The sequence below is a fragment of the Luteimonas sp. RC10 genome (genome assembly GCF_014192745.1).
Lineage (GTDB): Bacteria > Pseudomonadota > Gammaproteobacteria > Xanthomonadales > Xanthomonadaceae > Luteimonas.
Genome location: NZ_JACHYJ010000001.1, coordinates 340,441 through 397,414, shown reverse-complemented (window position 1 = coordinate 397,414; position 56,974 = coordinate 340,441). Strand labels below are relative to the sequence as shown.

Genomic DNA, 56,974 nt, shown 5'->3' with positions numbered 1-56,974 from the left:
GCAGGGCCTGCCCGGCGGCGCGGCGCTGGTCGCGACCGATGGCGTCTTCAGCATGGACGGCGACATCGCGCCGCTGCGCGAGTTGGCCTCGGTCGCACAGGCGCAGCAGGCGCTGCTGTACGTCGACGATGCGCACGGCATCGGCGTGTGCGGGCCCGAGGGCCGCGGCAGCGTCGCGCAGGCCGGGCTCGGCGTCGAAGCGGTGCCGCTGCAGTTGCTGACGCTCGGTAAGGCATTCGGCGGCTACGGCGCGGTGGTGGCCGGCGATGCCGACCTCGTCGCGCATCTGGCCGAAACCGCGCGGCCCTATGTCTACACCACCGCACTGCCGCCGGCGCAGGCCGCCGCGACGCTGGCCGCGGTGCGGCTGGCGCGCCACGAACACTGGCGCCGCGAGCGGCTGGGCGCGCTGGTGCAGCGTTTGCGCGAACGCGCCGCGCGCGCGGGCCTGGACCTGATGCCATCCGACACGCCGATCCAGCCGCTGCGCTGCGGCGACAACGCGACCGCGCTCGCGTTGTCCCGGGCGCTCGATGCGGCCGGCTTCTGGGTCGCGGCGATCCGCCCGCCGACCGTGCCCGAGGGCCAGGCGCGGCTGCGCATCACGCTCGCCGCGACCCACGAGGACGCGCAGATCGACGCGCTGGTCGATGCACTCGCCGCCGCGCGCGATGCGCTGGTCCCGACGTCGTCCGCGATCCCGGCATGAGCACGCAGCCCCACGACAACCGCCGCGCATTGCTGGCGGTGGCGATCGCACTGGCTTCGGCGCTGTTCTTCACGCTGACCTACGTGCTCAACCGCGCCAGCGCCAGCGGCGGCGGCCATTGGGCGTGGACGGCGTGCCTGCGCTACTTCATCACCCTGCCGCTGCTGCTGCCATTGATGCCCTGGCAGGGCGGCACCGCGCCGGTGCTGCGTGCGATCGCCGCGCATCCCTGGGCGTGGCTGCGCTGCAGCGCGATCGGCTTCCTGCTGTTCTATTGCATGCTCTCGTTCGCCGCGTCCAGCGGCCCGGCGTGGCTGGTCGCCGGCAGCTTCCAGTTCACCGTGATCGCCGGCATGTTGTGCGCGCCGCTGCTCTACCGCGACGCCCGGCGCCGCGTGCCGCCGGCCGCGCTCGCCGTCGCCGCGGCGATCCTGGTCGGCGTGCTGCTGATGCAGTTCGGCCACGGCGGTGCGGGCCTGGATGTCGCGGGCTGGATCGCGCTGGCCTGCGTGCTGACCGCGGCGATCGCCTATCCACTGGGCAATCGTCTGCTGTTGCTGCACCTGGAGCGCACCGGCGAAGACCTCACCGCGACCCAGCGCGTGTTCGGACTGACGCTGGCCAGCCAGCCGCTGTGGCTGGTCGTGGCGGCGTTCGCCTGGCACCAGGCCGGCGCGCCATCGTTGCCGCAGGTGTGGCTGGCGGCGGGCGTGGCGCTGAGCGCGGGCGTGATCGCGACCATCCTGTTCTTCCAGGCCACCGGCATGGTCCGGCACAACCCGGTCGCGCTCGGCGCGGCCGAGGCGATGCAAGCGGCCGAATTGCTGTTCGCGGCGCTGCTCGGCGCACTGTTCCTGCACGAGGCCTGGCCCCAGGGCCGGGCGCTGCTCGGCGCGCTGGTGGTGACCGGCGGCATCGTCGCGTTCGCGCTGCTGGTCGCGCGCCCGGCGGCGACCAGTCCGCGTCGCACGCGCGCGCTGCGCGGGGACAAGGGCGCATGACCGACGAAGGCACACCGACGATGCACGACACGCCGCCCACCACCGCGCTGCCCGATGACGGCAGCGGTCTGTATATCGAGGTCTGCGGCGACGGGCCGCCGCTGGTGTTGCTGCACGGCTGGGCGATGCACGGTGGCGTGTTCGCGCCGCTGGTCGCGCGCCTGCGCGCCCACCGCACCGTCTACTGCGTGGACCTGCCGGGTCATGGGCGCAGCCGCGACGCCACCGTGCCGCTGGCGCTCGCGCCGGTGGTCGACGCGCTTGCGTCGCGGCTGCCGCCGGCGCCGTGGCTGGGCTGGTCGCTCGGCGGACTGTTCGCGCTGCAGGCCGCGGCGACTCGCCCGGCGTCGGTCACCGCATTGGCCATGCTGTGCGCGAGTCCGCGCTTCGTACGGGGCGAGGACTGGACGCACGGCATGGCGCCGGAGATCTTCCGTGACTTCGCCCGCGGCCTGCGCGACGACTACCGCGGTACGCTCGACCGCTTCATCGCCCTGGAAGCCTTTGGCTCGGAGGATGCGCGCGGCGAGTTGCGCGCGCTGCGCGCCGAGGTCTTCGCGCGCGGGGAGCCCGCCGCGCATGCGCTGGTCGACGGGCTGCAGCTGCTGCGCAGCATCGACCTGCGCGCGGCGTTGCCCGGACTCACCGTGCCCAGCCTGTGGCTGGCCGGTCGGCGCGACCGGCTGGTGGATCCACAGGCGATGCACGCCGCCGCCGCGCAGGCCCCCGATGCGCAGGCGCACACGATCGCGCATGCCGGTCACGCGCCGTTCCTGACCCATGCCGATGCCGTGGCCGAACACCTGCTGGCCTTCCTGCCCAAAGCCGCGACCTGACGCGCCCTCCCGCCACCGAATCGCCGACCCCATGACCGCCATCTTCGATCGCACCCACGTTCGCCGGGCGTTCTCGCGCGCCTCGTCGAGCTACGCCGGCGCCGCCGCTCTGCAGCGGCAGGTCGAGGCGCATCTGCTCGAGTCGCTGGACTATCTCGACGACCGCGTGCCTGGCTGCGTGCTCGATGTCGGCAGCGGTCCGGCGCATGCCGCGCTGGCGATGCGCGTGCGCTGGCCCAAGGCGCGCATCGTCGCAGTGGACCTGGCCTTGCCGATGCTGCAGCAGGCGCCGGTACGCGCCGGCTGGCGTGACCGCCTCGGGCTGCAACGCCCCGTCGACCGGGTCTGCGCCGACCTGCGTGCGCTGCCGATCGCCGACAACAGCGTCGACGTGCTGTTCTGCAACCTGTCGCTGCAATGGGTCGAGGACCTGGCGGCCGCGTTCGCCGGCTTTCGCCGGGTGCTGCGTCCCGACGGCCTGTTGCTGTGTTCGACGTTCGGCCCGCAGACCCTGATCGAACTGCGCGAGGCCTTCGGCCACGCCGACGAGGTGCCGCACGTCAGCCCGTTCGCATCGATCGCCGAGTTCGGCGACGCGCTGATGCAGGCCGGCTTCCGCAACCCGGTGCTCGACCGCGAGGTCGTCGTCCACCATCACCCCGACATGACCGCGCTGATGCGCGAGCTGCGTGCGGTCGGCGCGACCAATGCGCTGTCCGGCCGTCGCCGTGCGCTGACCGGGCGCGCGCGCTTCGCCGCGGCCGCCGCCCACTACGCGCAGTTCCGTGAACCCGAGGGTCTGCCGGCGAGCTGGGAATGGATCACCGCGATGGCCTGGGCACCGCAGCCGGGCGCGCCGATCCGCGACGGCGGCGAGGAACTGGCACGGTTCCCGGCCAGCGCGATCCCGGTCCGCCGGCGGCGCGACTGACGCCGCGCCGCCGGCTTCCCGGACGTCGGTGCCTCGAAGGCCAATCCACGCAGGATGGTCGAAGCCGGGTCTGTGTCAGGGGCGCATCGCACTGACGGCAACCGCCCGCTCGCGTTATGCTGCGCCGCAACAATCACCGGATCTCCGCTGTGCCCGCCGACTCCCGCCCTGGCGCGTTCGAACCCGTGCCCGACGCTGCCGAAGTGGCGGCGGCGGTGGCCGTGGCCGCCCCGGCGCCGCTGCCGCAGCGCCATACCGTCGCCGAGGATGTGCAGGGCCTGATCCTGGCCAGCCTGGTCAGCGCGTTGGGCATGTCGATCCTGGCGACCGGCGGCCTGATGGTCGGCGGCGTGGCCGGTATGGCGCTGTTGGCGCACTACGCCACCGGCGCGCATTTCGGCCTGCTGTTCGTGCTGTTCAACCTGCCGTTCTACTGGATCGCGGTGCGGCGCATGGGCTGGGAGTTCACCCTCAAGACCTTCCTCGCGGTCGGCGTGACCGGCGTCGTCGCCGACCTGATCCCGCGCATGGCGCCGTTCGAATCGATGACGCCGTTGTTCGCGGCGGTGTTCGGCGGTGCGCTGGTCGGCATGGGCATCCTGTCGTTCATCCGCCACCGCGCCAGCCTGGGCGGGGTGGGCATCGTCGTGGTGTGGCTGCAGCGCAGCCGCGGCTGGAGCGCGGGCAAGCTGCAGCTGGGCTTCGACACGGTGCTGATGCTGGTCTCGCTGACCGTACTGCCGCCGTCCAAGGTGCTGTACTCGGCGCTCGGCGTGCTGGTGCTCAACCTGGTGCTGCTGTTCAACCACCGGCCCGGGCGCTACATGGGCGCCTGAGCGCGGCGTTCATCCGATGCCGCACGCCAGCGCCTAGACTCGGCGCCTCCTCCTGGCGACGTGGATACCTTGATGCGCTGGCGCCCGACTGTTGTGCTGCTGTTGACCGCGTTGTCGCTGCCGGCGTCCGCGCAGCAGTACGAGATCGACCTGTCGCAGATCGATACCGCCGCGGTGCTGTCGAGCGGCGGCGATGTGCTGCGCCGCGCCGCACCCGAGGCCATCGATGGGCTGTTCCAGGCGGTGCTGCACGCCTCGCGCGAACCCGGGGAAGCGCGGGCGTTGTGCGACCTGTTCGAGCCCGACGCCACGCGCGACCTGGCCGCGTTCCAGCGCACCGTCGACCGGCTCGGGCCGGCCAGCCGCAACCGCTTCGCCAATGCGTTCACCAACGTCGCACTGACCGGCCTGCAGGGCGCGCCGCAGGCGTTCGACGCTGCCGCCGCGCAACAGGTGCTGCGCGCAGCCGCGGTGACCGCGACGCTGCTGCACGACGGCTTCATGCTCGGGCTCACCTCGACCGGCACCGACGAGGCCAGCCGGGCAGGGCGCTGCCGCGCGTTCCGGCAGATGGTCGACGTGCTCAAGGACCAGCCGCAGCCCCAGCGCGTGCTCGCGACCCGCTGGCTGCTCGCCGAGGGCCTGACCCTGGTGGCCGACGGCCAACCTCCCGCGCGCTGAGCGCGCGTCGTCGGATCACGACTTGAGTCGGGCGACGATCGACTCGTAGAGATCGCGGTGGAAGAAGTACACCTCGCGCAGCAGGAACTCGCGCTGGGTGCGGAAGGTACGGAAGCGCGTCGATGGCGTCGGCGAACCGACCGCATCGATGCCCAGCCGGCGGCTCGCACGCAATGCGCGCGCCATGTGCAGCGGGTCGCTGACCACGATGACCCGGTGCAGATCGTGCTCGCGCATCAACCGCCGCGCTTCGACCAGGTTCTCGACCGTGGTGCGCGAGCGCGACTCGGTGAGGATCGCCGAGGCCGGGATATCGCGGCGCAACGCATAGCGGCGTGCGACCTGCGCCTCGGAGAAGCGCGCCTTGGCGCCGCCGTAGCCGCCGGTGAAGATCAACATCGGCGCATGGCCGGCGCGATAGAGATCCAGGCCGTGGTCGATCCGCGCCTCGAACACCGGCGAGGGCACCGCGTCGTAGGCGGCGGCGCCCAGCACCACGATCGCGTCCGCCGGACCGGCCTCGTCGCGGCTGCCCACATGCACGATCCAGGCCGCGACGCCGGCCAGCCAGGCGACCAGCAACAGCGCGCCCCAGACGCACAGGCGCAGCAGCGGACGGCGTCGACGCCGCTGGCTCACGACCGCACCGCGGCGCTCACGGCCGCCACGGCAGCCGGTCCGGATCGACGTTGCCGCCGCTGAGCACGATGCCGACGCGGCGGCCGGCGAAGCGCGCCGGCGCGCCCAGCACCGCGGACAGCGCGATGGCCGACGACGGCTCGACCAGTTGCTTGGTGTGCACGGCGATCCGCCGCGCGGCGGCGACGGTGTCGGCATCGTCGACCGCCAGCACCTCGACCGGCGTGCCGTGTGCGACGCCATGGCGCGAGAGGATCTCGAAGTTCGGCGCGCCCAGCAGCCCGCGCAGGCCATCGCAGACCGTGTCGGGGACGAGGTCGTCCACGCGCGCGCCCTGGCGCAGCGAGCGCAGGGTGTCGTCGGCGCCGCGCGGCTCGGCCAGTACCAACCGGGTCTGCGGCGCGGCGTGCGCGATTGCCAATGCGGTGCCGGCTGCCAGCCCACCGCCGCCGACCGGCACGACCAGGTCGTCGAGCGGGCCGGCCGCGTGCAGCAGCTCGAGCGCGGCCGTGCCCTGGCCGGCGATCACCTGGGCATTGGCATAGGGGTGCACGAGCGTGGCGCCGGTCTGCGCACGGACCTGTTCGCAGCTGCGCTCGCGGTCGGCCAGCGTCGCCGCGCAGCGATGCAACACCGCGCCGTAGCTGGCGATCGCCGCCAGCTTGGTCGCCACTGCGCCCTCGGGCACCACGACATGGCAGGCGATGCCGTGCAGATGCGCCGCCAGCGCGAGCGCCGCGCCGTGATTGCCGGACGAGTGCGTGACCACCCCGCGCGCGGCAGTGTCCGGGTCCAGCGCCAGCACCGCATTGCAGGCGCCGCGGAACTTGAACGCGCCCGCGCGCTGCAGATGTTCGGCCTTGAAGTGCAGCGCGCAACCGGCGGCTGTATCGATCACCCGGCTGCGCAACACCGGTGTGAGATGGGCGACCGGCGCGAGCCGGGCCGCCGCGGCGAGCAGGTCGTTGGCGTCGGGCAAGGGCGGGGCGGCATGCATCGCAACAGCGTAGCCGAGCCGCCTTGCGGATTCACGATCGAACAAGATCGTGTTGCGAGGTCGGCCGGTGCTCTTAAGGGCTGATTCAATGGACGCAGCCGAAGCTGGAGCCCTTATCGAGCGGGGGACCGCCATGATCCGCAAGGGACTGATCTTCGTCGCCTGTCTGACCCTTGCCGGTTGCGCGAGCTACGGCTACCGCGGCGGCAGTGGCGATTACTACTACGGCTCGCCCGGCACCGTGTACCGCAGCTACGGCGCCCCCTACGGCAGCGTCGGCTACGGGCGTTACTCGGGCTGGTATGGCGGCGCCGGATACGGCGCGCCGTACTACGGCAGTCGGCCTTACGGCTATGGCTATGGTTACGGCGGTGGCTACTACCGGCCGCCGCCGGTGATCGTGCGTCCGATCGTGCCCCCTCGTCCGGGGTACGGACACGGACATGGACGGCCCGGGTATCGGCCGCCGCATGGCCATGGCCCGGGTCGCCCGGGCTGGAGCGATGGCCGGCCTGGCGTCGGCCGTCCCGATCGGCCCGGACGCCCGGACTCCGATCGTCCGGGTCGCCCCGGTGGGCACTGGGGCGGACGCCCCGGCGGCGACGGCCGTCCCGGCCACAACGGCCCGCGTCCGGGCTACCGCCCGCCGTCGCAGGCCCGCCCGCCGGAGCAGCGTCCGCCGAGCCGTCCGCCGCAAAGCCGCCCGCCGAGCAGCGACACCCCGCGCCCGGCCCCGCGCGAGCGCGCCGGCTACCGCCGCCCCGACCAGCGCGTCCCCTGATCTTCCGAAAACCGGGGTCAGCGTCGCTTTTCGAGCCTGCGTCGCGCCGTATCGTCAGCGTTGCTTGAGAAAAGCGACGCTGACCCTGGTTTGGATGGGGCGGCTTTCGTGAACTCCGGCCCATTCTCAGGAAGTCGAGCTGCATTGGGGCTTGCGCCGTTGGCATTCCCGGGCGAAGCTTGGCCCCGCCTGACCGATTGCGTCGGTTTACGACGAAAAGGTCATACGACTGTCGATGCCCGGCGGGGGACTCTCGGATCCCCCCTGTTCCGCCCTCCTCCGGGCATCGGCTCTTCACCCTGCGGCCCAAGACGCGTGCGTGGGTGGCGAGCCAAAAAAAAGGGGCCGGATGTCCCCCGACATCCGGCCCCGTGCTTCCCCGGGACGTACATGGCCGGCCCTGTTCCAATCTCCAGCCGCGCCCCCCTTTCAGACGCTTGCCGTCCCGGGTGCAACCCGAACGTACGCAGAAATCGTGCCAAGCGCCGGCTCGCCCGTGCCGGCCGACCTGCCGGATAATCCGCCGATGCCCAACGACTTCTACAGCTACGACGTCATCGTCGTCGGCGGCGGCCACGCCGGCACCGAAGCGGCGCTCGCCTCCGCGCGCGCCGGCGCCCGCACCCTGCTGCTGACCCACAACGTCGAGACGATCGGCGTGATGAGCTGCAACCCGGCGATCGGTGGCATCGGCAAGGGCCACCTGGTGCGCGAGATCGATGCCCTGGGCGGGATCATGGCCCGCGCCGCCGACGCCGCCGGCATCCAGTGGCGGCGGCTCAACGCCTCCAAGGGCCCGGCGGTCCGCGCCACCCGCTGCCAGGCCGACCGCAATCTCTACCGTGCGTTCGTGCGCCGCGCGGTCGAGGCGCAGCCGAACCTGACGATCTTCCAGTCGGCGGTCGACGATCTAATCATCGAGGGCGACGCCGTGCGCGGCGCGATTACCCAGACCGGCCTGCGCTTCGACGCGCCGGCGGTGGTGCTGACCGCGGGCACGTTCCTCGGCGGTCGCATCCATGTCGGCGAAGCGCAGTCGGCAGGCGGCCGTGCAGGCGATCCGCCAGCGACCACGCTCGCCCAGCGGCTGCGCGAGCGCCCGTTCGTCGTCGACCGGCTCAAGACCGGCACGCCGCCGCGGATCGACGGCCGCACGCTCGATTACGCGGCGATGGCGATCCAGCCCGGCGACGATCCGCGCCCGGTGTTCTCGTTCCTCGGCTCGCAGGCCGACCACCCGCGCCAGGTGCCGTGCTGGATCACCCGCACCACCGAGCGCACACACCAGATCATCCGCGGCGCGCTGCATCGCTCGCCGATGTACTCGGGCCAGATCGAGGGCATCGGCCCGCGCTACTGTCCGTCGATCGAGGACAAGGTGGTGCGCTTCGCCGACAAGGACAGCCACCAGATCTTCGTCGAGCCCGAAGGCCTGGACGTCGCCGAGATCTATCCCAACGGCATCTCGACGTCCTTGCCGTTCGACGTGCAACTGGCGCTGGTGCGCAGCATCGTCGGCTTCGAGCAGGCGCACATCACCCGCGCCGGCTACGCGATCGAGTACGACTTCTTCGATCCGCGCGGCTTGCGCGCGTCGCTGGAGACGCGCGCGGTGGCCGGGCTGTTCTTCGCCGGGCAGATCAACGGCACCACCGGCTACGAAGAAGCCGCCGCACAGGGCCTGATCGCCGGGCTCAATGCTGCCCGCCAGGTGCGCGGCCTCGAGGCCTGGAGCCCGCGCCGCGACCAGGCCTACATCGGCGTGCTGATCGACGACCTGATCACGCACGGCACGAAAGAGCCGTACCGCATGTTCACCAGCCGCGCCGAGTACCGGCTGCAGCTGCGCGAGGACAATGCCGACCTGCGCCTGACCGGCATCGGCCGTGAGCTGGGCTTGGTGGACGACGCGCGCATGCAACGCTTCGACGCCCGACGCGAGGGGATCGAGCGCGAGACCGCCCGTCTGCGCGGGCTGTGGGCCTCGCCGCACAACGCGTTGGGCCGTGCGGTCGTGGAGACGCTGGGCATCGAGCTGCGCCGGGAGAGCAACGCGATCGACCTGCTGCGCCGCCCCGGGCTCGATTATCCGGCGCTGATGCGCGTGGACGGCCTCGGCCCGGGCGTGGCGGATGCCGACATCGCCGAGCAGGTCGAGATCGAGGCAACGTACTCGGGCTATCTCGAACGCCAGCGGGTGGAGATCGAGCGCCAGCAGCGCCAGGAGGGCACGGCGATCCCGGACAGCTTCGACTACGCGGCTGTGCGCGGGCTGTCGGCCGAGATCGTGCAGAAACTCGGCCAGGTGCGGCCATTGACCGTCGGCCAGGCCCAGCGCATTCCCGGCATGACCCCGGCGGCGATCTCGCTGCTGCTGGTGCATCTCGAACGCGCGCGGCGCGGGCGCATGGCCGGCGCCGCGTAACCGCACGCGCCTGGGCCCCCTGGTCGAACGACGCCCTCCGTATCGCGCCGGGCGCATGCCCCGCATGCGGGAGAAGGCGCGACAAGCAGGACCGCGCGCTTCACCTCCCCCGCCTGCGGGGGTAGGTCGACGCCGCAGGCGTCGGGTGGGGGCTGGGCTTGCCGCGAACAGCGCCCCCACCCCAGCCCTCCCCCGCGATGCGGGGGAGGGAGACACGCGGCGCGACCCGCGCGCGTAGCGCGGACGGGCCACTACCTCGCAGCGCAAACGGGCCACCTCCTCCGCAGGGCAGACGGGTCACCTCCTCCGCAACGCGGGGGAGGTCGATGCCGTCAGGCATTGGGTGGGGGGCAGGGCTTGCCGCGAACAGCGCCCCCACCCCAGCCCTCCCCCGCGATGCGGGGGAGGGAGACACGCGCGCGACCCGCGCGCGTAGCGCGGACGGGCTCCCTCCTTCGCAGCGCAAACGGGCCACCTCCTCCGCAGCGCAGACGGGCCACCTCCTCCGCAACGCGGTGTACAGACCGGAGACAAGGTGGACACCTGTTCGGAGACATGGTGGACGGGTCATGCAAGGACTCGCCCCGCGTTCACTTGCCCGGTGACCAGGTCGATCCTGGCGACTCGGCACGTGCTCCAGTACACCTCGTAGCGCCCATCCTCCAGGGTTGGGCGGATCGCCACACGCTCGCCCACGAACGCTTTGCCCACCTTCCAGTTCCGCCCTCGCCAGGCGATGCGGCCATGTTCGTGCACGAGCCGGACCTCGTCGCTGTCGCCGTATTCAGGCGGTGCCGGGTGCTCGACATAGTCCCGCGCGCTGGGGCGATACCGATCGACCGGCACGCCCATCCCCAGCGCCTCGTGCGGCCGCTGCTGGTTGTAGATGGCCCGCCAGCCATCGAAAGCGCGTTGCGCCTGGGCGAGGTCGATCAGGGGCATGTGTTGCAGCACTTCGATCTTCAGGGTGCGGTGGAAGCGTTCGTCCTTGCCCTGTGTCTGCGGATGAAACGGCCTCGAATGGCCGACGCGGATGCCTTGCCGCATCAGCCATAGATCGAGTCGGGTGTAGTGGGTGCCCCAGGGCGCGCCGTTGTCCATGGTCATCCGCAGCGGCACACCGTAGCGCCGGAAGGCCGTGGTCAGGTGCCCGATGACGGTCTCGCGCGTCTCCTCGCCGCAAGCCTGCAGGACCAAGGCATAGCGGGAATGGTCATCGAGCACGGTCAGCGGATGGCATCGGCCCCGAGACATCGGGACATGGCCCTTGAAGTCCATCTGCCACAGATCGTTGGGCGCCGGATGCTCGAAGCGCTGCCAAGGCTGGGCCGCCTGGGAGGCGGCAGGTGCGATCAGACCGTGACGGCGCAGGACGGCATGCACGGTGCTGACGGCTGGCATCGCGTGGCCCAACACCTCCAGCCGACGCGCCAGCTTGCGTGCCCCCCAGGCTGGATGCTGCGCCCGCAACCCCACGATCAACGCCTCGACCTGTGGCGCGCAGCGAAGCGGCGTGGCCTGGGGCCGGCGAGAGCGATCCGATAGCGGCTCACCCAAGCGTGCACGCGCCCGCCATTTGTAGCCCGTCGTGGGGCTGATGCCGAATCGGCGACACAACTGCCGAAGGTTGGTGTCTTCCCGCAGCGCCAACCGGGTGAACTCCTCACGCAACGTCATCGTCGACACCTCCTGCCACGGCATCGCTCGCTCCCATCGGACCGAAATGCCGAGCTTGAATGTGTCCACCATGTCCCCGAACACCTGTCCACCATGTGTCCGGTCTATACACGGGGGGGAGGTCGATGCCGTCAGGCATCGGGTGGGGGCACGGGCCTGGCGCGACCAGCCCCCACCCCAGCCTTCCCCCACGATGCGGGGGAGGGAGACAAGCGGCGCGACCCGCGCGCGTAGTGCGGATGGGCCACTACCTCGCAGCGCAGACGGGCCACCTCCTCCGCAGGGCAGACGGGTCACCTCCTCCGCAGCGCGGGGGAGGTCGATGCCGTCAGGCATCGGGTGGGGGCTGGGCTTGCCGCGAACAGCGCCCCCACCCCAGCCCTCCCCCGCGATGCGGGGGAGGGAGACAAGCGGCGCGACTCGCGCGCGTAGCGCGGACGGGCCACTACCTCGCAGCGCAGACGGGCCACCTCCTCTGCAGGGCAGACGGGTCACCTCCTCCGCAGCGCGGGGGAGGTCGATGCCGTCAGGCATCGGGTGGGGGTACGGGCCTGGCGCGACCAGCCCTCACCCAGCCCTCCCCCGCGATGCAGGGGAGGGAGACTCGCCTTCGCTCCGCTGCCGCGCGCTCGTCGGTCGCGGGGCGCTGTCGCAAACGCCTGTGTCGCTTGCGTTCTCACGATCCGTCGCCACCTTGGATCGATGCATCTGGACATGCCCGAAACGCCCGAGGACTCGCCTGCCCAGCGGGCGCGCGACCGACAGCGGCTGTCGCGCGCGCTGCAGGCCAGCATCGGCTTCGTGCTGCTGCTGGTCATCGCCTTCGGCATCCAGGCGATGGTCGACTGGCGTGCGCTGGCGGTCCGTCCCGGCGAATGGGCGGGGCTGGCGGGCCTGCTCGGCGCGCCGCTGCTGCACGGCTCGCCGGGTCATCTGATCGCCAACGCCAGTGCGCTGCTGGTGCTCGGAACGCTGGCGCTCGCGGTGTATCCCAAGGCTACGCTGCGTGGGTTGCCGTTGATGTGGCTGGGCTCGGGCCTGGGCGCCTGGCTGCTCGGCGATCCGGGCTCGCACCATCTCGGCGCCAGCGGCGTGACCCACGGCCTGATGTTCCTGGTGTTCGTGCTCGGCCTGCTGCGCCGCGACCGGCCCTCGGTCGCGGCGGGCATGATCGCCTTCCTGTTCTACGGCGGCATGTTGCTGACGATCTTGCCGCAGGAGCCGGGCGTGTCGTGGCAGTCGCACCTGGGCGGCGCCGTGGGCGGCGTGCTCGCGGCGTTCTGGTTCCGCCGTGCCGATCCGCAGCTGCCGCGCCGCCGCTACAGCTGGGAAATCGAGGAAGAGGAGGCGCAGCGCGCTGCACGCCTGCAGGCCGAGACGCTGGAGCCGCCGGCGCCGGACGACGTGCCGGTGTTGTGGCAGCGCCCGCCGGCCGATGACGCGCGCGGTGTCGTGCTGCCGTTCCCGTCGCGCGCGCGGGCGCGCGACCTTGACGATGACACGCCGCCCGCGTCGCGTTAGACACGCTCCCGCTTTGCCAGCGCTTACCGATCGTTGTCGTGCGGGTCTCCGTGTTCGAGCCAATGTGCGGTCGTTTTGGGGTCCGCATGCACGAATGCCACACGAAGACCGAAGAGCGTTCCGATGCTGTCGAGCGTCTCGATCGTCGGGTTTCCTTTGCCGCTCTCGATCCGCTTGAGCGTCAGCAGACTCATGCCGCGATGTTTGGCGAACTGCACCTGGGTCAATCCGCTGATCTTGCGCATGCGCTTGACGGCTTGCGCAAGGTCGAGGCGACCGTAGGCAATGTCGGCCGCCAGCGCATCTCTGAGCGTGCGGATCGTCTGGCTGTCAGGGCGTCGGCGTTGCATGGTGGGCAATGGCCTGCAGCTTGGTGATCTGAAATCCGATCGCGGTCTTGCACGCCTCAACGATATCCGCATCAGCATCTCGCATGCGCAGTTCCTGGGCGAGTTTCGGCAGGTGTTCCTCGCCGAAGGCCTTGAGCGCGACGGCGACTTCCACTTTGATGTCGTCGTCTAGCGCCAATTGCTCCAGGATCACGTTCCAATCATCGGTGATCCCGCCCTCGGGCAAGCGCCAGTCGCACGTGCGGGTGATCAGTTCGCGATCGAGATACATCGGGCCGATGTCGTACAGCGGGGTCAGTTGCACAGTGCCGTCTGGACATTGCTGCACGGAGGTGTTGCGAACGTGGTTGTCCGGGTTGCGCAGCGCGCGGTTGAGAACATCCCGGCACAGGAATTCCGCGACGGCCTGGGCCGGATTCGACGCCACGTCTGCCAATCGTTCGGTGAGCGCAAAGAGCGATGCGCTGCGGCCGAAGCCCGGGAACCCGGCCAGCGCCGACAGCGTCTCCTGGTGGAGACGATGGACGACGCCGTCGGTGCCGACCTGGCGATCGAAACGGCGAAGGAACAGCATGCCGTCCTTGAAGACGGGCGTGTCGATCGTACGCAGACCGCAGGCGCCAACGGCCTGCAGATAAATGGATTCGTGGCGGAGAATCCGCTGATCGCTCGGGTCCTGGCCTCGCGGCAGCTTGATGATCCAGTGCGCACGCGCGCGTGCATCGGGCAGCGCCGCATCGGGATACCAACGACCGTCCTCGTCCTGTGTCAGCAGAAACTTCGGGGCCACGCCCTGCACACCGGGTGTGCCGGCCGCGAGCATGTTGTGCAATGCGAGCTGGGCAAGGAACGCATCGGTGCGCTCGCTGATGTCCCGCGTCGTGAAGCCGTCCGCCGCAATGCCGCCAGTCTGACGCTGGTAGAACTCGACTGCGGTATCGAGACGAAGCCGGCCAATGGGGGCGAAGGCACCGTGCTGGGCCAGGAAAAAATCCTGCGTTGCGTCCTGAGCCGAGACCCCAAGCAGGCCGGCCAAGTGCTCGCGTCCGCGTCCTTGTGGGACCAGATCCCACAGGAAGGCCAACGGTGTCTGCGAAGCGCCCGACCACGTATGGATCTCCATGCTGACCGGGAGCGAAAGCGCCACGGGTGGCGCGTGCTCGACCGGGCCGAAGACATAATCAGGCAGGTACTCAAAGCGCACGGATCGTTCGGTCACTGCGATCCGTGCAGCGCAGTGCCACGTGCCGTTGATGTAGAGCTCGATGGCGCTGTCCATTGGTCGAGAATGGTATATCAAAGTAGATATTTCAAGCGAGAAGAGCAGTGAATAGTCTACTTAAGTAGCCCAAAACACCGAGTCTGCGCCTTGCCTTTAGCAGCCATGCCTTAAGCGGCCCGTCCGGCCAGTGCTCGACTGCACACGGTGTCGCACCGGTGGATCTCGCATCAGGTGGCGTGCCCGGGTGCGTTGAAGTGGCGCGGCAGGGCCGCGAGCGGCAGCGCGGCGTCACACCCAGGCCTCGCGTCCAGCCCCCGATCCCCTGGTGCCAGCCCGAATGCGCTGCCGAGCCCCTCGCTGCGGACAGCGTTCTCAGGCGCCCGCGCTACCATGCGCAACGCTTCGAGACGGGACATCACCGATGCAGGACGCATCTTCGGACAATCTGTACGCGCCCCCCACCGCGGACGTCGCCCCAGCGCCGCGTGCTACCGCCACGGCCGCGCAACCGTTCTATGTTGTCTCGGCGACGAAGTTCTGCGTGCTGTTCTTCGTGACCTTCGGGCTCTACGTCCTGTACTGGTTCTATGTCCATTGGCGCCGATGGGGACGCACCAGCAACGAGACCGTGTGGCCGGTGCCGCGCGCGGTGTTTTCGATCTTCTTCGCGCATGCGTTGGCCCGGCGCATCGACCAGCGCCTGCGTGCGCTCGGCATCGTGCGCGCCTGGTCGCCGGCGCTGGCGGCAACTGTCTACGTCGTCTTCCAGATCGGAAGTACCGTGGCCTCGCGGCTGGCCGATCGCGGGATCGGCGTGCCGATCACCGACATCGTCTCGTTGCTGGCGCTGGTCCCGATCGCGCTGTCGATGCTGGCGATGCAGCGTGCCGCGAACGCCGCCTGTGGCGATCCCGACGGCGCGGGCAACCGGCGCTTCACCTGGGCCAACTGGGTGTGGATCGTGATCTTCGGCCTGATCTGGCTGTTGATCGGTGCGGCGATTCTGCTGCCGGCCTTCGGCGTGGATCTGCCGCAATGACCCCGACGACCCGCGCGTCGCGCGCCGGCGGCTGACCGGGATGCACGCACCGGACGATCCGTACGCGCCGCCGCAGGCCGACGTGCGCGCCCCCGTCGCCAGCGGCGATGCGTTCTACGTGGTCTCGCCGCGGAAGCTGGTGGTGCTCTACGTCGCCACGTTCGGGCTCTACCAGATGTACTGGTTCTACCTGCACTGGCTGCGCTGGCAGGCGGTGCATGGCGTTCGGGTGCGCCCGGTCGTGCGGGCGGTGTTCGCATTGTTCACGGTGCACGCGCTGGCACGTCGCATCGACGAGGCCCTGCGCGCGGCGGGCATCGCGCGGCGCTGGTGGCCGATGGCGGTGGCGACCGCGTTCTTCCTGTGCGAAGCGGTGTCGTGGGGCACCGCCTTCGTCGGCCCGTCGGTGGCCGCGCGCTGGCCGGCGACGACGCCGTGGATGGACTGGTTGGGGATCGCGCTGATGCCGCTGGCCTGCGCCAGCCTGGTCCGGCTGCAACTGGCCGCCAATGCCGCCTGCGGCGACCCGCAGGCGCTGCGCAACCGGCGCTTCACGGTCTACAACCTGCTCTGGATCGTGGGCAGTGTGTCGGTGGTCGCGACCGCGACCGTCATCGTCCTGCGCGCGCACGCGGGCTGAGGTTCAGCGCCGCGCCGTCAGCCGCAGGCCACGCGGCACCAGCGCGCGCTCGGCCAGCTCGAACACGCCCTGGACTGCCAGCGCCAGCAACGCGGCGGGCACCGCGCCTTCGAGGATCAGACCCAGGTCGTCGAGCCGGATGCCGGTGAGGATCGGCTGGCCATAGCCGCCGGCCCCGATCAGCGCGCCCAGCGTCGCGGTGCCCACATTGATCACCGCCGCGGTCTTGATGCCGGCCAGGATCGTCGGCAACGCCAGCGGCAGTTCCACCCGCAACAGCCGCGTCGTCGGCGGCAGCCCGACCGCCGCCGCGGTCTCGCGCAGTTCGCGCGCGATGCCGGTCAGCCCGGCGTGGGTGTTGCGCACGATCGGCAGCAGGCTGTAGAGGAACAGCGCGGCGATCGCCGGCCCCGCGCCGATGCCGAACAGCGGGATCATGAACACGAACACCGCCAGCGATGGCAGCGTCTGCAGCACACCGGTCAACGCCAGCACGCCCTGGCCCAGCCGCGGCCGCCGCGCCGCGATCACGCCCAGCGGCAGCGCGACCAGCAGCGCCGCACCGAGCGAGATGCCGACCAGCGCCAGATGCTCGCCGGTACGCCGGGCGATGCGCGCCACGCGGCTGTCGCCCGTGCTTGGCGCGACGCCGAGCCAGTCGGCCGCGACCGTTGCCTCGTCCACGCCATCGAGCTTCACCCGCGCGTTGAGCCGCTGCATCGTCGCCGCATCGATCCGGCCTTCCAGTCCGCGCAGTGCGGCCAGCACCGTCGGTGCACGTGTGCCCAGATCTGTGCGATAGAGGTAGATCGCGGCATACGACGGGAAGTAGTCGCGGTCGTCGTCGAGCACGACCAGGTCGTAGTGCGGAATCTCGGCATCGGTCGCGTACAGGTCGGTGGCGTCGATCGCGCCGCTGGCCAGCGCCCGATACGCAAGATCATGGTCGAGCCCATCGGGGCGCTGCGGCAGCGCGTAGGCCGCGCGCAGGCCCGGCCAGCCGTCGCCGCGCGACATGAACTCGTTGCTCAGGCCCAGCCGCAGTGCCGGGTGCGCGGCGAGGTCGGACAACCTTGTGATCCCCAGCTGGGCGGCCTGCGCGCGGCGCATGCCGATCGCGTAGCTGTTGTCGAAGCCCAGTGGCGCGGTCATCGCCAGCCCGCGTTCGGCCAGCGCCGCCTCCAGCGCCGCACGTTGCGCACGCGGCATGCGCAGCAACTCGTCGGCCAGCGTGCCGGTGTACTCGGCATAGGCATCGATCTCGCCTTCCAGCAGCGCCCGCCACAGGATCCGGCTGCCGCCGAGCTGGCGGCGATGGGTGACCTCGGCGCCGGCCTCACACGCCGCCAGCGTCGCGATCTCGCCCAGCACCACGCCTTCGGTGAAGTTCTTCGAGCCGATCGTGGCCGTCTGCGCGGTGGCCAGTGCCGGCAGCAGCAGGCCGACCAGCAGCGCCAGCATCACACCGAGCCTGCGCCGGCCGCTCATCGCAGTGCCTCGTCGACGCTGCGCTGGGCACGCATGAACGCCTGCACGAAATCGTCCGCCGGCGCATCGAGCAATGCGCGCGGCGGGCCCTGCTGCACGATGCGCCCGGCCCGCAGCAGCACCACCGTGTCGGCGAACCACACCGCCTCGGCGATGTCGTGAGTCACCAGCACCACGGTCTTGCCCAGGCGCGCGAACAGCGCGCGCATCTGCGCCTGCAGGTCGTGGCGCACGATCGGGTCGAGCGCGCCGAGCGGTTCGTCGAGCAACAGCACATCGGGGTCGAGCATCAGCGCACGGATCAGCCCCACGCGCTGGCGCTGCCCGCCCGACAGCTCGGTTGGATAGCGCCGCAATGCATCGGCCGGCAACTGGCACAGCGCAGCGAGTTCGCGCATGCGCGCTTCGATCCGCGCCCGCGACCAGCCCAGCGTGCGCGCCAGCAGCGCGATGTTGCCGGCGGCATCGAGATGCGGGAACAGCCCGCCCTCCTGGATCACATAGCCGATCCGTCGGCGCAGCGCCGGCAAGGTGTCGCGGCGCAGCGGCGTGCCGTCGAAACGCACCTCGCCGGTGTCGGGCCATTCCAGGCCCACCAGCATCCGCAGCAGCGTCGACTTGCCCGCGCCGCTGGGGCCGATCAGTGCGGTCGTCGCGCCGGGCGCGATGTGCAGGTCGACGCCAGCGAGCGCGTCGGCCGCGCCGTAGCGCCGGTGTACCTGGTCGAGGTCGTACATCGCGGCAGGCTAGCAAGCCCGATGTGCAGGCCCCGCGGCCGCGCCGGCGGCCTGTGCTACGGTCCGGCCTCGCCCGCCCGGACCTGTGTCATGCCCCGTCTCGCGCTGCTCGCCTGCCTGCTCGTGCTGTTGCCCGGCTGCGGGCGCGACCCGGTCCCAGCACCCGCCGAGGCGATGCCCGCGGCCGCCGCGGTCGCGAACGACACCCCGGCCGGCCGCCGCATCGAGGCCGACGTGCGCACGCTGGCCGACGCGCGCATGGAGGGCCGCTTCACCGGCAGCGCCGGCTATGCGCGGGCCGCCGAGCATGTCGCCGCCCGCTTCGCCGCGATCGGCCTGGAACCGGCCGGCGACGACGGCGGCTGGCAGCAACGCGTGCCGCTGCTGCGCGCCAGCGTCGAGCGCGACGGGGCCCGACTGGAGGTCGAGCGCGGCGGGCGGCGCATCGCGCTGCGGCCGTTCGAACAGTTCCTGCCGCTGCCCGACTTCGCTGCGCCGCGCAGCGAGGCGACCGCGCCGGCGGTCTTCGTCGGCCAGGCGATTGACGCCCCGGAGCTCGACCACGATGACTTTCGCGGCGTCGACCTGCACGGACGCATCGCCGTCGCCTTCGGCGGTGCGCCCGCCCGCTTCCCGGGCACTCAGGCCGCGCACTACGGCAGCCTGCGCAGCAAGGTCGAGGCGGTCGCCGCACGCGGCGCGATCGCGCTGGTGCTGGTGCACACCGCCGCCGACGAGGCCGGCACGCCCTGGGCGCGCACACGCGAGCGCGGGCTGCAGCCGGCGATGCGCTTGCGTGGCGACGATGGCCGCGCCTTCGACGACGGCCCGCCGCTGCGCGCGATGATGGTCGTGTCCGCGGCCGCCGCCGACCTGGTGTTCGCCGACGGCCCGCGCACCGCGGCCGAACTGGCCGACGCCGCGCGCGCCGGCACCGCGGCGCCGTTCGCGCTGCCCGGCACGCTGACGCTGGCCGCGCGCACGCGCATCGACACGCTCGAAGGCCACAACGTCGTCGGCCGGCTGCCGGGCCGCGACCCGGCGCTGGCCGGCGAGAGCGTCGTGCACACCGCGCATCTGGACCACCTGGGGCCGGGCGCGGACGGCGAGGGCATCCACCACGGCGCGCTCGACAACGCGTTGGGCGTGGCGATCATGCTGGAGGCTGCCCAGGCGTTGAAACACAACGGCCGCGCGCCGCGACGCTCGACGGTGTTTGCCGCGGTGACCGGCGAGGAGCAGGGCCTGCTCGGCGCCACCTGGCTGGCGCGCCGGCCGCCGCCGGCGGTCGGGCGCCCGATCGCCAACCTCAACATCGACATGCCGATCCTGACCGCGCCCACGCGCGACATCGTGGCGATCGGCGTCGAGCATTCGAGCCTGAAGGGCGCGGTCGAACGCGCGGCGGCGGAAGTCGGTGTCGCGCTGTCGCCCGATCCGTTTCCCGAGGAAGCGACGTTCGTGCGCAGCGACCAGTACGCCTTCGTGCGCTCGGGCGTGCCGGCGCTGTACCTCGACGCCGGGGTCGCGTCGGCCAATGCCGGTCAGGACCCGCGCGTGGCGGCGACCTGGTTCCTGCGCAACTGCTACCACCGGCCCTGCGACAACATCGAGCTGCCGATCCAGTACGGCGACGCCGCCCGCCTGGCGCGGGTGAGCGCGGCGATCACCCGACTGGTCGGCGACGACGATGCGCCGCCCCAGTGGAACGAGGGCGATGTGTTCGGGACGCGTTGTGCGACATTGCGTGGGGACGAAGAATGAGGGGCCGTGTCGTCGCCTGCTGCTGCCAGACGGCGTTGCTTCGGAAGGGCATCGGCGTGTAAACCCGAAGCCGGTTCGCTTCGGTCAGGGCCCCCACCCAACCCTCCCCCGCACGCGGGGGAGGTCGGCGCCATCGGCGCCGGGTGGGGGCAGCACACATCGGCGCCGTCCAGGCGCTGGCCGTCGGGCCTCAGCCGCGCGTGCGCGTCCTGCGGGAGGGCTTTAGAGCGCCGCGCCCGCACCGGTCATTGGGAATCGCAACTGCGCGATACGCATCACCTCCCCCGCGTGCGGGGGAGGTCGGCGCCATTGGCGCCGGGTGGGGGCCGCACAGGCTCAGCCGCGCGTGTGCGCGGGGGCGTCGTCGTTGGCGGCGGCCGGCAGCGGGCGCTCGGTGGTCACTTCGGGCAGTTCGATGATGAAGCGCGCGCCGCCGCCTTCGCGGTCCTCGTACCACAGCTGGCCGCCGAGGTTGACGATGATCTGCTTGGCCAGCGACAGCCCCAGGCCGCTGGAGCGTCCGTCGTCCTTGCCCGCGTGCGCCAGCCGCTGGAACGGCCGGAACAGCGCGTGTTGCAGGTCGCGGGCGATGCCCGGCCCGCGGTCTTCGATCAGCAACTGCCAGAAGCCCGGCCCGCCGCCGCGCAGTGAGATGTCGACATTGCTCGACGGGGCGTACTTGATCGCGTTGGTGATCAGGTTCTCGGCCACCTGGCGCAGCACCAGCATGTCGATCGCGACCATCGGCGAGGCCGACGGCAGCCGCGTCTGCAAGGCGACCCCGCGGTCCTCGAACTGCAGCGCATAGCGATCGACCAGCCAGTCGACGACTTCGCGCAGTGCGGTCACGCTGCCGGCCGCCTCGCCCTTGCGCGAGGTGTCCTGGGTCTCGAGGTAGCGCCGGATATAGCCCAGCGCGTCTTCGGCGCTGTCGTGGATCATCCGGTGGTAACGCGGCACGCGCTCGGGCTTGGTCTCGCCCTTGAGCAGCATGTCGCTGGCGAACCAGATGCTCGACAGCGGGTTCTTCAGGTCGTGCGCGACCAGGTTGACCAGCTCCTGGCGCTCGCGCGCAATGCGCTCGAGCCGGTCGCGGGTCTGCTTCAGGCCGACGTGCGCATTGACGCGCGCCAGCAGTTCCTCGGGCATGAACGGCTTGGTGACGTAATCCACCGCGCCGGCATCGAAGGCGCGCAGCAACAGGTCACGGTCCTGGGCGACGGTCAGAAACACCACCGGCAGCCGCAGCAGTTCGGGGATCTGCTTGATCTCGCCCAGCAGCGAGAAGCCATCCATGTTCGGCATCAGCATGTCGAGCAGCAGCAGGTCCGGGCGCAGATCCGCCAGTAGCGCCAGCGCCTCGGCCCCGTCGGCCGCGGTCGTCACCTCGTAGCCGTGCCGGCTCAGCAGCGAACTGACCACGCGCAGGTTCGCCGGCTGATCGTCGACCACGAGAATGCGGCCGCTGACGGGACTGGAGTAAGGCATGGAGCTCCGAAGGAAGCCTGGCGGGCGGATGGCGTGGGCCTCCACGCCAAATTCGACGCAGACGTTAACAGAAATGCACGCCATGTGAGGGACGCCTGTATAGGCGGCGCGCGCGGTTCAGTCTGCGACGGCGCGCCAGCCACCGGGAGGCAGCGCGTCGAGCCGCCAGGGGCCGATCGCGACCCGCACCAGGCGCAACGTCGGCAGCCCGACCGCGGCGGTCATCCGCCGCACCTGCCGGTTGCGTCCCTCTCGAATCGTGAGCGCCAGCCAGGTATCGGGTACCGACTTGCGGAACCGCACCGGCGGGTCGCGCGGCCACAGCGTCGGCGGCGGGTCGAGCAGCGCGACCTGCGCCGGCCGCGTGGGCCCGTCCTTGAGCGTCACGCCCTCGCGCAAGGCCTGCAACTGCTCGGCCGTCGGCGTGCCCTCGACCTGCACCTGATAGGTCTTGGGCAGCTTGTGCCGGGGATCGGTGATCCGGTGCGCCAGCGGCCCGTCGTCGGTCAGTAGCAACAGCCCCTCGCTGTCGTGGTCCAGGCGCCCGGCCGGATACACCCCGGCCGGCAACCCGAACCCGGCCAGCGTCGCCCGCGGCGGCGTGCTGCGGTCGGTGAACTGGCACAGCACGGCGAAGGGTTTGTTGAAGGCGATGAGCATGGCAACAGGATCGGAACTCGGGCGCGGGGATCGGTCAAAGCACGCGGGCAACGCGGGCAACGCGGGCAACGCGGGCAACGCGGGCAACGCGGGTCACGGGACGCGCGGTGGCGCCTCCCGACCGCCGCTTCCCCCATCCCGGCCCGTCAGGGCTTCACGAACCGCAATGTCATCCGGTCGCTTTCGCCGATGGCGGCGTAGCGGGCGGCATCGCCCGGCTCGTGGCGATTGGTCGGCGGCAGGGTCCACACGCCGTTGGGATGATCGCGGGTGTCGCGCGGATTGGCGTTGACCTCGCTGCTGCCGTCGACCCGGAAGCCGGCCGCCTGCGCCAGGGCGATGACCTGGGCCTGGCCGACATAGCCGCTGCGGTCGTCGGCGGGCACGTCGGCGGCCGCGCGATGCTCGACCACGCCGAGCACGCCGCCCGGGCGCAGGACCTCGAAGAACGCCTTGAACATGCCCTCGGCCTGGCCGCTGCTGCGCCAGTTGTGGACGTTGCGGAAGGTCAGCACGACATCGGCCGAACCGGACGGCCCCAGCCGCGGCGCCGCCGGATCGTAGGTCACGATCCGCGCCTGGTCGAAGTGCGCCGGATCGCGCGCGAACCGCGCCTGCAGGCCGTCGTGTTGCGTGTGCTGATAGTCGCGCCCACGGCCGGCCGGGACCGCCGCCGGGTCGACCATCGCAGCGACATAGCGGCCGTTGCCGCGCAGGTACGGCGCCAGGATCTCGCTGTACCAGGCGCCGCTGCCGGGCGTGATCTCGATCACCGTCTGGCCCGGACGCACGCCGAAGAACCGCAGCGTCTGCCGCGGGTGGCGGGCGGCGTCGCGCGCGGCGTTCTCGGGCGTGCGCCAGTCGCCGGCGATCGCCGCATCCAGGCGCGCGACGTTCGCGGCATCGAGGTCGGCCGAGGTATCAGCCCGGGTCTGCGGACCGCCGCAGGCAGTCAGCGCGAGCAGGGCGGCGGCGCACAACGACAAGCTGCGTTGCATGGGCGGAACTCCGGTGGCGGGATGCCGCCAGCGTGCCACAAGCCGCGTCGTTGCGCGCCTGCACCCCACGCACACGCGTGGCCGGAACACTGCTTTGCGGCGCGTGGACGCGCACATCGCCGCGCGCTGCCTATGCTGGCCGCACCCTCTCTTGGATGGATGTCGACCATGGCCGAACGCGAACTCGGACACTCCGGACTGCGCATCTCGCCGCTGGCGTTCGGCGGCAATGTGTTCGGCTGGAGTGCGGACGAGGCGACCTCGTTCGCATTGCTCGACGAATGCGTCGCGTTGGGCATCGACCTGATCGACACCGCCGACGTCTACTCCGCCTGGGCCGACGGCAATACCGGCGGCGAATCGGAAACGCTGATCGGCAAGTGGCTGCAGCGCAGCGGCAAGCGCCACGAGGTGACCATCGCCACCAAGGTCGCCAAGTGGTCGCAGCGCCCGGGCCTGTCGCCGGCCAACATCCAGGCCGCGTGCGAGGACTCGCTGCGCCGGCTCCGCACCGACATGATCGACCTCTACCAGGCGCACGAGGACGACCCCTCGGTGCCGCTGGAAGACACGCTCGGCGCATTCTCGCGGCTGATCGAGCAGGGCAAGGTGCGCGCGATCGGCGCCTCTAACTACACCGCCCCGCGCCTGGCCGAAGCGCTGGAAGTCTCGCGTCGGCACGGCCTGCCGCGCTACGAGACGCTGCAGCCGCCGTACAACCTGGTCGATCGGGCAGGCTATGAGCGTGAGCTCGAGCCCTTGGTGCGCGAACACGGCCTGGGCGTGATCGGCTACTACGCACTGGCCAGCGGCTTCCTCAGCGGCAAGTACCGCAGCGAGAGCGATGCCGCCAAGTCGAGCGCGCGCGGCGCGCAGGTGGTCAAGCAGTACCTCAACCCGCGCGGCAAGCGCATTCTCGGCGCGCTCGACGATGTCGCCTGCCGCCATGCCGCGACCGTCGCCCAGGTGGCGCTGGCCTGGCTGATCGCGCGTCCGGGCATCACCGCGCCGATCGTCAGTGCCACCAGCCTGGCGCAGCTGCGCGAACTGGCTGCCGCGCGCACGCTGCTGCTGTCGAAGGCCGACATCGCCGCACTCGATAGCGCCAGCGCCGGCTGAAGCCCCCCACCTCGACGGGGCGCAACGCCCCGATGCGGTATGACACCTGCTCCCCTCCAAGGTCCGCGCCGATGAAGCCCGCCACCACCACCCGCGTCGTCCTGGCCGCGCGCCCCGAAGGCGCACCGACCGCCGCCAACTTCCGCATCGAGCAGGCCCCGCTGCCGGCCCTGCGCAACGGCCAGGTGCTGCTGCGCAACCGCTGGCTTTCGCTTGACCCCTACATGCGCGGCCGCATGAACGCCGGCCGCTCCTATGTCGCCCCGATCGAGGTGGGTGAGGTCATGGACGGCGGCACGGTCTCGGAAGTGGTCGAGTCGCTGCACCCAGCCTGGTCGCCCGGCGACCTGGTGCTCGCACACGCCGGCTGGCAGACCCATGCCGTGGTCGACGGCGAGGGCCTGCGCCGCAAGATCGACCCCGACGGACCGGCGCCGTCGCTGGCGCTGGGCGTCTACGGCATGCCCGGCTTCACCGCCTACGCCGGCCTGCGCGAGATCGGCAAGCCCGCGCATGGCGAGACGTTGGTCGTGGCCGCGGCCAGCGGCCCGGTCGGCGCGACCGTCGGGCAGATCGCCAAGCTCCAGGGCGCCCGCGTGGTCGGCATCGCCGGCGGCCCCGACAAGGTCGCGCACGTACGCGACGACCTCGGCTTCGACGTCGCCCTCGACCACCGCGCCGACGACTTCGCCGAGCAGCTCCAGGCCGCGTGCCCCGATGGCATCGACGTCTACTTCGAGAACGTCGGCGGCAAGGTGCTCGACGCCGTGCTGCCACTGCTCAACGACTTCGCCCGCGTTCCGGTCTGCGGCCTGGTCGCCCACTACAACGACACCGCGCCGCGGCCCGGCCCCGATCGCCTCTCGCAGCTGATGAGCCTGATCCTGACGCGCCACCTGACCGTGCGCGGCTTCATCCAGCGCGACTTCATCGCGCTGTATCCCGAGTTCCTGCGCGAGATGGGCGCCTGGCTGCGCGACGGCCGCATCCGCTGGCGCGAGGACGTCGTCGAAGGCCTGGAAAATGCGCCCGAGGCTTTCATCGGCATGCTCGAAGGCCGCAACTTCGGCAAGCTGGTGGTGAAGCTCACCGACGACTGAATCCGCGCCGGACCTGCCGGCTCACGCGGTGCCGGGCGTCGTCCCCGATTGCGGAAACGGCGCCTGATCGCCCGCGCGACAGTGGCGCACGAAGGGACCCCCGCCGTGCGTCATTGGCAACTTTCAGCTGAGCGCCAACGCGTCGAGAATGGTGGCAAGGTGCTGCCGCGCCTCACCGTGCAGCGACTTGACCGGCAAGGGCAGGCTCGGAGTGGACACCAGACCGCACAGTTCGGCCGCCGCGGCGATGACGCGCAGGCTGCCGTACTGATTGAACAGCGCCCACAACGGCGCGAGCCGCTCCGATCGCCGCGTGACGTCCTCCGCGGCCCCCGCCTGGGCGGCGCGCGTGATCGCCAAGGCGACCTCCGGGAACAGGCCGCCAATCACCGAGTACCAGACATCACATTGCGCGTTGAGGCCGGTCGCGGCAAAGGCATCGGTACTGACACCAAGGGTGACGTGCGCAGGCACCAGGGCGCGCAGCCGCGCAACGCGCACACGTGCTGCCTCTGGATCGGCCGGCACGCCAGGCAGCTTGATCGACGCAACATTGGGGAGCTGCGCAATGCGGCCATGCAGCGTGTCGCTGAACTCGAAATGCGTCGTGCTCGGGTTGTCGTACACGCACAGCGGCACCGAGAGCGAGCGGGTCACGGCGTCGAACAGGCCGAACACCTCGTCATCGGAAAGCCTTTGGTACGACACCGGCGCCAGCAGCACGCCACGTGCGCCCACCTGCTGCGCGTCGTGCGCCAGCGCCAGGACATCGCGCGTGCGCAGGGCGCCGATGCCGACGATCACCGGCACGTCGCCTGCGTGCTGGACGGCAAGCTGCGCGATACGCAACCGCTCACGTTGGCTCAGATAGGCATAGCTGCCTGTCGATCCCAGGGCGCCGATGGAATCGACGCCTGCGGTCACCAGGCGCTCGATCAGTCGGACGAACGTGGCCTCGTCGATGCCGGCCTCGTTCAAGGGGCTCAGTGGAAATGCACTCAAGCCTGAAAACATGATGGCGTCCTGGGGCGTTGCACGTGTCTGGAAGTGTCCCGCCCCGGCCCGCGCGCGCGGGCCGGGAGCAGTCGCCCGCGGGCGGACAGGCGCGGGGCCTGCCGCCCGCGGAGCCCCGCTCAGCCGCGCAACGTCGCCAGCGCGTCGTTGAAGGTCGCGCTGGGGCGCATCGCCTGAGCGATCTTCGCCAGGTCCGGGTGGTAGTAGCCGCCGATCTCCACCGGCTTGCCCTGCGCGCCGTTGAGCTCGGCCACGATCGCCGCCTCGTTGTCCGACAGCGCCTTCGCGAGCGGCGCGAAGGTCGCCTTCAACTCGGCATCATCGTCCTGCGCGGCCAGGGCCTGCGCCCAGTACAGCGCCAGGTAGAAATGGCTGCCGCGGTTGTCGAGCTCGCCGACCTTGCGCGCCGGCGAGCGGTTCTCGTCGAGGATGCGGCCATTGGCCGTATCCAGCGTCGCCGCCAGCACCTTGGCCTTGGCGTTGTCGCGCGTCTGGCCCAGGTGCTCCAGCGAAGCCGCCAGGGCGAGGAACTCACCCAGCGAATCCCAACGCAGGTAGTTCTCTTCGACGAACTGCTGCACGTGCTTGGGCGCCGAACCGCCGGCCCCCGTCTCGAACAGCCCGCCGCCGGCCATCAGCGGCACGATCGACAGCATCTTCGCGCTGGTGCCCAGTTCCATGATCGGGAACAGATCGGTCAGGTAGTCGCGCAGCACGTTGCCGGTCACCGAGATGGTGTCCTCGCCCTTGCGGATGCGTGCCAGCGAGAACGCGGTCGCCTCGACCGGCGGCAGGATGCGGATGTCGAGACCGCTGGTGTCGTGGTCCTTGAGATAGGTCTCGACCTTGGCGATCACCTGCGCATCGTGCGCGCGCGCGCGGTCGAGCCAGAACACCGCCGGCGTCGCCGATAGACGCGCACGGCTCACCGCCAGCTTCACCCAATCCTGGATCGGCGCGTCCTTGGTCTGGCACATGCGCCAGATATCGCCGCTCTCGACCGCGTGCTCGAACACCACGTTGCCGTCGGCGTCCGTCACCCGCACCGTGCCATCGGCCGGAATCTGGAACGTCTTGTCGTGCGAACCGTATTCCTCGGCCTTCTGCGCCATCAGACCGACGTTGGGCACCGAGCCCATCGTCGCCGGATCGAATGCGCCGTGCGCGCGGCAGTCCTCGATCACCGCCTGGTAGACGCCGGCGTAGCAGCGATCCGGGATCACCGCCTTGGCATCCTGCAGCTTGCCGGCTGCGTTCCACATGCCGCCCGAGTCGCGGATCATCGCCGGCATCGACGCATCGACGATCACGTCGCTGGGCACGTGCAGGTTGGTGATGCCCTTGTCGGAGTTGACCATCGCCAGCGCCGGGCGCTGCGCGTACAGCGCGTCGATGTCGGCGCGGATCGCGTCCTGCTGGTCCTGCGGCAGCGACTGAATGCGCGCATACAGGTCACCGATGCCGTTGTTCGGATCGAAGCCCACCTTGGCCAGCGCATCGGCGTGCTTGGTCAGCACGTCGCGATAGAACTCGCCCACGACCACGCCGAACATGATCGGGTCGGAGACCTTCATCATCGTCGCCTTGAGGTGCAGCGAGAACAGTACGTCCTGCGCCTTCGCATCGGCGATCTGCGCCGAGACGAACGTTGCCAGCGCCTTGCGCGACAGTACCGCCGCATCGACGATCTCACCCGCCTGGACTTTCACCGGATCGCGCAGCGCGGTGACCGCACCGTCGGCGCCGACCAGTTCGATCGTCAGCGCACCGGCCTTGTCGATCGTCGCCGAGCGCTCGCTGCCGTAGAAATCGCCGTCGTCCATGTGCGCGACGTGGGTCTTCGAATCCGACGACCACTTGCCCATGCGGTGCGGGTGCTTGCGCGCATAGGCCTTCACCGACGCCGGCGCGCGGCGATCGGAGTTGCCCTCGCGCAGCACCGGATTGACCGCACTGCCCTTGACCCGGTCGTAGCGCGCCTTGGCGTCGCGCTCGGCGTCGTCCTTGGGCGTATCGGGGTAGGCCGGCAGATCGAAGCCCTGCGCCTGCAGCTCGGCGATCGCCGCCTTGAGCTGCGGCACCGAGGCGCTGATGTTCGGCAGCTTGATGATGTTGGCCTCGGGCGTGGTGGCCAGCGCGCCGAGCTCGGCCAGATGGTCGCCGATCTTCTGCGCCTCGGTCAGCCGCTCGGGGAACTGCGCCAGGATGCGCCCGGCCAGCGAAATGTCGCGGGTCTCGACCGCGATGCCCGCCGTGCGCGTGAACGCCTCGACGATGGGCAGCAGCGACTGCGTGGCCAGGAACGGGGCTTCATCGGTGAGCGTGTAGAGGATCTTGGGGGTATCGACCATGTCGGGCGTGTCTCGTCGGAAGTCGTCGGGGAGAAAACGCACCATGGCCACCCGGCGCAGCCTGCGGCTGCCCCGTGGCGCTGCATCCGCAAGGGGACCAGGCCATGGCACGCGCGTCGCGAACGACGCAGCGCCCCGCATTGTCGCGTGTTTGCCGGGGGCGCGAAAGGCGACGGCGTGGCTGGGGACATACGGGACAGGATGGGGTTCGGCTTACCACTGTCTCGCGATCACGTATCAGTGCTGAAGGCGGGCGGCTTGAGCCTGGCATCACCCGATGCTTCGGGTGACGCCCCGGAATCCCCGCCAACGCTGGGGCTTGGCGCTGACGCCGTGTCGGGGCACAGCGCATCAATCAAGATGCGCCGGGCCTCGTCTTCCATCGAACGGCCGTGCTGCGTTGCCAGGATGCACAAACGCGCGAGCATGTCGTCGTCCAGGTCATGGAGCGTCAAGCTGTCCAAGCGATCGTCTCCAAGCCGAGGTCGATGCCATGGATCGTGCGGTAACAGCGCATGTCAGGACTCCGCACCATCGACCGTGAGCATCAATACGCCCTTGCCGGCAGTAATCCGCAGACGCGTGCCGACGTTGAAGCCCAGCGCTTCAAGCCAGAGCCCGCTCAAGCGCAGGTAGGGCACCTCGTCGTCGCCCTTGTAGCGATCGCGCACTCCGTAGTGGTGATAGCTCACCGTGCAACGTCGTGGCCGACGCGAGCGGCGGGGCAGAGCGGGTTGGTCGTGACCGAAATGGCGCGGGGTGCTCGCATCGGTAGGTGACGAGGGCGTACCGGCTCGGGCTCCGCTGACCGAAATGTCGAGGCTGTCGGTTTGGCAATACATGGGAATCCTCCATGACGAACGTGCGCGCGTAACGGCGCAAAGGGCAGCGACAACGGGAGCGGGCCCGCCGCTGTGCAGCACGACCAGCGGCGAACCCGACCCGTCAGTCGATCAGTGCAGGGCGAGGGGTTCCGACACGCGCGCAGGTGACGCGACGCCGTACGCCGGCCGGTCTTCGCGCACGCCGCGATGCGGCTTGGCGCTGCGCTCGATCAGTTGATCCTGCACCTGCTCCAGGATTTCCCGGACGGCATCGGCGCCCTCCGAAATCGCCAGACCCAGCGTCGGCACCGTGGCATCGGCCAGATCGTCCTCGTGGCCCGACGCCAGCACGTCGCCATGCGCCATCAGCGTCTGCACCAACCGGTCGAGTGCGTCGGCTTGGTCGATGGTGACGCCGAAGACATACGCCTCCGGCACATCGGCTGCATGTGCGGACGATTCCCTCGTGGCGTATGGCGTCGCATACGGATTGGCCTCGGGGTCGTCCGCAGGCTCGTCCGATGGCGCTGCGCGTTCGTCGGTCGCCGTTGAGGCTCGCGTTCTGGACGGCGCGTCCGGGCGGGGCCGCCACGCCATGGCCTCCAGCACCAGTTCGGCCTGCTCGGCCAACATGGCCAGGCACGTCGCCAAGTCGCCATGGCTGACCTCGGGGGGATCGTCCTGTTCCTCATCGTACGTGCGCGGCTGCGCCAGACGCGACAGGAACTCCATGTGGTCGCGCAGTTTCGTGAGCCGCGTGCGGTCGTCTTCCGGCAGAAAGTAGCCAGCCCGCTCGGTGTCGTGCGTGTCATGGTTCGACATGATGTTGCCTCCTTCAGTCCATCGAAGTGACCCGCCACCGAAATGGCGACGGGAAGTCGGGAGGCTAGAAACCGCACACAGACGGCGGGCGTATTTCCCCGAAGGGTGTTGTATTAGCCGCCCTCCCGACGCAGGCAACGCGTCGGTTGTGCTCGAAAGGATCTCGGGCACAAAAAACCCACCGGTTTTTCGGAGGTGGGTACCGCTGTGTGGGGAGTTTCTAGGCTCCGTGGTCGAGTGTGCGAGGGGGTTGTGCGGTTGTCAAGTGATCAGTTCGTTTTCGGCCCGAAGCGGACACCATAGCCCCCTTCCCCCCAAGTAGTCGAAGACGCTCATGGCTTGCTGTAGGCTTGGCTCCATGGGAAAGCTAGGGCTGTCATGGCACTTAAGGATGAGAGTGCGCCGCTCCCAAAGGCGCTTGAAGCACTTCTTGGGGACGCTCCCAGCGACGAGAAGACCGGCGCAAATGCGACGCTAGGATTTACCTTCCAGCAGTGGTGGGGCGCACTGGTCGTTGCCGAGTTGCTGGAGTTTGAGGCCGACTTCGCAGTGGGCATGGAAGTCAAAGAAGACGTAGCCATCCTGGACTCCGCGCTGAGTCCTAGGTCCGTCGAGTTCTGTCAAATCAAGAAGAACGAGCAGGCTGGTGGCTGGGGTCTGAAAGATCTCCATCGGCAGGGTCCCAAGAGAAAGAGCAAGCCGAACGAGCCCTCGATCCTGGCCAAGCTACATAAACGGAGAACCGAATTCGCCGGTCATTCCACGAAGCTGCGCTTCGTGTCCAATCTATCGGTCAAGATTGCTGCCGGTATGTCCGCGTCTAATTGTCAGCTCACCAGCCTGACACCGGCAGAACAAACCGAGATCCGCGAAAAAATCGCCAAACAGCTGGCCGTCGGATCGGCCGACGTCGACCTCAACGACTGGATGCTCCACCGTACCAACCTTCCGCTGGGCGAGCAGTACGTGTTCTTGGCTGGAAAGCTGGCCGACCTAAGCGCTGCCGGTAAGATCCCGTTTGATCTTCCCAATCCGACCGTCGCGGCTCGCTATTTGGCGTCGGTGCTTCAATCGAAGGCGTCGCATACTAGTTACGCTGCAACTATTCACGACCTGAAGAGCCGCGTCCTCTCCAGGGCTGACGCGATTCAAGCGCTCTCCGAAGCCGCTGGGACAACGCACCGCGCTTCCGAAAAGCTCGATGATGCGCTTCAACAGCTCGCTGCGACAGGCTACCCCTTCTTGGCTCTGAAACAGATCAAAGCCGAACGAACCACGGTCTTGGCTCACGCCGTAGATCGGACCAATGATCAGATGAAAGTCTGCGTCGCGGCGCTTGCGACCCAGTTACCTCACCTTACTCAGGATGCCAGCAGCCTACCGCTGAGAGACCTTATGGACAGCTTGGTCAAACAAACCATCAGCGCCTTCCCCTCCGACTTCGCCGGCCTTAGTCCAGCGTACGTCAATGCCCTCGCCCTCTTGGTACTCAACGATGGAATCGACCTCGACATACTCCCTCCTGCGCCTGGTCCGCAACCTGAGGCATGCGCATGAACCGCAACGTCACCTTCAAGACGCTCTATCTGCTGTCGCAACGAGACAAGCGCGCACGCAAGTTGGACCTGGAGCCGAAGACGCTCCTGTTGGGAACGAACGGGATGGGCAAGTCGAGAATCACTAAGAACCTGTTCTGGGCGTTGGGTTGCCTTCCCCCAAAGAAGGACCGTGGGGCCTGGGACACTAATGCAATTGCGGCACTCGCGTTCACTTACGAGGGCCAAGAGTACGTAGCGCTTCGTCACGGCAAGCGCCTTGGGTTGTTCAAGGATGGTGCCTTGCAGTTCTTCACTGAACGGGTTGGCACCTGGGACCTACACATGGCCCAGCTTTTCGGCTACCGCCTCCATCTAACCAGGCACGGCGGCGGCTCAGGACAAGCCAGCATGGAGCACCTGATGGTGCCTTTTTACTTGGATCAGGACGGAAGCTGGAGCACTAAATGGGCGACATTTGATGGGCTGAGTAAGTTTAAGAGCTGGCCCAAGCCAACTCTGGAGTCCTTCATCGGGCTGAAGCCCAACGCGTGGTTTGAGGCTAAGCAATACCAGGAAGAAGCATCGGCAATGGCTACTGAGAAGCGTAGAGAGCTGGAAGCGCAATCCAACGCCTTCGAGCAAGTCCAGAAGGCATTGCCTGCAGATCTTCCGCGCATCGACCCCCAGTCCTTTCACGAGGAGTTGGTCCGGCTGGGGACGCGGGCGGCGGAAGCGTACGAACTTCAGGTTACATCCAGGGCCAAGCTCCTGAACTTGGTGTCCCAACGTGAGCAGCTCCGCTCAGAGCTGAAGCTGGCCGGAGCCGCCCAGCGCGAGCTGGAAGCAGACATTGCATACCTTTCGGACCTGCCTGAAGGGCCTGTGGAGTGTCCCACCTGTGGCGTCCACCACAAGAACTCGTTCCATGCACGCCTGACCCTCTCTGTTGATGCCGACACCATGGGCGCGGTTGTGCAAGAGCTCCACGGTCAGCGCGAAGCTCTCCGGAGCGAGGAAGCCGCGCTCCGGCAACTTTTGGCTGATGTCAGCCAAAGGCTTGATTCGTATGCCCAAGAAAGCAGCAATCGGAAAGCCGACCTCCAACTGAGCGACTTGCTCGCCACCGAGAGCCGCCGCACGCTGGATGTCGCTTTCCGCCAAGCCGCGGAGCCCCTTCAGGAGGCGTTGGACAAACTCGTGTTGCGGGAGAGTGCGTTTAAGGAACAACTAAAGAAGTTGGAAGACAAACACCGCAAAGCGACGGTTGAAACGTTTTACGCCGGCCGCGTATCTTCTTACTCCAGCCAACTCAATATCCCGCTCGCGGAACAGGCCACGAAGGTCAAAGTCGGCGACCGAGATGGGGCTGGCGGTAGCTACGCTGCACGAGCCGTTCTCGCCCTGCATCTTGCCCTAATCGATACCAACGTCGAGCATGGGGACACTCCTTTTTTCCCCTTCGTCATGGATACACCTCAGCAATCCGGACAGGACGCGGCCAACCTCAGGAACATGATCGAAACCGCTGCGGCCGCCGCCGGGCAGCACCACCAACTTCTCTTTGCAATCGAGACATTGCCCGATGGTACAGACGTCACCGGATTCAAGGTCATCGATTTTAAGGAACCCCAAGGCAGCCTCCGCGAAATGGACTTCGCACTTGTGGCCGACTTCCTGCGCACGCCTCTCCGCGAGCTAGACAGTGCGTTTCCGACTCAAAGCTCCAAGCCTTGAAAAGAGGTGAGCGACATAAGCGCATGCTGAAGAGAAGGGCATCACGTGGCGTGGGGTTGACTCCTCGTTCTTTTAAACGAGTCGAGTATCCGCTTTGGGTCGGGCGCGGTCGGCTATTCTGCCCGCGACATCCGCCTCAAAGAACGTCAGCTTCTGGCCGAAAGCGCACGTCAAATCGAGGTGCCGAGACTCGCTTGAGGGAGGGATACCGATTGGGCGATGAGTGATAGTCCTACATTTCTGGCCTTAGAGCTCGGCACCCTCGCCCTACAGCATGTGCGCGCACCTCGGCCCACCCTTCCCAAGGATGTCCTGCCCTTCCGCCGATCTACGCCCCAGCGCAAGTTGCGCCCTCAGCTCGGCATCCCGCTAGACATCTCAGCGCGTTCGGGCTCAAGCGAATCCGACCCGTTCAGAAGGAAGAGACTCTGGGCCAGAGCTGGGAAGGTATTAGGAGTATCGGGGGTAGGGAAGGGCAGCTCCTGACCCAAAGCGGACATCGACTGAACGGGTATCCGTGTCACCTGCGCATCAAGCCGAAAAGAGTCTGGCCGCAGCATGGCCCATACTTTGGCGATCATGTTCGTCTCGGGACGCTGGTAGCGCAGCTTGAACCTCTGCGGGATGGTCTGCTTGCGCTGCCTTACTGAAAATGCGACATTTCTTAGCGTCATCCGACGATCTAAGAGCCAGGTGGCACATATAGGATTATGCAGTGGATAATGGATTATTGCCACATGACAAAAAAGGTTTTTCTCGCACACAACGCCTGTTTGAATGCAGGCTACGACCTGAATGTGCTGCGTGCAGGCATCCAGTCTGCCAGCGGAACGATCGTTGACCGCCCCGAGGATGCCGATGAAATTGTGTTTTCAGGATGTTCCGTACGCGAGCACTGGGTTGACGATGCCATTGACCAGGTTGGCGAGGCCATCTCCCGAGCCCCCCATGCCCGAGTCGTTGTAACAGGCTGCGTTGCCAATACCAGCTCGGAGAAGGTGCGCAATAGCTTGGGCTATGAGCGGCTTGAGATCCTCCCCATAGCTGATGTTCTGAAGGAAAGCACCAATCTGCCCTTCGAAGAGGTTGACCGACGCAACTCGCAGGGTGCTGGGCATGGCTTCGAGTCGACTACATTCGAAGGTCTTTACAACCTGCGTAACCGGGTCGGACCAGCTAAGTCCACGGTGGTGGCCGAGCTTGAGGAAGAAGATAGGCGACACGGCACTGAGCTGGTCCGGGCTTACCAACAGACGACCAAGGGGTTCGTGTTCTACGATGAGCACGACCCATGCGAGATGATTACTGTCACTCGTAGTTGCCTTTACCAATGCAGCTTCTGCAGCATCCCACAAGGGCGTGGTGAGTACACTTCGGTGCCCCTTGCCGACGTGCTAGACAAGGCCAAGGCTGCGGTGGGCCGGGGGATCACCCATCTAGTCCTAATTGGGGACGAGGTAGGAAACTATGGTGTTAGGTCCGGCGGCGCGCGGTTTGCGGACATGGTGAAGGCCGTGCTGGACATCTCACCGGCTGTAAAGCTGTCGATTCGGTACATAGAGCCAAAGCCTTTTCTCAAGAACTTTGAAGACATCTTGGCTTGGGGCCAGAGCGGCCGCCTGCAATTACTGTATATCTCGTTGCAAAGCGGGTCTTCGCGCGTCCTCAAGGCCATGCGCCGAGGCTACGATATTCAGAAAGTTGCGCAGGCACTCCAGCAGTTCCGTAGCAGCGCCCCTTCTGTACTCTATGGGAACTGGCTTGTAGGGTTCCCTGGTGAGTCCGAGGATGACTTTGAAAGAACCGTGGATTTGGTTCGGAGACTAGATTTCCACATCAACGTCGCCATCCCATTCTCCGCGAGGCCGGAAACGCCTGCCAACACCATGGAGCATCAAGTGGACGCTGCTGTGGTGGCGTCCAGGGTGGAGCGCTTGACAGACCTTGCGGCAGAATTGAAGGCTGGCATGATGCGTCCGCTGTTGGGAACTTTGGATCAAACCCGGCGTGATGAGCTTCTGAGCCTGATTCGTCGCGCCGAGCGCGATCAGTACTCTCCGCCCACCCTCGGCAAGGGGCGCCCTATTCCCCTTACCGTACAGATGATATGAACAACCTAAACTGGAGCCGATGCCCATACGTAGTGATTGACGTTGAGGGCAACGGGCAGGAACCGCATGATCTGATCGAGATCGCGACAGTTCAGATCATTGATCGTCAGGTGCAACCGGCCAAGTCTTGGGGCGTTCGTCCGCTGCGGCCGATTGTGGACAGGGTCATTAGCATCCACGGCATCACGAACGAGATGGCTGCTGCCTTCGAGCCGTGGAGCGCAAACGCCAACGAGATCCTGGCTGAAATGGAAGGCCGCGTCGTGGTCGGCCACAACGTAGGCGTGGATGCCCGCGTCATCGCCCGTACCGAGCAGGATTGGCGGCCTTTGGCTCTCATTGACACATTGGCACTGGCCAAGCATGTCCTTCCAGGTAGGAAAGAGTACTCACTACGGGCGCTGGTAAGCGATCTACTCCCAGACAGTGCAGGCTGGAACCAGCATAGGGCCGCTGACGATGCACTGGTTACAGCCTGCCTGTTCATTCGGCTTGCCTCGATGCTTGAGGAAAAGATCGATCTCACTTTCCTGACGCTCGCGCAGATCGCACGGGCCGGCGGAGACACCTACCTCAAATCCCAGCAAGGAAGCCTATTCTGATGCCGAAGTTCATCGCGTTTACTGGTACCCATTCGACGGGAAAGTCGACCTTCGTCGACAAACTAACCGACATTGCGCGAAAGCGCGGCCTTCGCGTCGGTAAGGTGAAGGACAATGCCTCCGAGTGCGCTAGGGCTGGCTTTCGAATTCTCAAGGATCACACCTTTAGCAGCACCCTGTGGATCATGGCTACCGTCATACGTGAGGAGCAGTATGAGGGCTTGGATGCCGATCTGGTGATCGTCGACAGGCCGGTCTCCGATGCCATCGGCTACCTGGAGGCAGCCCTTGCCGTGACAGGCCGGGAACTACCCTCCGAGGATCGAAACTATCTGTATGCCTTGGCCAAGCTTCATTCCCACCGATACGACTTGCTGTTCAAGACGGTCCTCGATGAGAGCGTGCCGCTCGGCGCGGGTCGGGACCCCGACTTGGCTTACCGAAAGGATGTGGACTCATGCATTGGCGCTGCCCTTTCCCATCTTGGGGTGCGGCCATTGAATCCTCTCAACGCCAATGACATGGCGCAGGCGTTGGCGCTGATTGATTTGATAGATGAGGAAATTAAACAGGGCTGTCAGTATGACGTCGGCTGAGAACAAGACGCCCGCAGACTCAATGCGATGCCGGCATCCGACGAGTGCGCACTACCTTGTTGAGTGTGGCAGTAGTCCGAGCGAGGCTCTCAACGACCACTTCTGGCTGGGAGCGGGCCTAACATCGTTCTGTTCGCGGGGTTACCGCCGTGGCTCCTTGTCAACGGTGTAGTCGCGAAGACGATTGCAGGCAGGCGCCAGCTTGGCGGCACGATCGCGGTCAGACGCGTCGAAACGATAGGTGATCGTCGTCACGCCGGCCATGTCGCTGGGAAGCTTCACCTCTCGTCTCGCGGCTCCATGAGTATCGCGCGATGTAGGCCTACGCTCGGCGGCGGGTCTTACCCAGCACCACGGTGGTGCCGGTGGCGGTCATGCTCGAGACTTCGCTCTCCGCGCCCTGCTGCCCCCAGGCGGCCACGTTGTCGGGACTGGAATTGAAGCCTGCTTTCACTTCGGTGTTGGTCGAGGGGCGCATCGCCGCCGGGTCGGGCGTGGTATAGGCGGGCGCGGTCCTGCCCGTGAGTACCTGGAACTTGCGCCCAGGCGGCGTAGAGATTGTGGTTGGCTACGCGCCCGTACGCCACGCTGCGCTGGATCTGATCGATCACGCCGTAGGTCTGCGGCGGCCCGCGCATGCTGCAGGGCAACTGATGGCGCCGTCGAAGGTCAACGTGTCTGGGCTGCCCTATCATCGACACGCACATGGCGCCTTCCGCCGCGCCACGCAACGAGGACCGCCATGAAGACACTCGGCCTGCTCGGCGGCATGAGCTGGGAATCCACGATTCCCTACTACCGCACGATCAACGAGACCATCAAGCAGCGTTTGGGCGGTCTGCATTCGGCCCGGATCGTGTTGTTCAGTGTCGACTTTCACGAGGTCGAGCGGTTGCAGCATGCGGGGCAGTGGGACGCAGCGGGTGCGTTGCTGGCGGAGGCGGCGCGGCGGCTGCAGGCGGCGGGCGCGGAGGGTGTGGTCCTGTGCACCAACACCATGCACAAGGTGGCCGGGCACATCGAATCGGCGGTTGAGATTCCGCTACTTCACATCGCCGATCCGACGGCCGAGGCGATCAAGGCGCAGGGCCTGCATCGTGTCGGCTTGCTCGGCACACGCTTCACGATGGAGCAGGACTTCTATCGCGCGCGGCTGGAAGACAAGCATGGTTTGCAGGTGCTGACGCCGGCGCCTGACGACCGCGAGGTGGTGCACCGCGTGATCTACGACGAGTTGTGCCTGGGCCGCGTCCGCGAGGCATCGCGCGCGGCGTATCTGGCGATCATCGATCGCCTGGTGGCCGAGGGTGCGCAGGCCATCATTCTGGGCTGCACTGAGATTTCGTTGCTGGTCGAACCGCAGGATGTGCCGCAGGTGCCGTTGTTCGATACGACGCAGCTGCATGCGGTGCATGCCGCCACGTGGGCGCTGTCGTCGTGATGCCTGCGCCGGGTCATCAAGGCGGGCACCACGGCGCAAGTATCTTCTCCTTCCGAACAAGCTGAAGGCAGGGCTCAGGCGCCCAACTGCCGGACCATGTCCTTGATGACGACATGGACGATCGTGCGCACCATGCGCATCTCGCCCTGCAGCCGCATCCCTGCGACAGGTGCCCACTGCGCGTTTTCCGTTTCGATCTCGCGCATCACCGACTCGGCGACTGGCACGATGTTGGCGATCATGTCGGCAAGTCGGCGCTCCACCATGCGGGGCGGCAGACCCAACTGCACGCCTGCATCGACGAGTAAGGCCGGTGTGACCTCCGCGAAGCGTTGTATGCCGGGGAGCGGCCAAGCGAGTGTCGACGCCTGTGGCCAGGTCGCGTCTGCCTGTTTGTAGGCAAAGCTGCGTCCTGCCACGGTGCTGAGCAGATCGTAATGTGGCGCCAGGTCGATGCCGTCGGCATCGACCAGAAAGCTGAGATTCTTCAGGTGGGCGTCGTCGTTGCCGGTCAGCAGGTTGAAGACCAGCCAATCGAAGAGGCGCTTGCGTGCGTTCAGTCGCTGGCGGCACTGCGCGATCGCGGTTGCCAGCGTCTGCACACTGCCTGCCGCGTACTTGTCGCCGCGATGGAGGTTGAGCAGTTGGCATGCGTCGATGGCATGCACGCGGCGCGTCCCGGCCTCGTTGGCGACACGGTCGAAGCGTTCGATCAGAAACACAGGCTCCGGCACGTAGCGTCGCTGCACCCGCGGCACGATCAGCCCCATTGCGTGGGCCAGCCGCATCACGAAGTACTCGTTGATCACGGTGTGCGGATAGTCGGGGTCGGTGCTGTCGGGTTTCAGGACATGGGTGGAGACCTCGCTGCCCGTCGGCTGATACAGCGCCCCCTGTTCTTCGATGACCGCCAGCTTGTGCTGTGCGCCGGCCAGTGACATGCGCTTCTCGGCGCCGCCGGCCAGCGAGTGGCGCGGCAGATTGCGAATGCGTTGTGAGAGGTCGGCGTCCGACAGCGGGGCCCGACCACCAGGTGCGAGTGCCACGTGCGGGGGGAGCAGGGTCAACGATCCTGCGGACTCGGCGCCGTAATGCGCCAGCAATGCGAAGTCGTCACTGCCGCGTAGGCCGGCATCCTGTGCCATGCGTGTGCGCTGCTGGTCTTCCGGCAGCAGGTTGTCGAAGTACCACTGCACGGGCCGCGAGGTGCTGCCGTCAAGAATGGTGCCCTGGCTGCGTGGTAGCCAGGGCGACAGGTCGAAGCTTCGTGGTGTTTCGAGCCACGATGGTGCATAGGCGAATCGCCACAGGTTGCGCTGCTCGAACAGCGTGCCCACTGCCTGACCGTCCAGCGTGGCGAGCAGCGTGCGTTCGTGCTGGGAGTGACCATCCGCGCTGACCTCCACCCGCGTCGGCGGTGGGGCCTTGATGAATTCCGGAGTCATCACCGCGCTCCGCGTTTGGTCTGCTGCGTCTGCAGCGACGCCCAGGCGGCATCCGGGACGTCGATCTCGACGCGCAGTCCCAGTTCGGTGAGCACCTGGAACAATTTCTCCCACTGCACGGTGCCGCCGCCGCGCTCGACCTTGGCCAGGAAGTTCTCGCTGACGCCGATGCTCTCGGCGGTGTCGTCCTGGCGCATGCCCTGGTGTTTGCGCGTGGCGCGGACCAGAGGCCCGAGTTCGTCGGAATGCTGGAGCGTGACTTTCATGCGGATCCTGACGATCGTGAGGATTCCACGCAGAGTAGCGCGAGTGAACCGAAAAATCCTTATGAGCGTAAGGATTGCATGCAAACGTCAGCGCTTTGTCCAGAAATCCTCACGACCATGCGGATTTTTGGGGTCCCGATCGGGTTTGCGACGCCGCCGGGTGAGGGCAAATGAGCCAGGTCCTGCTGACAGGCGTCAATACAGCAGCGCCGGGCAAGCCCGGCGCGTCATCCGTCGCAGCGCGGCGCGCTCAGCGCACCGCGAACTCCCGCGTCTCCACCACGGTGCCGTCCAGCAGCACTTCGAGCTTGTAGGTGCCGGTCGGCCAGCCGTCGGGGTGCTGGATGTCGAACGCGATGACATCGGGGCCGGGGACGATGTCGGTATCGGTATTGCGCACCAGTTGGCCTTCGCCGTAGGTCCAGCGCGCGGTGAGCTTGGCGGCGCTTTCGCCGTCGACGCCCACCGAGGCGTAGATGGTGTCGGTCGGCGCGAACTCCGAGGCCGGGGCGGCGACGCGGTTGTCGCCGTCGACGGCATTGCCCAGTTCGACGCTGGTCACGCGCGCGGGCGCCGACGGCTCGGGCCCCGAGGGGATCTGGGCTTCGGGCGCGGCCGGGGTCGGCGGGGGCACCACGGGGGCGGGTGCGTCGCGGTTACAGGCGGCGAGCAGCACGGTGCTCAGCATCGCGGCGGTCATGGCGGCGGGAACGACGGGACGGGTCATGGGCACTCCGGTAGAAGGATGGGCGCGGGCCGTGCTTCAGTCCGCGGGCAATTGCAGCACCTGACCGGGCTGGATGCGGTCGGGGTCGTCGAGCACGTCGCGGTTGGCGGCGTAGATCTCCTGCCAGCGGCTGGCGCGGCCGTAGACCTGCTCGGCAATGGTCGAGAGCGTATCGCCCTTGCGCACGACATGGGTACGCACCGGCGCGGGGGCGCCGACCTGGGCGTCGTCCTCGGTGGCGCTGCGCACGCCGCCGGTGACGCGGGAAAAGTCGGGGGCATCGTGGCCCGGGGGCCTGGACGGGGACATCGCGGCAGCCTCCAAGGGCGGGAGGCCGTCAGCCTCCCATCTGCGGCGTTAAGAATCCATCGCGCGGGGGCGTTACTGGCGGGCGTCGCGCAGCATCGTCGGTGGGGCGAGGTCGGGGGTCGCGCGCCAGGGGTTGATGTCCAGGCCGCCACGGCGGGTGTAGCGCGCTTCGACCGACAGCGCGAGCGGGGCGCAGCGGGCGACAAGGTCCACGAAGATCCGCTCCACGCACTGCTCGTGGAATTCGGCGTGATCGCGGAACGAGACCAGGTAGCGCAGCAGTGCGTCGCGGGCGATGCGCGGGCCGCGGTAGGCGATGTGCAGGCTGGCCCAGTCGGGTTGGCCGGTGACCGGGCAGTTGGACTTGAGCAGCGCAGAGGTCAGCCGTTCTTCGACGATCTCGCCGGGGTCGGCGCGCAGCAGTGCGGCATCGGGCGGGCCGTAGTGGGCGATCTCGACATCCAGGGCGTCGATCGAGGTGCCCTGCGTGACGTCGTCGGCCATCGGCGGCAGGCCGAAGGCGACCGTGACCTCGGCGCCGGCGGCTTGCGAGAGGTCGTCGGCGATGCGCGCACGCACCGCTTCGGGGGTGTCGAAGCGGGTGTGGTTGAGCGAGTTGAGGTAGAGCTTGAGCGACTTGGATTCCACCAGCTGCGGCGAGGTGGCCGGCACGAGCACGGTCGCGGTCGCAACCAAGGGCTTGCCGCGGGCGTCGAGCCAGCTCAGTTCGTAGGCGTGCCAGCGGTCGTGGCCGGCGAACGGTAGCGTGTCGCCCAGGCCGATCTCGCGGCGGCCGAGCGTGCGTGCGATCGGGAACAGCAGGCCCGGGTCGTAGTGGCGCGGATAGGCGACCTCGCGGCCGAGCGGGATGGGCGGCGCGGCCGCGGCGGGGACATCGGACATGCGCCGATTCTACCGCCGTGGGCCGCGCTGCCCGGCGCGGCGTTCAGTGGCGCGTGGGTTCGCTGCGCAACTGCAGCACCTGGCGGCCGTCGCCGTAGGCCGACGGGGCGTGCGCGACGACGATGCGTTCGTCGGCGCTCTCGCCCAGGGTGTCGCCGTCGTCGATGACCGGGCCGTGCTCGAGCAGGTAGGCGCAGATGCCGGTCAGCCGGTCGAACACGTCCTCGGCGCTGTCGTCGGTCTCGGGAATCTCGATGTCCATCAGCCCGAGCATGTCCATCCCCAAGGTGTGGCCGGTCATGGTGCCGTCGGGGCGGGCGCCGATGTTGAATGCGACCCAGGCCAGCGGCATCGGTTCGGGCAGTTGGGCCATCGCCAGTTCGCGGAACAGCGCCGGCAGCACGATGTGGTTGGCGCTGCCGAAGTAGACCGCGCGCACGCTGTCCAGCAGGGCGGTCGCCGAGGCCAGCACGCGGCTGAGCAGCGCGGCGCGGCCGAGGGCGTCGAGCGTCGGCGCCGCACCTTCGGCCGGGAATTCCATGACCGTGACGATGGTGTGCGCGGCGTAGTCCTCCGGCGCCGGCTCGGCGTTCGGCCACAGCCGGCTGTGGGCTGCGATCTGCGCGATGTCGTCGCCGATCGGGGCGGCGATGGGCATCAGCAGGATCGAGACGTCGCCGTAGTCGATGCTCAGCGGGCCGTCGGGCATGTCGAAATCGCGCGGCTCGGCGCGCAGGCGTTCTGCGTCGAGGTCGGGCCAGTCGGCGCGCATCTGCGCGACCAGCGCCTCGGCGGTCAGCGCGGGGTCGGGACGGTCCTGCAGCAGCATCGCCAGGCTCGCGGTCATGCGCCGGCCTCCGCGTCGCCGTGCAGATAATCCAGGCTGACCTGCAGCAGGGCGCGCAGGCCCAGGTCGAGTGCGGACTCGTCGAGGTCGAACTCCGGCGAGTGGTTGCTCGGCGCGCGCATCGGGTCCTGGCCCTTGGGCGTGGCGCCGACGAAGAAGAACAGGCCGGGCACTTCGCGGGCGTAGTACGAGAAGTCCTCGGCGCCCATCGTCAGCGACGGGTCGACGACGTTGTCGGCGCCGGCCACGGCCTGCAGGCTGGGCAGCAGGCGTGCGGTCAGTGCGGGGTCGTTGGTGGTGACCGGGTTGCCGTCCTCGGCCGGGATCCGGGTCTCGACGGTGGCGCCGTGTGCGGCGGCCACGTGGGTGGCGACGTTCTGCAGGTCGGCGAAGATCGCCTTGCGCACGTCCTCGTCGAAGGTGCGGATGGTGCCGACCAGTTCGACCTTGTCGGGAATGATGTTGTAGCGGATGCCGCCGTCGATCGCGCCGAACGAGACCACCGCCGGCAGTGTGGAGATGTTGGTGCGGCGGCTGACGATGGTCTGCGCGGTGCCGATGAAGTCGGCGGCCGCGACGATCGGATCGATGCCGCCCCAGGGCCGCGAGCCATGGGTCTGGCGGCCGATCACGTCGATCGAGAAGCGGTCGGACGCGGCCATCAGCGGGCCGCCGCGCACGCCGATCTGGCCGGCCTGCAGGGTCGAGAACACGTGCAGCCCGAACACCGCGTCGGGGCGGAAGTCGCGGAAGAGGCCTTCGGCCAGCATCATCGAGGCGCCGCCTTCCTCGCCCTCCGGTGCGCCTTCCTCGGCGGGCTGGAACACGAACAGCACTTCGCCGGGCAGTTCGTCGCGCATCGCCACCAGCGCCTGGGCCACGCCCATCAGGATCGCGGTGTGGGCGTCGTGGCCGCAGGCGTGCATGACGCCGGTGGTCTGGCCGCGGTACTGCGCGGTGGCGGTGGAGGCGAACGGCAGGCCGGTGCGCTCGGTCACCGGCAGCGCGTCCATGTCGGCGCGCAGCGCGATGCGCGGGCCGGGCCGGCCGCCCTTGAGCACAGCAGTCACGCCGGTGTGGGCGATGCCGGTCTTGGGCTCGAGGCCCAGGCTGCGCAGGTGCGCGGCGACCTTGGCCGCGGTGCGGGTCTCGCGGTTGCCCAGTTCGGGGTGCTGGTGGATGTCGCGTCGCCAGTCGACGACGTTGGCCTGCAGGGCCGAGGCGGCGCGGGCGACCTCGGGACGTTGCGCGCTCTGCGCGTGGGCGGCGGCGGGCAGGACGGTACAGGCGCACAGCAGCGCGGCGGCGAGTCGCGTCATCGACAGGCTCTTGGATGCGATGGGATCTCGATCCTAGGCGATTTTCGGCAGCGGGCGGACGGGCGGCCCCCACCCAACCCTCCCCCGCAGCGGGGGAGGGCTTTACCGGGGCGCGGCCAGTGGCGCCGGCGACGCCCGCTCCCGCGGGTGCGAGGGAGGGGTGACGCGCGGCGCGGTGGGTCAGGGCGCGGGCGAGTAGGTCGCGACGAGGTTGACGCCCTGGAAACCACCGGTGCCGCCCACCAGGCGCACGAAGTAGCTGTCGGCGAGCGGAATCGTCACCTGCACGCTCTGTGTGGTGCCCGGGCGGGTCGAGCGCAGGGTCGCATTGCTGCCGTCCGGCGCCGGCGAACGGCCGACGCGGGTCAGGAGCTTGACCTGGCCGCGTCCGCCGTAGGTGCGGATCTGCAGGTTGCGGGCGCCGGCGGGCACGTCGATCCGGTACAGCACGCCTGCGTCAGCCGCCGCCGATACGCCGGTCACCGGCACCGTGCGCGCCATGCGGATCGCGGTGGGTTCGTCGCCGCCGGCAGCGCTGCCGGCGCCGCGGGCCGCGGCCTTGGCCGCATCGAGGATGCCGACGCCGATCTGGCGCAGCGGACGCACTGGGAAGTCGCGTGAGGTCTGGGTCAGGATCTCGCGCATTTCCTGCGGCGTGGGCACCGGGCGGCCGGCCTGGACCGCCGCGCTGATGACCAGCGCGGCGACACCGGCCACGTGCGGGGCCGCCATCGAGGTGCCCGACTGTCCGACATAGCCGGGCTCGGTCGGCGTGGTCTCGCCGCGGTTGCCAGCCGACCAGACGAAGCCGGTGCGCACCGACTGGCCGCTGACGCCGTCGTCCGGGTAGACGCCGCCGCCGGGGGCCGACAGGGTGATGTTGGCGCCGAAGTTCGAGTAGTAGGCGCGCTTGCCGGTGATACCGGTCGCCGCGACGTTGATGACGCCGGGGCAGCTGGCCGGGGTGAATGACGCGGCATCGTTGTTGTCGTTGCCGGCCGCGACCACGACCGTCGTGCCACGCTGGCGCGCTGCGGCGATCGCCTGGGCATAGGCACTGTCGGAAGGGCACGTGCCGTAGCCGCCGAGGCTCATGTTGATGATCTCGGCCGGGTTCTTGTTCTCCGGGACGCCGGGCACGCTGCCGCCCGATGCCCACACGATCGCGTCGGCGATGTCGGCCGTGGTGCCGCCGCAGTGGCCGAGCACGCGCACCGGCAGCACCTTCGCATCCGGCGCCACGCCGGCCATGCCGAGTCCGTTGTCGGTGATCTGCGCGATGGTGCCGGCGACGTGGCTGCCGTGCCAGCTGCTCGGGCGCTGCTCACCGGGCACCATGCAGCCGCCGTTCTCGACCAGGAAACGGTCCTCGGTGCTCCAGTCACCGGTGTCCCAGCCACCCGCGGCGCGGCCGTCGGTCGCGCGGCCGGAGTTGATGGCGTTGCTGATGAAGTCGTAGCCGGCATTCGCCAGTGAGGTGTCGAGGTCGGGATGGTCGGTGATGCCGGTGTCGAGCACCGCGACCACCACGCCCGCGCCGCGACCGTACTGCCAGGCGCCGAGCAGGTCGATGCCGCCGTGGTTGGCGACGCCGGGGTCGGGCGCCAGGGTTTCGATCGTGCCGTCGGGCGCGCGGAAGTGCCATTGCACTTCGAAGCCCGGATCGTTCGGCGCGGCGGCCGCAGTGGCGCGCACCGTGCGCAGGTGCCGCCAGTAGCGGTTGGGCTCGACATGGGCGACCGCCGGGTCGGCAGCGAGTGTGCGCATCAGGGTGTCGAGCTCGCCTTCCGACAGGCGCCGGTTCGGACGCACAAGATCGGCGCCGATCGCCAGGCGCCGGGTCGAGGCGATCGCCGGGGTGGTGGCACGGTGCACGGCCGCGAACTGCGAGGCGGTGGCCGGCGCGCGCAGTACGCGTTGCAGCGTCGCGGCGCCCGCAGCGGCGTTGCGACGTTCGCTGGTGCCGGATTTGTAGGTCACCAGCAGGCCGTCGTAGGCGACCTTGGGCGCGGCAGGATCCGCCGTCGACATGATCGACAGCGGGGCGGACGGCGATGCCGCGATTGCCGGCGCGAGCACAGCGCCCAGTGCGGTGGCCAACAGGCCGCGACGAACAGACATGCAAGACAGGGACATGGCGGGAATTCCTGGAAGAAGGGAGGGGAGCGAGGCGATGCCCGCCGTTACCAGCTGAAGCCGCCGCCGACGCCGACCGAGCTTTCGGAGCCGGACATCGAGCCGCCGATCGACACGCTGGCGCGGTTGTCGCGGAACGCGCGCTGGTAGCCGATCGCCAGTGCCTCCTCGCCGCCCTGCTGGCCGATGCCCACGCCGACCCGGTTGGCGCCCGACAGGCCGGCGGTGTTGACCGCCATCTGCGACATCGCCGTGCCCATGGCGCCGATCTTGTCGAGGCGGCGGTCGACGCGGTGGAAGCGGTCGTCGACGTTGCTGCGGAACGCGTCGAAGTCGCTGCGGCTGAGCGCGTGTGCGAAGGCGTCGTCGGTATAGCTGCGTGCGCTGGCGAGCGTGGCGGTGTCGCCGGCAGTGGCATGCGCCTTCGCATCGGCCAGCGTGCGTGCATCGCCGGCATCGGCGTAGCTGCGGCTGGCCGAGGCGCTGGCCTGGACCTGGCCGACGGTGGCCGCGTCGCTGGTGGCCACGCCATCGGCGACGTGGGTGATGCGGCGCTGGTTGTCGACGCTGCCGACCGACACGGTATTGGCGGTGTCGGCGATCGAGCCCTGGCCGATCGCGACCGACCCCTCGGCGCTCGCGACTGCGCCCGCCCCGATCGCGGTGCCGCCGGTACCGGCTTGCGCCTGGCTGCCGACCGCGGTGCTGCCGGCGCCGGTCGCGACGCTGTCGCCGCCGATCGCCAGGCCCTCACCGCTGCCGACCGGGATGCTGCCACTGCCGATCGCATCGAAGCGCGCGCGGATTGCGTCGAACTGGCTGTCGACGGCACCGAAGGCATCGCCCACCGAGCCGAAGCGGGTGCCCTGGATGAGGTAGGACGGGCCGGTGAAGCCGGCTGCGGTCATCGCGGCGCCGCCGCCGAGCGCCTGTGCGAACGCGGTGCCGATGCCGAACATCTGACCGCCGTTGACTGCATCCAGGCTGCCGGCCGCGAGCGCGCCGTCGGCGACGTTGCGCAAGCGGGTGCCGTCCGCACCGGCGAAGGTCACTGCGTCCTTCGCGGCGATGTCGTCGTATTTCACGCTCGCCGCGTCGAGGGCGCCGACATCGCTGCCGACGCTGGCGATGGCGGTGTCGAGCTGGCCCTTGTTGACGGCATCGGTCTCGAGCACGCCCGCGGCCACATTGACCAGCTGACGTTCGTTGCCGACGCTGCCGATCGACACAACGTGATCGCGATCGGCGACCGAGGCCGCGCCAAGCGCGACGCTGTCGATGGCGATCGCGCTGGCGTTGTAGCCCAGTGCCAGGCTGTTCTCCTCGAAGGCGAAGGCGCCGCTGCCCAGCGCGGTCGCACCGATGCCCCAGGCCGCCGACGAGGCGCCGACGGCGGTCGTGTACTCGGCGCCGGCGTAACTGCCCGAGCCGAGCGCACTGGCGTCCATCGCCAGCGCGAGTGCGTTGGCACCGGCCGCCAGGCTGCGGGTCGCATCGGCGTGGCTGTCGAAGCCGATCGCGGTCGCGTAGTCCGACAACGCCCAGGACGCCGCGCCGACGGTCACGCTGCCCAGGCCGTTGGCCTGGGTCGGCACGCCGGCGTTGCTGGCGCCGATCGCCACGCTCTGCTGGCCTGCCGCCTGGGCGCTGTCGCCGACTGCGATACCGCCATTGCCGGATGCGCGCGCGTCGCTGCCGAACGCCAGTGCCGCATAGCCGTCCGCGACCGCGTAGGCGCCCAGGCTCGCGGCGCCGAATCCCTTGGCCTGTGCGCCATAGCCGATGGCGATGGCTTCGACCTCGGTCGCGGTCGCCGCCCGCCCCATCGCGATGGCACCGGCCGCCGCCGCGTTTGCGGTGGCGCCGATGGCGACGGCATCGTTGGCGGTGCCCTGCGAGGACCACCCCAGGGCGATCGCGGTGCCGCCGCTGGCTTCGGTGGCCGCGCCCAGCGCGATCGATCCGAAGCCGGTGCTCTGTGCGCCGTCGAACTCGCCGAATTCGCTGCCGAAGAACGTGCCGCCGATCGCGATCGCGCCGGTGGCGTCGGCGAAGGCGCCGTCGCCCATGGCGATGGACGCGGCCGTGGTGGAGCGTGCTCGGTGGCCGATGGCGACCGAGTCGCCACCGCTCGCTGCGGCATTCGGCCCGATCCCGACCGCACGTGCGCCGGTTGCGCTGGCATCGTCGCTGCCGTCCAGGGCACCGGACACGGCGAAGTAGTACGCCGCGGCGTCGAGCGAGTACGCCGGCGCCACGCGATCGTCGTCGGCGGTCTCGTCGGCCGCTGTGGCCGCTGTGGCCGACGCGGCGGTGTCGCTGGCGGCCGCCGAGGCGCGGGCGGCACCGGCATCGGTGGCCGCGTCGTCGCCTGCCGGGGCGGGCTGTGATGCGCCCGTCGCCTGGCCCGACAGGGCCAGCAGCAGGGCGGCGGTCAGCAGACACGGACGTGTCGCACGGAAGCGGGCGGCGGGATGGGGACGCAGGAGGCGGGTGCGCTGGGACATCGTCTGGCTTTCCGGTAGCGGCGGGATGACAACGCCGTGACAGGCGCTGGAGCTGCGATCTAAGCCGCTGGGATGGCGCGGCTCAATGCACCGGTTCTCACCGCCGACTTACACTCGACTCTCATTCTGGGAAGGGGGCGGCCGCTCCCCGGAGCCGCCGTTCGATGTCGCACGCCTCGCCATTCGCCACCTTTGGCCGTCGTGCGGTCGCTTGGCTGCGTCGGGTCCCGATCGACGACCCGGTCGATCGCCGCAACGCACCGGCGTTGCAGGTGCTGCTGCTGTTTCTCGGCATCGAGATCCCGCTCAACAAGGCCTATCACCTGCTCAGCGGACACGTGACGATGACCGGCGCGCGGCTCGCGGTCGATCTGGGCACCGATGTCGCGATCGCCGTGACCGCTTGCGTCGCAGTGTGGATGATCCGGCAGGGCCGGCTTCGCGAAGGCGTGGCTGCGTTCCTGACGATCCTGATGGGCTGCGCGGTCGCGGCCAATCTCGCGTTCGGCTACCAGCTGCAGGCCTTCGATCCGTATCCGATGATCATGCTGACGGTCGCGGCGCTGGTGATCGGCCGGCGCGCGCTGTGGATCGTCTACGCCTGTATCCCGTTGGTGTTCGCATTGGGCATGGCCAGCCCGTGGGCCCTGGATCCCGAGCGCAGCGGCCGCGCGTTCCAGAATCTGCCGTCGCTGGCCTTCAGTTATCTGATGATCGCGCTGGTGCTCGATCGCACCGTGGCCGCATTGCGTGAAACGCTTCGGCGTGCGCAGCGCAGCGCACAGCAGCTGCGCGAGCAGATGGTCGAGCGCGAGCACATGCGTGAGCGCATGCTGCATCTGCAGAAGATCGAATCGGTGGGTCACCTGGCCAGCGGCGTCTCGCACGATTTCAACAACGTGCTCGGTGCGATCGTCGGTTACACCGCCGAGCGGCACCGGCTGGACGAGTTGGACTTCGACCCCGAGCCCGATGCCCATCGCCTGGGCGCGGCACTGGAGGGGATCGAACTGGCGGCCCAGCGCGGCATCGCGCTGAGCCGCAAGCTGCTCAGCTTCAGCCGCCGCGAGCTGGCTGTGCCGACACGCTTCGATGCGGCGCGCGCGCTGGCCGAGCTGACGCCGATGCTGCGGCAGCTGTTCGATGGCCGGGTCGAGGTCGTCCTCGACTTGCCGCAGGCACCGGTGCCCGTGTTCCTCGATCGCAGCCAGCTGGACCTGGTGATGCTCAATTTTGCGGCCAACGCGCGCGACGCGATGCCCGGCGGGGGCCGTTTCGAGGTCGCGTTGCGCGCCATCGGCGACGGCCGCGCGCGCATCGTCGTCGCCGACACCGGACAGGGCATGACGCCGGAGGTGATGCGCCAGGCATTCGAGCCGTTCTTCACCACAAAGCCGGCGGGCGAAGGGACGGGGCTGGGACTGGCGGTGGCGCGGGAAATGGCCTGCGAAGCAGGTGGCACGTTGCACGTGGACAGTGCCCCGGGCCGCGGCACGCGGTTCACGCTGGATCTGCCGCAGGTGGACTGAGTGCTCAGCCGGCCGGGCGCAGCACGTAGCCTTCGCCGCGCACCGCGTCCAACGGCAGCGGCAGGCCGGTGCGCGTGAGCACCTTGCGTCGCAGGCGGTGCAGGAGCACGTCGAGCCGATGAGGGTCGCTGCCGCTTTCGTCGTGTGCGCGGCCAGGCAGCGCGCCCAGGATGGCCTCGCGGCTCACCAGTTGCCCGGGCTGCGCCCACAGCAGGCGCAGCACGTGGCGCTCGGAGCCGGTCAATGCCGTCGACTGGCCATTGGGGGCGAACAGACACCAGCCGTCGGGTTGCAACTGCCAACCAGCCTCGGCGCGTTGCGGGCCGCGCGCCAGGCGCCGCGCGAGGCTGAAGACCGTGGCGGCCAGGATGTCGATCTCGACCGGCTTGACCAGATAGGCATCGGCGCCGCCGCTCAGGCCGCGCAGCCGGTCGGGCGGCTCGCCGCGTCCGCTCAGGATCACCACGCCCAGATGTGGGTGTGCGGCCTGCAGTGTCTGGGTGACGGTGAAGCCGTCGCTGTCGGGCAGGCCGATGTCGAGAATCACCAGGTCGACCGGCGCCTGCGCAAGCAGCGCGGTCAGCGCGGCGGCTGTGCGCAGTGGCCGCACGTCGAGTCCATGCCGGCGCAGGCCGGGGACCAGGATGCGCTCGCGCAGGACATCGTCGTCTTCGAGCAGGGCGACGCACAGCGGGCGAGCCCTGTCGGCGGGGTCTGGGGACATGGCGGTCGGCGGGACGGAAGATGCGATCGCGGCGGTCCGGGACAACGAGCAACGGGGCCGCAGCGCATGCCCACGGCGCCGTCATCTTGGGTCGACGCCGATGGACTGGCAAGCGAGGCCGCCTGGGTGAGGCATGCAATGGCGCCGGGTGTTGCCTGCGCACACGTCACGAAAACTATCGTCTGAAGATCGCAAGAGCGACTTTTGCGCATGTCCGCATCGCGCACACTTCGGTCCGCAATCTGCGGGAGGGCCGATGCGCAGCAAACTGTTCGTGCCGGGCGTGCGTCCGGACCTGTTCCTGAAGGCCTGGGCTGGCCCCGCCGATGCGGTGTCGTTCGACCTGGAGGACGCGGTGGCGTCGTCGCGCAAGGCCGAGGCCCGCGCCGCGGTCGCTGCGTTTCTCGGCGAACACGCGCTGCGCGACCCGGCCCGTGCGGCCCCGGCGCCGCTGGCGATCGTGCGGGTCAATGCGCCCGATACCGCCGACTTCGAGGCCGATCTGTCCGCGGTGCTGCCGGTGTCCCCGGACCTGATCAACCTGCCCAAGATCGACTCGGCCCAGGCGCTGTGCGCGGCGGTTGCGCGCATCGAGGCGCAGGAAGCGGCGTTGCCGGCCGATCCGGCCCGGCGGGCGCCGGCCCTGCTGGTCAACATCGAGACGCCGCGCGCATTGCGCAATGCGGCCGAGATCGCCGGCGCGCATCCGCGCGTGGCCGGGCTGCAGCTGGGGCTGGGCGATCTGTTCGAGCCGGCGGGGATCCGGCGCGATGTGGCCGCGCACGTGCAGGCGGTGATGCTGCAGGTGGCGCTGGCCGCGGGCGAGGCGGGGGTGTTCGCCTGCGATGGGGCCTACGCAGATTTCCACGACGATGCCGGTTTCGAGCACGAGGCGACGATGGCGCAGCAGTTGGGATTCATCGGCAAGAGCTGCATCCACCCGCGGCAGGTGCCGTTGGCGCACGCGGTGTTCTCGGTCGACGCCCAGGCACAGGCCGATGCGCGTCGGATCGTCGATGCCGCGGACGCTGCGCGTGCGCAGGGCTTGGGGGTCTGCGTGGTCGAGGGGCGCATGATCGATGCGCCGTATCTCAAGCGTGCCGAGCGCGTGCTGGCCCAGGTGGAACGCGATGCGGCGCGCTGACCGCGTGGGCCGGCGTCCCGGGCTGCTGGCGGTGCTGCTGGCGCTGCTGGCTGCGTTCGCCGTGCTGCCGGCGCAGGCCGAGAGTCTGGCCTCGGTCGATGCGACGCCGTTGGCGGCGTTGCCCGAGGGTGCGCGTGTGCAGGCGCTGTTGACGCTCGGGGAGCGTCCGCTGGCGATCGCGGGCCAACGCGCGTGGCGCCTGGACGGCGAGGGCGCGGATGGTCGCTGGCAGGCCTTGGCCTTGCCGGCCGGGGTCTCGGTGACGCGCCTGCAGGCGGCGACGCCCGACGGCGCCGGGACGCATCTGTTGCTGGGCGATGGGGGCATGGCGCAGGAGGCGGCGACGCTGGCGCTGGTGTCGGGGGCACTGGTCGTGCAGCCGTTGCCGGCATTGCCCGAGCCGATCGCGCATGCCCGCCTGGCGGTGCTGGCCGGGGTGCTGTACGCCGCCGGTCTGGACGCGGACGGCCAGGCGCGGTTCTACGCGCTGTCGCGCACCACGCCCGGTGCCAGCTGGATCGCGCAAGCGCCGTGGCCGCACGGCAGCGCGCCGTCTTCGCTGGCGGCGCAGAAGTTCGCGCTGTACCTGACCGCGGTCGACGGCCGCATCCGGCAGTGGACGCCGGCCGAAGGCTGGCAGGACCGCGGCACCCTGCCCGGCGCGGTGGTGGACGGCTCGGCCCAGCCGATCGGCCAGGCGCATGTGCTCTATCTGTTGCGGCCGGCGCCGGGCGCGCAGCCGGCGCTGCAGACCTTCCACACCATCACCGGGTCCTGGGCGGTGTTGCCGGCCACGCTCGACGGCGAGGCGCGCCTGGCCACCGGCTGGCGCAGCGGCCTGGTCTGGGCCTCGGCCGACGGCGGCCTGCACGCGGCGCAACTGCGCTCGGGCAAGCATCTGCTGCACTGGCTGGACTGGGTGGTGATCGTGGTCTACCTGGTCGCGATGCTCGGCATCGGCGGCTACTTCTATCTCAAGGACCAGACCGCCTCGGAGTCGGACTTCTTCATGGGCGGGCGCAGCATCCCGTTCTGGGTGGCCGGCGTGAGCCTGTATGCGACCAACACCAGTTCGATCAGCTTCATCGCGATTCCGGCCAAGGCCTACGAGACCAACTGGCAGTACCTGACCAACAATCTCATTGCGGTGCTGGGCCTGATGTTCGTCGCGGTGTGGATCGTGCCGTTGCTGCGCCGACTGGACCTGATGTCGGTGTTCTCATACCTGGAAACGCGTTTCCACCCGGCGATCCGGATGCTGGCCAGTGCGCTGGCGATCGCGATGCAGGTCGGCAGCCGCTTGAGCGTGATCCTGTTCCTGCCGGCACTGGCGATCGCGACGATCACCGGCATCCCGGTGGTGTGGAGCATCATGATCATGGGCGTGTTCACGATCATCTACACCGCGATGGGCGGCATGCGCGCGGTGGTGTGGACGGACTTCGTGCAGGTGTTCGTGAAGATGGGCGGCGCGGTGTTCGCGATCGTTTTCATCCTGGTGTCGCTGGGCAGCGACCTGGACGCGGTGCGCGAAGCGGTTGCGATCGAGCACAAGACCAAGCTGCTGGATTTCAGCTTCGATCTGACCAAGGCCACCGTCTGGGGCTTCATCTTTCTGGTCGTGTTCGACGTGGTGCTGACCTTCCCCAAGGACCAGGTGCTGATGCAGCGCACGCTGGCGACCAGTTCGGACAAGGAGGCGGGCCGCTCGATCTGGGTGTTCGCGGCGATCATGATCCCCGGCGGCTTCGTGTTCTACAGCATCGGCACCGCGCTGTGGATGTACTACCGGCAGAACCCCGAGCGGCTCGACCCGCTGCTGCCGATCGATGCGACGTTCCCGTTGTTCATCGCCGCCGAGCTGCCGGTCGGCGTGACTGGATTGATCATCGCCGGCATCTTCGCCGCGGCGATGTCGACGCTGTCGAGCATCATCAACAGCGTCGCCACGCTGCTGTCGGTGGACTTCTATTCGCGACTGGCCAAGGCACCGACCGAGAAGGGCAGCGTGCGCTTCGCCGAGTGGATGACGGTGGTGGTCGGGCTGACCGGCATGGGCCTGGCGCTGGTGCTCTCGCGCTACGACATCCATTCGCTGTTCGACGTGTCGATCGAACTGGCCGGCCTGCTCGGCGGCGGCTTCGCCGGCGCCTACACGCTGGGCATGTTCACCAAGCGGGCGAACTCGCCGGGGGTGGCGATCGGCATCGGCGGCAGCATCGCGCTGACCCTGCTGGCCTGGTCGTTCAACCTGGTGCACCCGTACTTCTACCTCGGCATCTCGATCATGCTGTGCATCGTGATCGGCTACGTGGCCAGCCTGTTCTTCGCCCCGCCCGCCCGTTCGCTCGAGGGGCTGACCATCCATACCCGCAAGGCCGACGCCTGAACCGGCCCGTGGCGGCCAGCGCCCAGGCCCTTCGGCAGGGGCGCAGGCGGCCGCCGCGCGGGTAGGCTGGCGCGTCGCCGCCAGCGTCCTCCAGGACCGCGCCCTTGGATACCCAGTTCCTCAACACCTTCGTGCACGTGGTCGACCGCGGGTCGATGGCCGCTGCGGCGCGCTACCTCAACATCACCCCGGCCGCGGTCGCCCAGCAGATCCGCACGCTCGAACGCGAGCTGGGCGCGCCGTTGATCGCGCGTGCCGGGCGCACGGTCTGCGTGACCGAGCCCGGGGCGCGGATCCTGCAGCGTGCCCGCGACCTGCTGCGCGACGTGGCCGACCTGCGCAGCGTCGCCAACGACCGCGCGCTGTCGGGCGAGCTGCGGCTGGGCGCCTGCCCGACCGCGCTGGCCGGCATGCTGCCCGACGTGCTGGCGCGCATGGTCAACGTGTTGCCGCAGATCAACGTCTTCATCAAGCCGGGCTATTCGGCCGAGCTCTACGCCGATGTCGAGCGCGGCGAGCTGGACGCGGCGATCGTGCTGCAGGCGCCGTTCGCGCTGCCCAAGACCTGCGACTGGGAAGTGCTGCGCGAGGAACCGTTGATCGTGCTCGCGCCGCAGCACCTGGCCCATCGCGATCCGCATGCGCTGCTGGCCGAGGAACCGCTGATCCGCTATGACCGCCACCAGTGGGGCGGCCGCCAGGCCGACGACTATCTGCGCCGGGTCGGGATCGTGCCGCGCGAGCGCTTCGAGCTCAACGCGCTCAACGCGATCGCGGTCATGGTCGACCGCGGCCTGGGCGTGTCGCTGGTGCCCGACTGGCAGCAGCCATGGCCGGCCGGGCTGCGGCTGGCGCGATTGCCGCTGCCCGAACCGGCCGAGCCCCGGCGCATCGGCATCGTGTGGTCGACCGCCAGTGTGCGCAGCCGGCTGGTTGCGGCGCTGCGTGAGCAGTGCCGCACTGCCGCCCGGGCGCCGGCGCGCGACGAGGGCGCGGTCTCGGAGTGAACGAAATGTTGCGGCGCAACAAATATTTGCTTGCCTCGTAAGCAATAAAAACTTCGGTTTGAACATACGTTCAGGCGGTGCATCGCTGTGGCGCGGACGCCTAGTCTCTCTCGCCACCGGAGGACGCATTGCGCCGCCGGTTCCACAGCCTCCAGGCCGCCGCCGGCACGCCCGGCCGCCACGCACTCCTTCAGAGACTTCGACATGATCAAGCCGCTTTCCGCCGCGATCGCCTGCATCCTGCTGCTGCCTGCCGCCGCCTGGGCGCAGCAGGCCGACGACGCCGACGAGCGCACCCGCGACCGCGATGCCGTGAACCTGGACCGCATGGTCGTGACCGGCACGCGCGTGGCCACCTCGATCGACAAGATTCCCGGCGCGATCAGCCTGGTGTCGCAGGAGCAGGTCGCGCACACGCTGGCGCTGACCGAGGACGCGACCGCGGTGCTGGCGCGCACGGTGCCCGGCTACGCCGAGTCCTCGCAGGCGATGAGCAACTCGGGCGAGACGCTGCGCGGCCGCATCGCGCTGCGCCTGTTCGACGGCATCCCGCAGGGCTCGCCGCTGCGCGAGGGCAATCGCAACGGCACGTTCACCGACATGGGCCTGGTCGGCCGCATCGAGGTCATCAACGGCCCGTCGGCGTCGGAAGGCATCGGCGCGGCCGGCGGCATCATCAACTACATCTCCAAGGTGCCGACGGCCGAAGGCCACGAGACCACGGTGATCTCGCGCTACTCGACCCAGTCGGGCAGCGACAGCGCGGGCTGGAAGCTGGGCGTCAACCACGCCTACAAGAGCGACGACTTCGATGCGCTGCTCAGCGCTTCGTACATCGACCGCGGCATTTCCTACGACGGCAACGGCCGCCGCATCGGCATGAACACCAGCGGCTCGCTGGCCGATTCGGAATCGCGCAACCTCTACGCCAAGCTGGGCGCCAACTTCGGTGAGGGCGGTGTGCAGCGCCTGCAGCTGAGCCTGAGCGACTTCCGCATCGAGGGCAAGGGCAACTACAAGCAGGTCGAAGGCTGCCGCTACGACCCGGTC

The 56,974-nt window shown here is 69.0% G+C and carries 50 protein-coding genes and 2 pseudogenes (2 of these 52 running past the window's edge); 25 read left to right on the top strand and 27 right to left on the bottom strand.

Translation table 11 applies throughout. The features are described from left to right. The 6 genes from bioF to FHW73_RS01650 form a co-directional block, all read left to right on the top strand. Positions 1–709, top strand: the 3' portion of a protein-coding gene (gene bioF / locus FHW73_RS01675; protein ID WP_183424969.1) for an 8-amino-7-oxononanoate synthase. It extends 500 nt beyond the left edge of the window; only the last 709 of its 1,209 coding nucleotides appear in the window; its start codon lies beyond the left edge, outside the window; it ends in the stop codon at positions 707–709. Continuing rightward, complete coding sequence (locus tag FHW73_RS01670) at positions 706–1,710, top strand: multidrug resistance efflux transporter family protein (protein WP_183424968.1); 1,005 nt, start codon at positions 706–708, stop codon at positions 1,708–1,710. Before bioF ends, FHW73_RS01670 begins: the two co-directional genes overlap by 4 nt. A 68-nt stretch (positions 1,711–1,778) precedes the next feature. Then, positions 1,779–2,546, top strand: a complete 768-nt coding sequence (gene bioH / locus FHW73_RS01665) for a pimeloyl-ACP methyl ester esterase BioH (protein WP_183425358.1) — start codon at positions 1,779–1,781, stop codon at positions 2,544–2,546. Positions 2,547–2,577: 31 nt separating this feature from the next. Further along, entirely contained in the window at positions 2,578–3,477 is a 900-nt protein-coding gene (gene bioC / locus FHW73_RS01660) for a malonyl-ACP O-methyltransferase BioC (RefSeq protein WP_183424967.1), read from the top strand. 203 nt (positions 3,478–3,680) lie between these two features. Beyond that, a complete protein-coding gene (locus tag FHW73_RS01655) occupies positions 3,681–4,313 on the top strand; it encodes a YitT family protein (RefSeq protein ID WP_345776142.1) in 633 nt (210 codons plus the stop codon). A gap of 72 nt (positions 4,314–4,385) precedes the next feature. Further along, positions 4,386–4,994 (top strand): hypothetical protein, encoded by a 609-nt coding sequence (locus FHW73_RS01650; protein ID WP_183424965.1) that lies wholly within the window; start codon positions 4,386–4,388, stop codon positions 4,992–4,994. Between the two features lie 15 nt (positions 4,995–5,009). Here FHW73_RS01650 and FHW73_RS01645 read toward each other — a convergent pair whose 3' ends face one another. Further along, positions 5,010–5,633 (bottom strand): YdcF family protein, encoded by a 624-nt coding sequence (locus FHW73_RS01645; RefSeq protein ID WP_183424964.1) that lies wholly within the window; start codon positions 5,631–5,633, stop codon positions 5,010–5,012. Between the two features lie 16 nt (positions 5,634–5,649). Then, a complete protein-coding gene (locus FHW73_RS01640; RefSeq protein WP_183424963.1) occupies positions 5,650–6,630 on the bottom strand; it encodes a pyridoxal-phosphate dependent enzyme in 981 nt (326 codons plus the stop codon). Between the two features lie 133 nt (positions 6,631–6,763). Between FHW73_RS01640 and FHW73_RS01635 the strand changes: the two genes are divergently transcribed. After that, complete coding sequence (locus FHW73_RS01635) at positions 6,764–7,411, top strand: hypothetical protein (protein ID WP_183424962.1); 648 nt, start codon at positions 6,764–6,766, stop codon at positions 7,409–7,411. Positions 7,412–7,937: 526 nt separating this feature from the next. Next, complete coding sequence (mnmG, locus tag FHW73_RS01630) at positions 7,938–9,836, top strand: tRNA uridine-5-carboxymethylaminomethyl(34) synthesis enzyme MnmG (RefSeq protein ID WP_183424961.1); 1,899 nt, start codon at positions 7,938–7,940, stop codon at positions 9,834–9,836. A gap of 567 nt (positions 9,837–10,403) precedes the next feature. On the opposite strand, the gene FHW73_RS01625 is transcribed toward mnmG, so the two are convergent. Next, the gene (locus FHW73_RS01625; protein ID WP_183425357.1) at positions 10,404–11,537 is read right to left on the bottom strand and encodes an IS481 family transposase; all 1,134 of its coding nucleotides are present in this window, start codon (positions 11,535–11,537) and stop codon (positions 10,404–10,406) included. A gap of 690 nt (positions 11,538–12,227) precedes the next feature. Here FHW73_RS01625 and FHW73_RS01620 point away from each other — a divergent pair. Next, positions 12,228–13,034: a rhomboid family intramembrane serine protease gene (locus tag FHW73_RS01620; protein ID WP_255492539.1), complete on the top strand. Its 807-nt coding sequence runs from the start codon at positions 12,228–12,230 to the stop codon at positions 13,032–13,034. Between the two features lie 23 nt (positions 13,035–13,057). Here the strand turns inward: FHW73_RS01620 and FHW73_RS01615 are convergent, their stop codons facing one another. Further along, on the bottom strand, positions 13,058–13,384 hold the full coding sequence (locus tag FHW73_RS01615; RefSeq protein ID WP_183424959.1) for a helix-turn-helix transcriptional regulator: 327 nt from the start codon (positions 13,382–13,384) through the stop codon (positions 13,058–13,060). Next, on the bottom strand, positions 13,365–14,663 hold the full coding sequence (locus tag FHW73_RS01610) for a HipA domain-containing protein (RefSeq protein ID WP_183424958.1): 1,299 nt from the start codon (positions 14,661–14,663) through the stop codon (positions 13,365–13,367). The genes FHW73_RS01615 and FHW73_RS01610 overlap by 20 nt, the downstream gene beginning before the upstream one ends. Before the next feature lie 364 nt (positions 14,664–15,027). Here FHW73_RS01610 and FHW73_RS01605 point away from each other — a divergent pair, with 364 nt between their 5' ends. Next, the gene (locus FHW73_RS01605; protein WP_183424957.1) at positions 15,028–15,645 is read left to right on the top strand and encodes a hypothetical protein; all 618 of its coding nucleotides are present in this window, start codon (positions 15,028–15,030) and stop codon (positions 15,643–15,645) included. Positions 15,646–15,685: 40 nt separating this feature from the next. Then, entirely contained in the window at positions 15,686–16,285 is a 600-nt protein-coding gene (locus FHW73_RS01600) for a hypothetical protein (RefSeq protein WP_183424956.1), read from the top strand. A 3-nt stretch (positions 16,286–16,288) separates the two neighbouring features. Here FHW73_RS01600 and FHW73_RS01595 read toward each other — a convergent pair whose 3' ends face one another. Both FHW73_RS01595 and FHW73_RS01590 read right to left on the bottom strand, forming a co-directional pair. Next, positions 16,289–17,746, bottom strand: a complete 1,458-nt coding sequence (locus FHW73_RS01595) for a glycine betaine ABC transporter substrate-binding protein (RefSeq protein ID WP_183425356.1) — start codon at positions 17,744–17,746, stop codon at positions 16,289–16,291. Between the two features lie 23 nt (positions 17,747–17,769). After that, positions 17,770–18,510, bottom strand: a complete 741-nt coding sequence (locus FHW73_RS01590; RefSeq protein WP_183424955.1) for an ATP-binding cassette domain-containing protein — start codon at positions 18,508–18,510, stop codon at positions 17,770–17,772. A 90-nt stretch (positions 18,511–18,600) separates the two neighbouring features. Here FHW73_RS01590 and FHW73_RS01585 point away from each other — a divergent pair, with 90 nt between their 5' ends. Then, positions 18,601–20,274, top strand: coding sequence for a M28 family peptidase (locus FHW73_RS01585; protein WP_183424954.1), 1,674 nt, complete (start codon positions 18,601–18,603; stop codon positions 20,272–20,274). A 336-nt stretch (positions 20,275–20,610) separates the two neighbouring features. On the opposite strand, the gene FHW73_RS01580 is transcribed toward FHW73_RS01585, so the two are convergent. The 3 genes from FHW73_RS01580 to FHW73_RS01570 form a co-directional block, all read right to left on the bottom strand. Next, positions 20,611–21,762 carry a hybrid sensor histidine kinase/response regulator gene (locus tag FHW73_RS01580; RefSeq protein ID WP_183424953.1) on the bottom strand — a complete coding sequence of 384 codons (1,152 nt, stop codon included), beginning with the start codon at positions 21,760–21,762 and terminating at the stop codon, positions 20,611–20,613. A gap of 117 nt (positions 21,763–21,879) precedes the next feature. Beyond that, on the bottom strand, positions 21,880–22,422 hold the full coding sequence (locus tag FHW73_RS01575) for a pseudouridine synthase (RefSeq protein ID WP_183424952.1): 543 nt from the start codon (positions 22,420–22,422) through the stop codon (positions 21,880–21,882). Positions 22,423–22,568: 146 nt separating this feature from the next. Then, positions 22,569–23,420, bottom strand: coding sequence for a class I SAM-dependent methyltransferase (locus FHW73_RS01570; RefSeq protein WP_183424951.1), 852 nt, complete (start codon positions 23,418–23,420; stop codon positions 22,569–22,571). A gap of 168 nt (positions 23,421–23,588) precedes the next feature. On the opposite strand from FHW73_RS01570, the gene FHW73_RS01565 reads away from it, so the two are divergent. Both FHW73_RS01565 and FHW73_RS01560 read left to right on the top strand, forming a co-directional pair. Continuing rightward, positions 23,589–24,539 carry an aldo/keto reductase gene (locus FHW73_RS01565; RefSeq protein WP_183424950.1) on the top strand — a complete coding sequence of 317 codons (951 nt, stop codon included), beginning with the start codon at positions 23,589–23,591 and terminating at the stop codon, positions 24,537–24,539. Positions 24,540–24,610: 71 nt separating this feature from the next. Then, a complete protein-coding gene (locus FHW73_RS01560; RefSeq protein WP_183424949.1) occupies positions 24,611–25,639 on the top strand; it encodes an NADP-dependent oxidoreductase in 1,029 nt (342 codons plus the stop codon). A gap of 123 nt (positions 25,640–25,762) precedes the next feature. Here the strand turns inward: FHW73_RS01560 and FHW73_RS01555 are convergent, their stop codons facing one another. From FHW73_RS01555 to FHW73_RS01535, 5 genes and pseudogenes are all read right to left on the bottom strand, one after another. Further along, positions 25,763–26,653 carry a dihydrodipicolinate synthase family protein gene (locus FHW73_RS01555; protein ID WP_183424948.1) on the bottom strand — a complete coding sequence of 297 codons (891 nt, stop codon included), beginning with the start codon at positions 26,651–26,653 and terminating at the stop codon, positions 25,763–25,765. Between the two features lie 119 nt (positions 26,654–26,772). After that, complete coding sequence (locus FHW73_RS01550) at positions 26,773–29,004, bottom strand: NADP-dependent isocitrate dehydrogenase (protein ID WP_183424947.1); 2,232 nt, start codon at positions 29,002–29,004, stop codon at positions 26,773–26,775. Between the two features lie 230 nt (positions 29,005–29,234). Further along, positions 29,235–29,468, bottom strand: coding sequence for a plasmid stabilization protein (locus FHW73_RS01545; RefSeq protein WP_183424946.1), 234 nt, complete (start codon positions 29,466–29,468; stop codon positions 29,235–29,237). A 54-nt stretch (positions 29,469–29,522) separates the two neighbouring features. Further along, positions 29,523–29,773, bottom strand: a pseudogene (locus tag FHW73_RS17390) (SymE family type I addiction module toxin). Between the two features lie 184 nt (positions 29,774–29,957). Then, positions 29,958–30,650 carry a hypothetical protein gene (locus FHW73_RS01535; RefSeq protein ID WP_183424944.1) on the bottom strand — a complete coding sequence of 231 codons (693 nt, stop codon included), beginning with the start codon at positions 30,648–30,650 and terminating at the stop codon, positions 29,958–29,960. Positions 30,651–31,028: 378 nt separating this feature from the next. On the opposite strand from FHW73_RS01535, the gene FHW73_RS01530 reads away from it, so the two are divergent. The 5 genes from FHW73_RS01530 (at position 31,029) to FHW73_RS01510 (ending at position 37,231) form a co-directional block, all read left to right on the top strand. After that, entirely contained in the window at positions 31,029–32,207 is a 1,179-nt protein-coding gene (locus tag FHW73_RS01530) for a dsDNA nuclease domain-containing protein (RefSeq protein WP_183424943.1), read from the top strand. Further along, positions 32,204–33,922, top strand: a complete 1,719-nt coding sequence (locus tag FHW73_RS01525) for a hypothetical protein (protein WP_183424942.1) — start codon at positions 32,204–32,206, stop codon at positions 33,920–33,922. The genes FHW73_RS01530 and FHW73_RS01525 overlap by 4 nt, the downstream gene beginning before the upstream one ends. A gap of 737 nt (positions 33,923–34,659) precedes the next feature. Continuing rightward, positions 34,660–36,033, top strand: coding sequence for a radical SAM protein (locus FHW73_RS01520; RefSeq protein ID WP_183424941.1), 1,374 nt, complete (start codon positions 34,660–34,662; stop codon positions 36,031–36,033). Beyond that, a complete protein-coding gene (locus FHW73_RS01515) occupies positions 36,030–36,635 on the top strand; it encodes a 3'-5' exonuclease (protein WP_183424940.1) in 606 nt (201 codons plus the stop codon). The genes FHW73_RS01520 and FHW73_RS01515 overlap by 4 nt, the downstream gene beginning before the upstream one ends. After that, on the top strand, positions 36,635–37,231 hold the full coding sequence (locus FHW73_RS01510) for an AAA family ATPase (protein WP_183424939.1): 597 nt from the start codon (positions 36,635–36,637) through the stop codon (positions 37,229–37,231). Before FHW73_RS01515 ends, FHW73_RS01510 begins: the two co-directional genes overlap by 1 nt. A gap of 141 nt (positions 37,232–37,372) precedes the next feature. Here FHW73_RS01510 and FHW73_RS01505 read toward each other — a convergent pair whose 3' ends face one another. Both FHW73_RS01505 and FHW73_RS17540 read right to left on the bottom strand, forming a co-directional pair. Further along, entirely contained in the window at positions 37,373–37,513 is a 141-nt protein-coding gene (locus tag FHW73_RS01505) for a hypothetical protein (protein WP_221187388.1), read from the bottom strand. A gap of 46 nt (positions 37,514–37,559) precedes the next feature. Continuing rightward, positions 37,560–37,884, bottom strand: a pseudogene (locus FHW73_RS17540) (TonB-dependent receptor); the annotation flags it as partial. An 89-nt stretch (positions 37,885–37,973) separates the two neighbouring features. On the opposite strand from FHW73_RS17540, the gene FHW73_RS01495 reads away from it, so the two are divergent. Then, positions 37,974–38,672 (top strand): aspartate/glutamate racemase family protein, encoded by a 699-nt coding sequence (locus FHW73_RS01495; protein WP_183424937.1) that lies wholly within the window; start codon positions 37,974–37,976, stop codon positions 38,670–38,672. Between the two features lie 74 nt (positions 38,673–38,746). Here the strand turns inward: FHW73_RS01495 and FHW73_RS01490 are convergent, their stop codons facing one another. The 9 genes from FHW73_RS01490 to FHW73_RS01450 form a co-directional block, all read right to left on the bottom strand. Then, on the bottom strand, positions 38,747–40,117 hold the full coding sequence (locus FHW73_RS01490; protein ID WP_183424936.1) for a HipA domain-containing protein: 1,371 nt from the start codon (positions 40,115–40,117) through the stop codon (positions 38,747–38,749). Continuing rightward, positions 40,117–40,383: a helix-turn-helix domain-containing protein gene (locus FHW73_RS01485; RefSeq protein ID WP_183424935.1), complete on the bottom strand. Its 267-nt coding sequence runs from the start codon at positions 40,381–40,383 to the stop codon at positions 40,117–40,119. The genes FHW73_RS01490 and FHW73_RS01485 overlap by 1 nt, the downstream gene beginning before the upstream one ends. A gap of 250 nt (positions 40,384–40,633) precedes the next feature. Further along, a complete protein-coding gene (locus FHW73_RS01480) occupies positions 40,634–41,110 on the bottom strand; it encodes a hypothetical protein (protein ID WP_183424934.1) in 477 nt (158 codons plus the stop codon). A gap of 36 nt (positions 41,111–41,146) precedes the next feature. After that, on the bottom strand, positions 41,147–41,419 hold the full coding sequence (locus tag FHW73_RS01475) for a LysM peptidoglycan-binding domain-containing protein (RefSeq protein WP_183424933.1): 273 nt from the start codon (positions 41,417–41,419) through the stop codon (positions 41,147–41,149). Positions 41,420–41,491: 72 nt separating this feature from the next. Beyond that, complete coding sequence (gene queF / locus FHW73_RS01470) at positions 41,492–42,322, bottom strand: NADPH-dependent 7-cyano-7-deazaguanine reductase QueF (protein WP_183424932.1); 831 nt, start codon at positions 42,320–42,322, stop codon at positions 41,492–41,494. A 43-nt stretch (positions 42,323–42,365) separates the two neighbouring features. Next, on the bottom strand, positions 42,366–43,169 hold the full coding sequence (locus tag FHW73_RS01465) for a DUF4261 domain-containing protein (RefSeq protein WP_183424931.1): 804 nt from the start codon (positions 43,167–43,169) through the stop codon (positions 42,366–42,368). Beyond that, positions 43,166–44,494 (bottom strand): amidohydrolase, encoded by a 1,329-nt coding sequence (locus FHW73_RS01460; RefSeq protein ID WP_183425355.1) that lies wholly within the window; start codon positions 44,492–44,494, stop codon positions 43,166–43,168. Before FHW73_RS01460 ends, FHW73_RS01465 begins: the two co-directional genes overlap by 4 nt. Positions 44,495–44,668: 174 nt before the next feature. Next, positions 44,669–46,624, bottom strand: a complete 1,956-nt coding sequence (locus tag FHW73_RS01455; protein WP_183424930.1) for a S8 family peptidase — start codon at positions 46,622–46,624, stop codon at positions 44,669–44,671. A gap of 47 nt (positions 46,625–46,671) precedes the next feature. Further along, complete coding sequence (locus FHW73_RS01450) at positions 46,672–49,131, bottom strand: YadA-like family protein (protein ID WP_183424929.1); 2,460 nt, start codon at positions 49,129–49,131, stop codon at positions 46,672–46,674. A 164-nt stretch (positions 49,132–49,295) separates the two neighbouring features. Here FHW73_RS01450 and FHW73_RS01445 point away from each other — a divergent pair, with 164 nt between their 5' ends. Beyond that, positions 49,296–50,660, top strand: coding sequence for an ATP-binding protein (locus tag FHW73_RS01445; protein ID WP_183424928.1), 1,365 nt, complete (start codon positions 49,296–49,298; stop codon positions 50,658–50,660). A 4-nt stretch (positions 50,661–50,664) separates the two neighbouring features. Here the strand turns inward: FHW73_RS01445 and FHW73_RS01440 are convergent, their stop codons facing one another. Continuing rightward, a complete protein-coding gene (locus tag FHW73_RS01440) occupies positions 50,665–51,384 on the bottom strand; it encodes a response regulator transcription factor (protein WP_183424927.1) in 720 nt (239 codons plus the stop codon). Positions 51,385–51,640: 256 nt separating this feature from the next. Here FHW73_RS01440 and FHW73_RS01435 point away from each other — a divergent pair, with 256 nt between their 5' ends. From FHW73_RS01435 to FHW73_RS01420, 4 genes are all read left to right on the top strand, one after another. Beyond that, a complete protein-coding gene (locus tag FHW73_RS01435) occupies positions 51,641–52,528 on the top strand; it encodes a CoA ester lyase (RefSeq protein ID WP_183424926.1) in 888 nt (295 codons plus the stop codon). Beyond that, a complete protein-coding gene (locus FHW73_RS01430; RefSeq protein ID WP_183424925.1) occupies positions 52,515–54,917 on the top strand; it encodes a sodium:solute symporter in 2,403 nt (800 codons plus the stop codon). Before FHW73_RS01435 ends, FHW73_RS01430 begins: the two co-directional genes overlap by 14 nt. A 104-nt stretch (positions 54,918–55,021) precedes the next feature. Continuing rightward, positions 55,022–55,924 carry a LysR family transcriptional regulator gene (locus FHW73_RS01425; RefSeq protein ID WP_183424924.1) on the top strand — a complete coding sequence of 301 codons (903 nt, stop codon included), beginning with the start codon at positions 55,022–55,024 and terminating at the stop codon, positions 55,922–55,924. Between the two features lie 204 nt (positions 55,925–56,128). Next, positions 56,129–56,974 carry the 5' portion of a TonB-dependent receptor gene (locus FHW73_RS01420; protein WP_183424923.1) on the top strand. 1,377 nt of this gene lie beyond the right edge of the window, so only the first 846 of its 2,223 coding nucleotides appear in the window; it begins with the start codon at positions 56,129–56,131; its stop codon lies off the right edge, out of view.

Bases quoted from the DNA above. Each gene is read 5' to 3' on its own strand.
- FHW73_RS01670 (WP_183424968.1), top strand. From the start codon at position 706: ATGAGCACGCAGCCCCACGACAACCGCCGCGCATTGCTGGCGGTGGCG.
- bioC (WP_183424967.1), top strand. From the start codon at position 2,578: ATGACCGCCATCTTCGATCGCACCCACGTTCGCCGGGCGTTCTCGCGC.
- FHW73_RS01650 (WP_183424965.1), top strand. From the start codon at position 4,386: ATGCGCTGGCGCCCGACTGTTGTGCTGCTGTTGACCGCGTTGTCGCTG.
- FHW73_RS01640 (WP_183424963.1), bottom strand. From the start codon at position 6,630: ATGCATGCCGCCCCGCCCTTGCCCGACGCCAACGACCTGCTCGCCGCG.
- FHW73_RS01635 (WP_183424962.1), top strand. From the start codon at position 6,764: ATGATCCGCAAGGGACTGATCTTCGTCGCCTGTCTGACCCTTGCCGGT.
- mnmG (WP_183424961.1), top strand. From the start codon at position 7,938: ATGCCCAACGACTTCTACAGCTACGACGTCATCGTCGTCGGCGGCGGC.
- FHW73_RS01625 (WP_183425357.1), bottom strand. From the start codon at position 11,537: ATGCCGTGGCAGGAGGTGTCGACGATGACGTTGCGTGAGGAGTTCACC.
- FHW73_RS01620 (WP_255492539.1), top strand. From the start codon at position 12,228: ATGCCCGAAACGCCCGAGGACTCGCCTGCCCAGCGGGCGCGCGACCGA.
- FHW73_RS01615 (WP_183424959.1), bottom strand. From the start codon at position 13,384: ATGCAACGCCGACGCCCTGACAGCCAGACGATCCGCACGCTCAGAGAT.
- FHW73_RS01610 (WP_183424958.1), bottom strand. From the start codon at position 14,663: ATGGACAGCGCCATCGAGCTCTACATCAACGGCACGTGGCACTGCGCT.
- FHW73_RS01605 (WP_183424957.1), top strand. From the start codon at position 15,028: ATGCAGGACGCATCTTCGGACAATCTGTACGCGCCCCCCACCGCGGAC.
- FHW73_RS01600 (WP_183424956.1), top strand. From the start codon at position 15,686: ATGCACGCACCGGACGATCCGTACGCGCCGCCGCAGGCCGACGTGCGC.
- FHW73_RS01595 (WP_183425356.1), bottom strand. From the start codon at position 17,746: ATGCTGGCGCTGCTGGTCGGCCTGCTGCTGCCGGCACTGGCCACCGCG.
- FHW73_RS01590 (WP_183424955.1), bottom strand. From the start codon at position 18,510: ATGTACGACCTCGACCAGGTACACCGGCGCTACGGCGCGGCCGACGCG.
- FHW73_RS01585 (WP_183424954.1), top strand. From the start codon at position 18,601: ATGCCCCGTCTCGCGCTGCTCGCCTGCCTGCTCGTGCTGTTGCCCGGC.
- FHW73_RS01580 (WP_183424953.1), bottom strand. From the start codon at position 21,762: ATGCCTTACTCCAGTCCCGTCAGCGGCCGCATTCTCGTGGTCGACGAT.
- FHW73_RS01575 (WP_183424952.1), bottom strand. From the start codon at position 22,422: ATGCTCATCGCCTTCAACAAACCCTTCGCCGTGCTGTGCCAGTTCACC.
- FHW73_RS01570 (WP_183424951.1), bottom strand. From the start codon at position 23,420: ATGCAACGCAGCTTGTCGTTGTGCGCCGCCGCCCTGCTCGCGCTGACT.
- FHW73_RS01565 (WP_183424950.1), top strand. From the start codon at position 23,589: ATGGCCGAACGCGAACTCGGACACTCCGGACTGCGCATCTCGCCGCTG.
- FHW73_RS01560 (WP_183424949.1), top strand. From the start codon at position 24,611: ATGAAGCCCGCCACCACCACCCGCGTCGTCCTGGCCGCGCGCCCCGAA.
- FHW73_RS01555 (WP_183424948.1), bottom strand. From the start codon at position 26,653: ATGTTTTCAGGCTTGAGTGCATTTCCACTGAGCCCCTTGAACGAGGCC.
- FHW73_RS01550 (WP_183424947.1), bottom strand. From the start codon at position 29,004: ATGGTCGATACCCCCAAGATCCTCTACACGCTCACCGATGAAGCCCCG.
- FHW73_RS01535 (WP_183424944.1), bottom strand. From the start codon at position 30,650: ATGTCGAACCATGACACGCACGACACCGAGCGGGCTGGCTACTTTCTG.
- FHW73_RS01530 (WP_183424943.1), top strand. From the start codon at position 31,029: ATGGCACTTAAGGATGAGAGTGCGCCGCTCCCAAAGGCGCTTGAAGCA.
- FHW73_RS01525 (WP_183424942.1), top strand. From the start codon at position 32,204: ATGAACCGCAACGTCACCTTCAAGACGCTCTATCTGCTGTCGCAACGA.
- FHW73_RS01520 (WP_183424941.1), top strand. From the start codon at position 34,660: ATGACAAAAAAGGTTTTTCTCGCACACAACGCCTGTTTGAATGCAGGC.
- FHW73_RS01515 (WP_183424940.1), top strand. From the start codon at position 36,030: ATGAACAACCTAAACTGGAGCCGATGCCCATACGTAGTGATTGACGTT.
- FHW73_RS01510 (WP_183424939.1), top strand. From the start codon at position 36,635: ATGCCGAAGTTCATCGCGTTTACTGGTACCCATTCGACGGGAAAGTCG.
- FHW73_RS01495 (WP_183424937.1), top strand. From the start codon at position 37,974: ATGAAGACACTCGGCCTGCTCGGCGGCATGAGCTGGGAATCCACGATT.
- FHW73_RS01490 (WP_183424936.1), bottom strand. From the start codon at position 40,117: ATGACTCCGGAATTCATCAAGGCCCCACCGCCGACGCGGGTGGAGGTC.
- FHW73_RS01485 (WP_183424935.1), bottom strand. From the start codon at position 40,383: ATGAAAGTCACGCTCCAGCATTCCGACGAACTCGGGCCTCTGGTCCGC.
- FHW73_RS01480 (WP_183424934.1), bottom strand. From the start codon at position 41,110: ATGACCCGTCCCGTCGTTCCCGCCGCCATGACCGCCGCGATGCTGAGC.
- FHW73_RS01475 (WP_183424933.1), bottom strand. From the start codon at position 41,419: ATGTCCCCGTCCAGGCCCCCGGGCCACGATGCCCCCGACTTTTCCCGC.
- queF (WP_183424932.1), bottom strand. From the start codon at position 42,322: ATGTCCGATGTCCCCGCCGCGGCCGCGCCGCCCATCCCGCTCGGCCGC.
- FHW73_RS01465 (WP_183424931.1), bottom strand. From the start codon at position 43,169: ATGACCGCGAGCCTGGCGATGCTGCTGCAGGACCGTCCCGACCCCGCG.
- FHW73_RS01455 (WP_183424930.1), bottom strand. From the start codon at position 46,624: ATGTCCCTGTCTTGCATGTCTGTTCGTCGCGGCCTGTTGGCCACCGCA.
- FHW73_RS01450 (WP_183424929.1), bottom strand. From the start codon at position 49,131: ATGTCCCAGCGCACCCGCCTCCTGCGTCCCCATCCCGCCGCCCGCTTC.
- FHW73_RS01445 (WP_183424928.1), top strand. From the start codon at position 49,296: ATGTCGCACGCCTCGCCATTCGCCACCTTTGGCCGTCGTGCGGTCGCT.
- FHW73_RS01440 (WP_183424927.1), bottom strand. From the start codon at position 51,384: ATGTCCCCAGACCCCGCCGACAGGGCTCGCCCGCTGTGCGTCGCCCTG.
- FHW73_RS01435 (WP_183424926.1), top strand. From the start codon at position 51,641: ATGCGCAGCAAACTGTTCGTGCCGGGCGTGCGTCCGGACCTGTTCCTG.
- FHW73_RS01430 (WP_183424925.1), top strand. From the start codon at position 52,515: ATGCGGCGCGCTGACCGCGTGGGCCGGCGTCCCGGGCTGCTGGCGGTG.